Source organism: Solirubrobacter ginsenosidimutans (assembly GCF_027587205.1).
The window spans coordinates 1-52,250 of record NZ_JAPDOD010000061.1; the positions used below are offsets into that span (position 1 = coordinate 1).

A 52,250-nucleotide genomic window follows, 5' to 3' on the forward strand; every position below is an offset into this window, starting at 1 on the left:
CAACCCCCGATCTCACGACACGAACACGATCGTGTTGCATCGACCGGATGAATCCACCGTCCTGTGAGGACGCACATGTTCATCACCCCCACCAGCGCGCCAACTCGACCAGTGCGAACCTGATCGAAACCCGCGCACTGACCCTCAAACGCGCACTATCAACCACGGCGACCGGCTACGACAGAGCAAACCCAGCGGGAAACGGATCAGAGGGGTCCAAAAGGTATTGCCCCATCCCCGTCACCCACGCCCGCCCCGTGATCTCCGGCACGACCGCCGCCACACCGGCGACGGAAGTCTCCTCAACGAGCCGCCCCGTGAACCGGGTTCCGATGACCGATTGGTTGACGAACGGCGAACCGAGCGCGAGTTCGCCCCGTGCGTGCAGCTGCGCCATCCGCGCGCTCGTCCCCGTCCCGCATGGCGACCGGTCCAGCCACCCCGGATGGATCGACGTGGCGGCAACCGCGTCCGCTCCATCCCGCCCCGGCTCGTGGAACACCACGTGATGACACCCATTGATCCGCGCATCCCCAGGGTGCACCGGACGGTCGACGGAATTGATCGCCGCCATCACGGCGAGCCCCGCCTCGACCAGCTCGGTGTTGCGAGCCGGGTCAACGACCAGCCCCGCGTCCGCCGCCGGCGTGAGCGCGTAGAAGTTCCCGCCGAAGGCCATGTCGTACGTGATGTCGCCGTAGCCGGGGACCGAGACGACCCGGTCCCGCGCGGACAGGAACGACGGGACGTTGCGGATCGTGACCGACTGCGCGCGGCCGTTCTCCACCCGCACGCGCGCCTCGACCAGGCCCGCGGGGACATCGAGGCGGATGACCGTCTCGGGCTCGGTGACGGTCACCATGCCGGTCTCCACCAGCACGGTCGCGACGCCGATCGTCCCGTGGCCGCACATCGGCAGCAGGCCGGACACCTCGATGAAGAGCACGCCCCAGTCGGCGTCCGGGCGGGTCGGGGGCTGAAGGATCGCCCCCGACATCGCGCCGTGGCCGCGGGGTTCGCGCATCAGCAGCAGGCGCAGCTCGTCGAGCTCGGCCTCGAAGTGGAGCTTGCGCTCCAGCATCGTCTCGCCGGGAACGGGACCGACGCCGCCGGTGATGACGCGGGTCGGCATCCCCTCCGTGTGGGAGTCGACCGACGCGAAGTAGCGGGCTGCTCTCATACCGCCGCCGGCTCGCGCAGGATCGCGAGGGCCTCCTCGAGCGCGGCGACCTCGTCGGCCTTCAGCGGCAGGCGCGGCGCGCGGGTCGGGCCGCCGTTGAAGCCCACGGCGTCCTGGGCGGCCTTGAAGTACTGGACGAGCTTGGAGGTCATGTCGAAGCGGGCGACGGGGAGCAGACGACGGTACACGTCGCGGGCGCGCGGCAGATCCTGCGTGAGCACCGCCTCGTAGAGCTCGACGGTCTCACGCGGGGCGAGCACGCCCACGCCGGTGATCCAGCCGATCGCGCCGGCGGCGAAGCCCTCGAGCGCCCAGTCGTCGCCGCCGACGATGACCTCGAGGTCGCCGTCGAGGTTCAGCAGCGCGGGGATGCGGCGCGCGTCGCCTGAGCACTCCTTGATGGCGATGACGCCGTCGACCTCGTCGTAGATGCGGGCGATCAGGTCCGCGGACATGTCGACGCCCGATGCCTCGGGGTTGTTGTAGGCCATGACCGGCAGGCCGCAGGTGGCGAGCTCGGTGTAGAAGGCGATGACCTCGTCGTCGTCGGCGCGGTAGGCCAGCGGCGGCAGCGACATGACGTACTGGGCGCCGGCGGCCTTCGCGTCGGCGGCGTAGATCAGCGACTGCTTGGCCGTGCCGGAGGAGATGCCGACCGTGACCGGGACGCGGCCCGCGGCGGCCTCGACGACCGAGCGGACGACCAGCGCGCGCTCCTCGGTGGTCAGCGAGCCGGCCTCGCCCATCGTGCCGGTGGCGACGAACCCGTGCACGCCGGCCTCGATGAGGTTCGCGATGTTCTCCTTCAGCGCCGCGACATCGACCTGGTCGTCGGCGGTGAACGGGGTGGTGACGGCGGGGATGATGCCTTCGAAGGCCATGGCTTAGGAGAGCTCCATGTAGGCGCGGACGCGGTTGATGTGCTGGATGGAGTAGAAGGCGGCGGCTTCGGCGTCGCCGGCGACGATCGCCTCGTAGATCATGCGGTGCTCGGCCACGTGGATCCGGGTGCGGCCGGGCTCGGCGATCGAGTCGTCGCGCAGGCGCTGCCACAGCGGCTCGTCCATCAGCGCGGCGACGTGATCGGCGAACGCCAGCAGGACCGGGTTGCCGGTCATGGCGGCGAGCTGACGGTGGAAGAGGCGATCGGAGGCGTTCCAGGTGGCGATGTCGACCGGCTCGGCCTCCATCGCGGCCAGCAGCTTCTCGGCGACCTCGTCGGCCTGGCCGCGGGCGGCGGCGAGCCGCGCTATCGCGGGCTCGAGCGCGAGCCGTGCCTCCAGGACCGCTGACGGTGACGCGTCGTGCGGCGGCTCCGACGGTGGCAGCCCGACGACGAACGTTCCGGCCCCGTGGCGCGTCTCGACCACGCCCTGCAGCGCGAGTGACGCCAGCGCCTCGCGCACCGAGGCGCGGCTGACCTCGAGCGTGCGCGCGAGGTCGCGCTCGGACGGCAGCCGCTCGCCGGGCGCCAGGACCCCGGAACGGATGTCGTCCGCCAGCCGCTCGGCGATCTGCTCGTAGCGCTGGAGAGGACGGAAAGTGGTTCGTTCGTCAGACATACTCGCGACCAAGTGGTACGAAGACAGTACCACATTGACGTCTGCCATAACACCCGTGTGCGGGTTGCGCGCCGGGCGGGGGTGCTGATCGCGACGGTGCTGGCCGCCGCCGCGTTCGGCCATGTGTTCTTCACCGTCACCGCCACCGAACGCGAAGGCACGCCCCTGACCACCACCATCACGGGTACGCCCGCGTGGATGGTCGACGTGTTCATCCACCAGAACTTCGGGGAGACGACGGGGCGGCGCTACAACCAGCACCGCGATCCGTGCGTGCCGCTGTGCCCCCAGTACGGCCCGGGTCCGGTCGCCCAGATGGTCCGCGAGCGCGTCCCGGTCGACCTCAGCCTGCTGCTCGGCGCCCTGCTGATCGGCACCGCGGTGGGCGTCGCGGGCGGGCGCTTCTGCGCCACCCACGACGGTCGCCGCCGGACCCGCGTCCTCCACACCGCCACGGCCCTGCAGCTCTCGTCGCCCGTCCTCTTGCAGAGCCTGCTGGTGCTCTTCTACTTCTCATCGAACGCGAGCGAGTTCATCCGCCTCCCGTTCCTTTCCGGACAGGGCCAGTACGTCCCGTTCAGCGAGGACCCGCTGCTGTTCCTGCGCGCGATGTGGCTGCCGTGGCTGCTGGCCGCGGCGCCGCTGGCCGCCTTCACCCTGCGCCTCACCGAGGTGCACATGCGCGAGGACCTGCAGGAGGACTTCATCCGAACCGCCCGGGCAAAGGGCCTCTCCGAACGGCAAGTGGTCAACCGCCACGCGCTCCCGATCGCCGGCCCCGCGATCGCGGCGATGACCGGCGTCAACGTCTCGACGCTGCTGATCAACATCGCGATCATCGAGTACGCCTACAACATCCCCGGCCTGTTCCGGGTCATCAACAGCGCCGTCCGCTCGCCCGCCGACATCCCGGTGCTGGAGGCGCTGGTCATCGAGGGAGTGGTGCTGGTCGTGCTGGCGAACGCCCTGGCAGACGCAGTTCAATACCGGCTCGACCCAAGAGTCCGGATGTCGCGATGAGTCTCAGGCCGACTGCAGGATGTCCGCGACGAACTGCCGTTCGGTTTCAGAGAGGTCGTCGCGGTGCCTCCAGGCCCGCAGAAGCTCCGCTTGCGCCGGCGTGACAGCGCCGGCGATGCCCAGCGTGCTGAGCGTCGGAACGAACCAGAACAGCGCCCAGAGGGCCGCCATGCGCGCCTGGCCGACGGCGGCCGCAAGGTCGAATAGGCGTTCGACGATCGCGGCGGCGGTCCGCTGATCGAGATCCGGATCTCGGTCCTGACGATCGAATTCGTAGGCGAAGTGCATCAGCTCGAGCGCCGCCTTCGTCGCCCGCCGCACGTCGCTCTCGGCGAGGCCGGCCAAACGCTCGCTAAGCCACGGCGCCAGGTCCGGCCACGACTCCGGTCGCCGCATTGCCGAGATGTCCGCACACAGTCCGCCGCAGCGCACGTTCTCTTCCTGGGTGTCCGCCAGGAACCGCTCGATCAGCCCACTGGAAAGGCGGTCCGCCCAACGGGAGCGCCCGAGCTCAGCGCCCGCCTGATCGATGATCGAGATGACCGGACCGTTGCCGTCACGGCCGTTGACCACATCGATCAGCGCTTGCATCACCTCGTCGGCCACCTCGTCGCTGACGTTCGGCTCGTCGGCGATGCAGAGTCCCGCCAGGGCCGCCCGGCTCCGGGCCGCCTCGAGGCTCTGTTCGCCCCGGTCCGGGCGGACGATCGCCCGCAGGACGGGGTCGACGTCGTCGTCGCGGCAAGAGGTGACGCAGAGCCGCACCGCCTCGCGCCAGTTCTCCGCGAACCCGAACTCCCCGTCCTGTTCTCCCACCAGATCGCCCACCCGTTCGGCGAGCGATCTCGAGCGGTCGCGATTCGGATGCCTGCCGTCGACCAGCGCCAGGCCGGCGAGGTACTCCTGGAACGTGAGGTGCCGGAACTCGAACACCGGCACCTCACGACCGAGATGCCGCACCCGCCCCGCCTCCAACAGGATCCCCGTGCGGCGTTCGAGCAGCTGGAGAAACGCCTCGGGTGACCGCTCGTGCACAGGGGCCACCTGCGGATAGTCCGCGCGCATCTGGCGCAGCAGCTCGAGGATCTCGTCTTCGCGCAGACGCTGCTCGCCACGCTCGCACATCGCGTAGGCGATGTACTCGAGTTGCGGGATCGCCTCGTGCTGGTCCAGCGGCGCGTCCACCTCGCGGCGCCAGTTGAGGAGGACCTCGACCGCGCTCCAGTACAGATCGGCGCGCCGGCTGGGGAGCTTGCCCACCTTTCGCTTGATCAGTGCCATCGTCGTCAGCAGCATCGGGTTGCCGGTCAGACGCTCGATCCGGTCGGCGCTATGGATGTCGGCGATCAGCTCCTCCGCCGCGATCTCCCGCCGCTCCTTGACCTCGGACACAGCGCACCAACGGCGCGCGAACAGGTCCTTGTCCTCCGGTGACAAGTCGGCGACGGTCACGTGCTCGAACCGGTGACCCAGGCGATAGCCCATCTCGCGATAGCCGACGATCCGTGAGGTGGCGACGATCGCGGCCTCGGGATAAGCGCCGAGGATGCTTTCGAGGTGTTGGGTGAAGCGGGCCCGCGCACCCGCGTCGGCGATCTCGTCCAGCCCGTCGATGAGGACGAGCGCCGAGCCTTCGACGAGCCGGCGTCGAAGCGCCTCGCGCATCGCCTCGACCTCGCCCGGCGCAAGTTCCGCCCGCCGCAACATCCACGTCAGGACGTCGTCGAACGAGCCTTCGAGCGCGGCCTGCGGCAGATCGCGGCAACGGATCATGATCGGCAGCCAGTCCTCATCCGGAAGCGTGGCTACGTCCGGAAGCTGACTCCAGTGCGGATCGTCGCGCAGCCGCAGCAGATACGCCGTCGCCAGCCAGCGCAGCATCGTCGTCTTCCCGGCGCCCGGATCCCCGAGGACGACCAGTCGCCGTCGTTCGCTCAGGCGCTCGCCCACCGAGGCGACGAGAACCAGGTTCTCCTCCCCTTCTCCGTCGTCGAACTCCGAACGCTGCGCCGGTCGGCGCTCGAGCGCTTCGATCTGATCGTCCGGCGGGTCGATCAGGACGCGCAGCGCGACGTACAAGCGCCGGAGCTCGAGCTGGCGGGTCGCGATGTGCCGGTCCATCTCGGGCAGGTTCGCCAGACCGATGATGTCGCAGCTCTCCTGCAGCAGCCGGCGGTACTTCGCCTCCGCCGCGGTGACGTCCACCGACGCCCCGCTCGCGGACGGCAGGTGTACCGCGAGCGCCTTGATGAGCTCTGCCATCGCCCGCGCCGGATCGCGCCAGTACTCGGCTGGCCGCGCATCCAACGCGAGCGGTGCGAGGTAGGCGTCCCGATCGACCTGCAAGGGATAGATCCGCGTTGCCGGGTTCATCCGCGCCGCGTTCACGATCCGGGACGCCAACCCGGTCCCCACGCACCGCACCGTGCCGCACAGCACGACGTGCGCCCCTGCTCCGAGCAGCGCCGAAGCCTCCTCGATCACCGAGTCGCCGACGAGCACCGTTCCCTGGTGCGCGACGTCGTATCCGGCCGCGCGCAGCGGCACGGCGATCCGTTCGGCGATCTCCTCCTCGCCCGGAGCGTGCGCGATCAGCAGTTTCATGGCGCCAGCCGCTCCAAAGCTCGATCGAGCTCGGCGAGGCCCGTGGCGTAGTTAGTCCGGAGATCGGCATAGCGGAGGTCGGCCAGCAGCGGGGGCAGCTCGGAGCCGGTGAGGAGCACCGGGAGGACCTTGATGCCGTGGCCGTTGAGCTGACGGGCGAGCGCGGACATCCACTCGCGACCGATCCACGGTGCCTCCACCCCGGACGCCGAACAGCACAGGACGAGCGCGCGCGTCGTCGTGAGCCCAGCGTTCATCTTCTCGACGATCGAGTCGCCGAGGTCGATCTCCCATTCGTCGAACCAGACTTCATGCCCGAGCGATCGCAGGTCCTCCGCCAGTCTCTCCGCCAGCGCAGTGTCCGAACGCCGATGACTTATGAACGTGCCGGTCACAACGGAGGATCTTTACCGGTGAGCGCCGCCCCGCGCAACGTCAGGCCGCGCGAGCGAGGCGAAGCGGCAACACGGGAACGACCAGGCGTTTGACGTACTCGGCGCCCCCGCGCAGCGCCACAGCACGCAGCGGGTCCCAGTAGAAGCCGTACTGGCGGCGGATGTCGCGGGGGAGCCAGCCGATCGTGATCTGGTTGACCAGTTCGACCAGCGGCTTCGCCCGCAGGGGGACCGGCGGGTGCATCACGACGTCGATCGCCAGCGCCCGCGCCGCCGGCGTGACGAACAGCTCGCCGCTCGCGTACATGCCGGCCATGTAGGCGCGGAAGCCGTCGATGTCGCGCGGCATGTCGCGCTCACGCAGGCCGAACCGGCGCCCCACGAGCCGGTAGTCGGCCCAGAGCGCGTTGAGCTCGTCGTCCGACAGGGAACGGACGTACTTGCCGTAGACGAGCATCGCCGACTCCGCCAGGGCGGCGAGGATCCACAGCAGGAGCTTCGGGTCGTCGGCTCGATACGGCGTGCCGGCCGGGAACGGGCCCGCGGCCTCGGGCAGCTCGCCGGAGACCGTGCGGTGCATGGCGCGCACGTGCGCCGTCAGTTTGTCCGCCCGCGCCTTGGTGCCGAAGGCGACCGCGTCCATCACCGTCGCGGTGCGCCGGAGGCGGGCGTAGGGGTCGTCGAGCGCGCCGGTGTGGGCGAAGAACCCGGCGAACGCGACCGGGTGGGCGGCCATCACCAGCAGCGCCCGCGGCCCGGAGAGTGCGGTCAGCCGGTGGCCGACGACGTGGCGCAGCAGGGAGCTGTCATCGAAGTAGTGCTGCATCTGCAGTTAGTACGGTGATAGATCGATGCCAGCTCAGGCCTATGCGGGGAAAGAGTGCGTCTGTCAGTACCGGCGCGGGATCTGTGACCAGACCTGCGTGCGCGACATGCTCGACACGCCGTTCTACATCGCGTGCCTAAAGCTGACGGGTCGCCGGTGCGTCGTGGTCGGCGGCGGCTCGATCGGCCTCGAGAAGGTCGAAGGACTGCTGGCGTGCGACGGCCGCGTCGTCCTGATCGCCCCGCAGGCCGAGCCTGAGCTCGAGGCGCTCGCCCAGGAAGGCTCGATCGAGTGGCTCCGCCGCCCGTACGAGACCGGCGACCTCGAAGCCACGTTCATCGCGATCGCGGCGACCAACGACACCGACGTCAACATCGGCGTCTACAACGACGCCGAGCGGCGCGCGATGCTCGTCAACGTCGTCGACGTCCCGCCGCTGTGCAACTTCATCCTGCCGGCGATCGTCCGTACCGGCCCGCTGGCCATCGCGATCTCGACCGCCGGCGCCTCACCCGCCCTGGCGAAGCGGATCAAGGCCGAGATCGCCGAGAGCTTCGGCGAGCCGTACGCCCGGCTGGCGGTGCTGCTCAACGAGGTGCGCGGCTGGGCCAAGGGCACGCTGCCGACCTACCAGGACCGCAAGGCGTTCTTCGAGGCCATCGTCAACGGCGAGCCCGACCCGGTCGAGCTGCTGCGCGCCGGCGACGAGACCGCGGTGCGGGCCCTGATCGCCGACGCCCAGCGGGCACACGAACCGGCCACCGCGTAGGCTCTTCCGCCATCCGCGCCGCCATTCTCACCGTCTCCACCTCCGTCTCACGCCGTGAGAACGAGGACCTCTCAGGTCCCAAGCTCGCCGCGGCCGCCGAGGAGTCGGGCTGCGAGGTGACCGCGATGGAGGTCGTCCCGGACGACTTCGCGCTGATCGAGGACCGCCTGCGCCACTTCGTCGAGGCGGGCGTCGACCTGGTCTTCACGACCGGCGGCACGGGGATGACCCCCAACGACATCACGCCGGAGGCGACGAAGGCCGTGATCGAGCGCGACGCGCCCGGGTTCGCCGAGACGATGCGCGCCGAAGGCCTCAAGCACACGCCGCTGGGCATCCTCACCCGCGGCGTCTCGGGCATCGCCGGAAAGACGCTGATCGTGAACTTCCCGGGCTCCCCGAAGTCGATCGACCAGCTCTTCCCGGTCATCGCGCCGACGCTCAAGCACGTGGTGCGCACCCTCAGCGGGGATTCGTCGCACCATGAGAGCGATCGAGCTGGCTGACGTCGGGCGGGCGTACGGCGAGCGGATCGCGCTCGCCGGGGTCACGCTTGATGTCGAAGAGGGCGAGACGCTGGCGGTCTTCGGCTCCAACGGAGCGGGGAAGACCACGCTGCTGCGGATCCTGGCGACGCTGCTGAAGCCGCACCACGGCGTCGCACGGGTGCTGGGCAAGCAGGTCCCTCGCGAGGGCTGGGCGGTGCGCGGCCGGCTCGGCTTCCTGGGCCACGAGCCGCTGCTCTACCGGGACCTGACCGCGCGCGAGAACCTGCGCTTCCACGCGCGGCTGCACGACGTCCCGTTCGCCCGTATCGACGAACTGCTCGATGCGGTCGGGATGCGGCTGCGGGCCGACGATCCGGTGCACACCTACTCGCGCGGGATGCTGCAGCGCACCGCGGTCTGCCGCGCGGTCCTGCACGAGCCGGATCTCTTGCTGCTCGACGAGCCGCTGGCGGGGCTGGACCCGGGTGCCGCGGCGCTGGTGGCGCCGCTGATCTCCTCCGGGACGCGCGTGGTGATCTCCCACGACGTCGAGCACGGACTGGCGGAGGCGGATCTGGTGCTGGGCCTGCGCGGTGGGCGGGTGGCGCTGCTCGAGCGGGCGGGCGCGGTCACCCCTGCCGACGTGCGAGCGCTGTACGTATGAGGCGGGCGGTCTCGGCGCTGATCCGCAAGGACGTGCGGCTGGAGCTGCGCAGCCCCGAGTCGGTGCCGGCGATGGTCCTGTTCTCGCTGAGCACCTTCGTCCTCTTTCATTTCGCGCTGGACCAGAAGGAGGTCTCCGGCGGGCTGGCCTCGGGGATCCTGTGGGTGACGTTGCTGTTCGCCGCGATCCTCGGCATCAACCGCCTGTTCGTCGCCGAGCGCGAGGAGGGCGGCTTCGACGGCTTCCTGCTGGCGCCGGTCGACCGCACCGCCTTGTTCGTGGCCAAGGCGACAGTCCTGTTCGTCTTCCTGGCGGCGGTCGAGGTGTTCGTCGTCGCCGCGTTCGCGATCCTGCTGCTCGGGCCGTCGCCGTGGCCGGGACTGCCGTCGCTGGCGCTGGTCTTCCTGCTCGCCGACGTCGGCCTGGCGGTGATCGGGACCCTGGTCGCGGCGCTCGCCGTGCAGACCCGCGCACGCGATCTTCTGGTCCCTTTGCTGGCACTTCCGCTGTCGGTCCCGCTGGTGATCGCGGGGGCGCGCGCCTGCGACCCATTGCTGGCCGCAGACGGCGCGGGTGCGCTCGAGGGGCGCTGGCTGCTCGTCCTCGGCCTCTATGATCTGGTCTTCGGGCTGCTCGCCTACGCGATCTTCGACTTCCTGCTGGAGGAATGACGCAGTGTTCGGCCGGGGTCTGAAGACCCTCTCGCTCATCACCGTCGCGCTCATTGTGGGCGCGTTCGCCCTGGTGTTCTTCTACGCGCCCAACGAGGCCGACCAGGGCTTCATCCAAAAGATCTTCTACCTGCACGTGCCCCTGGCGATCGTCGCGCTGTGCGGGTTCGTGGCAGGCGGGATCTACGGGATCCTGTACCTGCGCTCGGGCGACCGGATGCACGACCTGCGCTCCTACGTCGCGATCCACCTGTCGCTGATCCTCGGGGTCGGCGCGCTCGTGACCGGCTCGATCTGGGCCAAAGCGTCGTGGGGCGTGTGGTGGACGTGGGACGAGCCGACGCTCGTGAGCTTCCTGATCGTCTTCCTCTTGTATGCGTGCTACCAGCCGCTGCGCTTCTCGATCGACGACCCGGAACGCCAGTCGCGCTACGCCGCGGTCTTCTCGATCGTCGCGGGCGCCTTCGTGCCGCTGAACTTCATGGCCGTGCGGCTGGCGCAGCCGCTGGTGCACCCGCGCGTGCTCTCGACCACCGGCGGCTCGATGCCCGGCGAGATGCGGATCACCTTCTACCTCTCGCTGATCGCGATGGCGCTGCTGTTCGTGACGCTGTGGAAGTACGAGCTGGCGTCCAAGAGCGCCACGTTCCGGCTGCGGGCGCTCAAGCGCAAGCTCGCCGGTGACGAAGAGGTCTGGGCCGGCAACCCGCGACGCTCCGCCGCACCCACGCTCTGATGCCCGCCCTCCCCCTCGACGAAGCCGGCAAGTACGTTGCCGCCGCCTACCTGGTCTTCCTCGCCCTGGTCCTCATCTATGTCGCGATCATGGCGGGCAGGCTGTCGCGGATCGAGAAGGATCTGGGAGAAGTGACCGAGTTGCTGGAGCGCCGCCTGGCGGCCTCCGAGTCCGACGACGATCGGGAGACCGTCGCACGGTGAGTGAGCTGTTGGCGCTGGGCGCGTCGCATAAGACGGCGCCTTTGGCCGTACGCGAGCGGCTGGCGTTGCTCGACGGCCAGGTCGAGCCGTTCCTGTCGGAGCTCGTGGCCCATCCCGGGATCACCGAGGCGGTCGCCGTCTCGACGTGCAACCGGACCGAGCTCTACGTCGTGGGTGAGGACCCGGAGCCGGCGGTCGCGTCGATGCTGGCTGCGCGGGCGGGCGGGGAGCTCGCCGATGCGCTCTACACGGCACGCAACTGCGACGCCGCGCGGCATCTGTACCGCGTGGTCTCCGGGCTCGATTCGATGGTCGTGGGCGAGGCGGAGATCCAGGGCCAGGTCAAGCGGGCCTACGAGCGCGCGCTGGCCGCGCACACGACCGGGCCGATGACCAACAAGCTCTTCCGCGCCGCGCTGGCCACCGGCAAGCGGGTGCGGACGGAGACGACGATCTCGGTCGGCCAGGCCTCGGTGGCGTCGGTGGCGGTCGAGTCCGCGCGGGCGCTCGTGGGTGACCTCGCGTCGCGCCACGTGCTGATCGTCGGCGCGGGCGAGAACGCCGAGCAGGTCGCGCGCGCGTTCCACTTCCACGGCGTCACGACGATGTTCGTGGCCAACCGGCGGCGTGACCGGGCGATCGCCTTGGCGCAGCGCTTCGGTGGCGCGTCGGGGTCGTTCGACGCGCTGCCCGAGGAGCTCGTGCGGGCCGACGTCGTCGTCTCGTCAACCGCTTCGCCGCACGCGATCATCGGGCCGGAGGAGCTGGCCGCGGTGATGGCGGAGCGCGACGGGCGGCCGCTGCTGCTGGTCGATCTGGCCGTGCCGCGCGACATCGATCCCGGCTGCTCCGCGGTCTCCGGCGTGACGCTGCTCGACATGGACGCGCTGCAGGCCCAGGTGCGCGGGAATCTCTCGGTGCGCCGTGAGGAGGCCCGGCGCGCGGAGGCGATCGTCGAGGACGAGATCCAGTCGTTCGCGGGCTGGCTCGGGCGCCTGGAGGTCCTACCGACGCTGAGCGCCCTGCGCTCGCTCGGGGACTCGATCGTGGACGGCCTGCTGGCCGAGAACTCCGGGCGCTGGGAGTCGCTGTCCGAGCGCGACGCCGAGCGGGTCGAGGCGATGACGCGCGCGGCCGTCAACCGGCTGCTGCACGAGCCCACCGCGCGGGTGCGCTCGCTCGACGCGGCGGATCGCCACGCGCGGCTCTCGCTCCTGCGCGAGCTCTTCGGCCTCGAAGAGGCGGCTGCGGCCGACGCGGACGAGGCCGCCGAGGTCCGCCGGCTCCACGGGTGACGGCACTTCGGCTTGGCACCCGCGGCAGCGCTCTGGCGCTGGCGCAGGCGAACGAGGTCGCGCGGCTGATCGGCGGCGACGTCGAGCTGGTCAAGATCACGACCGCCGGGGACGTCGACCGCGCACGCGGCGACAAGTCGCGCTGGGTGGGCGCCTTGGAGTCCGCCTTGCTGGACGGGTCGATCGATCTCGCGGTGCACTCCGCCAAGGACGTCCCGGGCGAGCTGGCGCCGGGCACGGTGATCGCGGCGACGCCGCGGCGGGCCGAGCCGTTCGACGTGCTCGTGGGTGAGAACGCGCTGGCGTCGGTGCGCGAAGGCGCGCGGGTGGGGACGAGCGCGTTGCGCCGCCGCGCCCAGCTGCTGGCCGCGCGGCCCGATCTCGAGGTGTGCGAGATCCGCGGCAACGTGGACACGCGGCTGGCCAAGCGGGCGGGCGGCGAGGTCGACGTGCTGGTGCTGGCCGCGGCCGGGCTCGATCGGCTCGGGCGCCGGGGCGAGGCGGGTGCGCTGCTGCACGACGGCGTCTTCATCCCCGCCGCGGGCCAGGGCGTGATCGCGATCCAGGCGCGGGCGGGCTCACCCGCCGCGTCGGAGGCGGCGCGCGCGGACCACGCGTCCACCCACGCGGCTTTGGACGCCGAGCGCCACGTCGTTCGCGCCTTGGAGGCCAACTGCCACACGCCGGTAGGTGTGCTGGCGTCGGGCGGGGTCGTACGCGGCTTCGTCGGGCTGCCTGACGGGTCGTGGTGGCTCGCCGAGGAGGCGACCTCGGCCGAGGAGCTGGCGGACGCGTTGCTGCGCGCCGGAGCGATCGAGCTGCTGCGGGCGCTGGCGCCATGACGGTGTTCCTCGTGGGTGCGGGACCGGGAGATCCGGGCCTGTTGACCGTGCGGGCGCGCGAGCTGATCGATAGCGCTGACGTGATCTTGTACGACCGGCTGATCCCGCCGGGCATCCTCGACGGCGTCCAGGCCGAGCTGGTCTACGTCGGCAAGCAGGGCGGCGGGCCGCAGATGCCGCAGGAGGAGATCGACCGGCTGCTCGTTCAGTACGGGTCCGGCGGGCGAAGCGTGGTTCGGCTGAAGGGCGGCGATCCGTTCGTCTTCGGGCGCGGCGGCGAGGAGGCGCTCGTGCTCCGCCAGGCGGGCATCCCGTTCGAGGTCGTGCCAGGGATCACCGCGGGGATCGCGGCTCCCGCCTACGCGGGCGTGCCGGTCACGCATCGCGAGCTGGCCTCGGGCGTGGCGTTCGTGACGGGTCACGAGAACCCGTCCAAGCCCGAGACGGCATTGGATTGGCCCGCGCTGGCGGCGTTCCCGGGCACGCTCGTCTTCTACATGGGCGTCAAGGCGCTGCCACGGATCGCGTCACAGCTGATCGCGGGCGGGCGGGCGGCCGACGAGCCGGTCGCGGTCGTCGAGCAGGGCACGCTCCCGGGACAGAAGACGGTGCTGTCCACGCTGGCGGAGATCGGCTCCGTCGAGGGGATTCGCGCGCCGGCCATCACACTGGTCGGCCCGGTCGCCGCGCTGCGTGAGCAGTTGGCATGGCTCGAGACGCGCCCGCTGTACGGGCGGACCGTCGCCGTGACGCGGGCGCGGGCGCAGGCGTCCGCCTTGGCCGCGCGGCTGCGCGCGCTGGGCGCGTCGGTCGTGGAGGCGCCGGCGATCCGCACCCAGGCGCTCGACGTCACGGTCCCGGACGTCCGCGGCTACGACCTGCTGTGCGTCACGTCCCCGACCGGCGCCGATCAGCTCTTCACCCACCTCCGCGACGCCCGCGACCTGGCGGGAGTGACCGTGGCGGCGATCGGCCCGGGCACGGCGAGAGCCCTGCACGCGCACGGCATCGACGCCGACATCGTGCCCCAGCGAGCCGTGGCCGAGGGGCTCGTGGAGGCGCTCGACGCGCACGCGGCCGCCGCTGCCACGCTGCGCGCCACCCCCGCTTCCTCGGGCGCGCCGGCGTTCCAGCGCGTTCTCGTCGCCCGCGCCGCCGAAGGCCGCGACGTCCTGATCGACGCGCTGCGCGAGCGTGGCTCGGAGGTCGACGTCGTCGCGCTCTACGAGACGGTGCCGGAGCCGCTGGATGACGACGCGCGCGCGGCCGCGGCCGCCGCCGACTACGTGCTCTTCACCTCGGCCTCGTCCGCGCGCTTCTTCGCCGCCGCCGGCGGGTCGCTGGACGGACCGCGGCTGGTGTCGATCGGGCCCGCGACGAGCGCGGAGTTGCGCGGGCTGGGCTGGGAGCCCGATCTCGAGGCCGATCCGCACACGCCCGACGGGCTGATCGCCGCCTTGCTCGCGGACGCCGTAACGTCTGCGGCATGAGCCTCGGAGAACCCCGCGAGCACCACGCGTCGATCGGCTCGACCAACGAGCGCGCGCGCGAATTGGCCGAAGAGGGCGCCGCGCACGGCACGCTCGTGACCGCGAGCGAGCAGACCGCGGGGCGCGGCCGGCAGGGCCGTAGCTGGGTCACGCCGCCGGACGTCGCCATCGCCGCCTCGCTGATCCTGCGCGAGTTCGACGACCTGCTGCCGCTGCGGGCCGGACTCGCGGTCGCCGACGTCGCCGGGCCGTCGGCGCTGGTGAAGTGGCCCAACGACGTCTGGATCGACGGCCGCAAGGTGGCCGGCATCCTCGTCGAGGCGCGCGGGTGGGCGGTGCTGGGAATCGGGGTCAATGTCGCCGTCGACGTCGCCGCGCTCCCGCCCGAGGCCGCCGCGGTCGCGGGGACGCTCGGCCGCGACCCGTCCGAGCTCGACGCGACGCTGTCGGCGCTGCTGAGCGCCCTCGAGACCCGCCTGGACGAGCCCAAGTCCGCCACGCTGGAGGCCCTGCGCGAGCGCGACGCTCTCCTCGGCAAGACCGTGCGCTGGGACGGCGGCGAGGGCATCGGCGCAGGGATCGACGACACCGGCGCGCTGCTCGTCCAGCTCCCGGACGGCACGACCACGACGCTCAATGCCGGCGAAGTGACCTTGAGCGTCTGAACCTCACACCGCGCCGCGGCGGCGCGTTGGGAGGGCATGGATCTTCAACTCAACGGCCGCGTGGCCGTGGTCACGGGCGCCTCCAAGGGCATCGGGCTCGCGATCGTGCGCACCCTGCTCGACGAGGGAGCCCGCGTCGTGGCCGCCTCGCGGACGCCGCTCCCGCCCCTGGACGGCGAGCTGCTGCACGTCCCCGTCGACCTGATGGACCCCGCCGCGCCCGCCGAGGTCATCGCCCGCGCCGCCGAGGTCTACGGCGGCCTCGACGTCCTCGTCAACAACCTGGGCGGCCCGCCGCCCGGCGACCGGCTTCCGCACGCGGGCTTCCTCTCCCGCGACGACGCCGACTGGCAGGCGATCCTGGAGTTCAACCTGCTGTCCACCGTACGCGCCTGCCGTGCCGCTCTGCCGCTGCTGCTCGAGCGTGGCGGCGGGTCGATCATCAACGTCGCCTCGGTGGTCGGCCGGCAGCCGGCGCCGATGAACCTCGACTACGGCGCGGCGAAGGCGGCGATGCTGAACCTCACGAAGGGGCTGTCGGAGGAGTTCGGCGCGGCGGGCGTCCGCGTCAACAGTGTCTCGCCCGGACCCACGCTCACCCCGTGGTGGACCGACGCGGGCGGCGCGGCGGACATCGTCGCCGGGTGGGCGGGAACCGACGCGGGCAGCGTCGTCTCCACGCTCGCGCCCGCGCAGATGCAGCTCACGACGGGACGGTTCGTCACGCCGCAGGAGATCGCCGACGCGGTCGCCCTTCTCGCCTCGCCGCGGTCGGCGAGCACGACGGGCGCCGAATGGGTCGTCGACGGCGGGATGCTGAAAGCGTTGTGACCGACTGGCGGCCGGCCCCGTGCAGGGCCGGCCGCCGAAGGTCTTTACGGAGTCGTAGTCGACAGCGTGAAGGTGAGCGTCTTCGCGTAGGTGCCGGTGCGAAGCGCGTCGTTGACCCCGATCGACTGCTTGAAGTTCAGCGCGACCGAGTCATTGCTGATCGGGCCGCTGTACGTGAGCAGCGTCGTGGGAGCGGCGGAACCGCCGACCGGCGCGAAGGCGGCGGTCCGGGCCGCGGCCTGCAGCGTCTGCGGCAGCGAGAAGGTGCCGTTGACGAGGTGGCCCGTGGCGGTGGCGCTCGGGTCGGCGACGGAGAGCGTCGCGTCACCCGCGGTCGAGATGACCGTGGCGGTCGTCGCCGCGGAGTAGTCCTTGGCGATGCCCGGCGTGAACGCGCCGAACGTGGCCGGGGCGCCCAGCGTCAGCGACAGGGTCGCCGGGACGGAGCCGCCGACGCCGCCGGTGGTGCAGGGCGTGATGTTGGCCACGTCGCCCTTGTCGACGAGGACCTTGGTGGTGCCCAGCAGGGTGCCGTCGGCCGCCGTGCAGGTCAGCGTGTAGCTCTCCTGGTAGAAGCCGCGCGGGCCGGCGTGCACGCCGTCGGCCTCATACGCGGGGACCGGGCGCACGGACGGGTTGACATCCCACTTGAACGTGCCCGAGGCCGGGACCGTCAGCGAGGACTCGATGTGGGTCGGGATCGCCTGCGGCGGCGTTGACGGCCCGCCGACCTTGTCGCCGCCGCCGACCGTGTTGCCGATCTGCACCGGCGCGGTGTAGAGGTTGAAGTCCTTCGTGATCTTCAGCGTCGCGCCGGGGACGGCCTTGCCGGTGATCTGCGAGTGCGCGCCGGCCAGCGACGCGTAGACGAGGTTCAGCCAGATCGCGTTGCGGACCGGGTGGCCCTGGAAGCGGGCGGTCTGCGCGGCGGTCGAGCCCGGGCCGGCGGTGCCGGTGTAGTCGGGCGCCGTGCACTGCTGGTACGGCGGAAGCGCCTGCGGGCAGCCCGCGCCGGAGCCGACGAGCTCGAGCGTGTTGGCGATGCCGCGGGTCGCGTAGTAGGACCAGTCGACCGTCTCGCCGCTGGTCTCGTAGTCGTGCGCCGAGTCGCGGACGTTGGTGTAGCCGTCAGCCGTCGCGTGACCCATGGCCAGCGCGAGGTCGCGGTAGCCGTTGTTGAGGTCGGGCGTCTGGCCGGCGAAGACCTCCAGGCCCGGGTAGAAGACCGCGCGCGAGTTGGTGTGCTGGGTGACGAGGGTCACGACCTGGTTCTTGAGCACGATGTCCATCGTGTTCTTGACCTCGGGCTCGGAGCCCGGGCCGCTACCGCGCTGCGTCAGGCTGACGCCGATGTTGGAGCCCCAGCCGAACGGATAGTTGCGGTTGAGATCGACGCCTGAGGGGCTGCACGTGGCGGGCGGGACGATCGCCCCGAACGGACCGCAGCTCGCGCGGCGCGGCGCGGCGGCACCCGTGGTGGCGTTCTTGAAGGCGTGGCCGTCGGGGTTGGTGAGCGGCAGGTCGATCAACCGCACCTTGTCCAGCAGCGCGGCGACCTTCGGGTTGGTCTTGGCCTGCAGCAGCACGTCGTACGCGAACTCCAGGCTGTCCTCGGCGCCCGCCGTCTCGTTGCCGTGGATCCCGCCCATGTTGAAGAACACGGGCTTGCCGTCGCCGACCGCGGCGGCGTTGTTCGTGATCTCGACGTACTTGATCGTGCGGCCCTGGATGCTCTTGAAGGGCGCGTCCTTGACGACCACCTGGGTCGGGTAGGTCGTGGCGAGCGCTGTGAGCTCGGCGTTGAACTCGTCGGTCGTGCGGTACGTCGTGCGCCCGCTCGGCATCCCTGTGAGCGTGCCGAGGTTGAGGTCGGCGAGCTGCGCTACGGCAGCGTCGACGACCGGATCGGCCTTCGCGATCGATGGCGTGACGCACACGCCGATTGCCGCAACCGCGGCCAGCATTCCTGCTGCCCGCTTGACGGGTGACATCCTTGGGACCCCCTCATACGTGAAAACTGACCCTCCTCCGGATGAGGACCCTATGGGGTCCCCATGAACGGGTCAATCGCGCGGGCGTGGAGGTTCTTCGACGCGCGCCTGCAGGCGGCGCATGCCGGCGAGCCAGCGGTCGTAGTCGGAGGCCTTGCGCTGCAAGAACTCGAGGACCTCGGGGTGCGGCAGGATGAGGAAGGTCTCGTCGGCGAGGCCGTCGATGACGGCGTCGGCGACGTCGTCGGGCTCTAGCACCGGCGCCGCGGCCGTGACGACCCGGAACCCGAGTCCGTCCTCGCCGCCCAGCCCGTCGTTGAGCAGCGGCGTGTTGACGCCCATCGGGCACAGGCAGCTGACGCCGACGCCCTTGGCGCCGTAGGTGATGCTCAGCCACTCCGCGAACGCCACTGCGGCGTGCTTGGTCACCGCGTAGGGCGCGGAGCCGATCTGCGACGCGATGCCCGCCGCGGAGGCCGTGGCGAGGAAGTAGCCGTTCTTGCGCTCAAGCCAGCCGGGGATGAGCCGCTGCGCGGCGGCGATGTGGGCGCGGACGTTGACGTTCAGCGCCAGATCCCAGTCCGCGGGCGAGGCGAGGTCGACGCCGACCGCGACCCCCGCGTTCGCGCAGAAGAGATCGACGGGGCCGAACGACTGCTCGGCGGCGGAGATCAGGACGTCGGCGTGTGCGGGATCGCCGACATCGCAGCCGACGGCGATCGCGTTGTCCAGATCGGTCGCGACGTCGGTCGCGCCCTCCTGGTCGAGGTCGGCGACGACGATCCCCTTCGCGCCCTCGTCGGCGAACCGGTAGACGAGCGCGCGCCCGATCCCTGACGCTCCGCCGGTGACCACTACGACCTTGCCGGCGACGTCCATCGGGCGCTAGGCCGCTTCGTCGGTGACCGCCGCGGCGGCGGGGCGCTTCGCGCGCGGCTTGGCCTTGGGCTTCGCCGCGGCCTTGGGCTTGGCAGCCGCCTTGGGCTTCGCTGCGGCTTTGGGCTTGGCTGCGGCCTTCGGCTTGGCTTTCGCCGCGGCCTTGGGCTTTGCGACGGCCTTCGGCTTCGGCTTGGCGGCGACGGCCGCCGCGGGCTTGGGCTTGGCAGCCGCCTTCGGCTTGGCCTTGGCCTTCGGCCGAGGCGTGATGACGCCGGGCGCCGGCTCGTCAGCCGCCACGGGCTTCGGCTTGGCCTTCGCGCGCGGCTTGGGCGTCGTCGCGACGCTGCCAGGCGTGGCGGCCTCGGTCGCAGCAGGCTTGCGGGCGCGCGACGTGGACTCCTCCACGGCGGTGCCGGGCGCGACGAGCGCGTGCGCCTTGGCCGCGGGCTTGCGGCGCCGCGAGGACGGTTCGACGACCGCGATGCCAGGCGCGTCGAGCGGCGGCAGCGCGGCGGGCTTGCGGGCGCGGGTCTTGGGCGCCGCGACCTCCGCGGCGAGCGCGTCCCCAGAACTGCGACGCGGCGCAGGCTTCGGCACGGCGACGTCGAGCGAGAGCTGCGACGCCTCGGCCGGCGCCTTCGCGGCGGGCTTCCGGCGAGCGCGCGGCTTGGGCTTGGCGACGACTTCGACGACCTCGACCGGAACGTCAGCCGCGGGCTTCGCGGCCGGCGTGCGCCGCGACCGCACCGGCGCCGCCTCCACGACCTCGACCGCCGCGGGCGAGCGTCGCGACCGCGCGGGCTTCGGCTTGGCCGCCACCTCGACGACCTCGACGGGCACGTCAGCCGCGGGCTTGGCCGCCGGCTTGCGCCGCGAACGCACCGGCGCCGCCTCGACGACCTCGACGGCCGCCTCGGGAGCCGGCTTGCTGCGGCCACGAGACGACGGCGCGGGAGCGCCCTCGGCCGGCGAAGCAGCGGTCGCGTCGCCGACGGCCTCGGCGGCGACCGCGGGCGCCGGCTTGCGGGTACGCGACCGCGACCGGCGCGGCTCGACGGGCTGCGACGGCTCCGCGACGGCCTCAGGCGTCTCGGACTGAGCGGCCACGGCCGGCGCGGGCTTGCGGCGGCGCGAGCGCGACGGACGCGGCTCGCCGGACTCGGGCTGCGACGGCGCGGCCAAGGCATTCGCCTCGGGCGATCCGGCGATCGCGACAGCGTCGGGGGTCGTGTCGCCGGCGGCGACGGCCGGCGCGGGCTTGCGACGGCGCGAGCGCGACGGACGCGGCTCGCTGGTCTGCGCCTGCGACGGCGCGGCCACGGCATCCGTCTCTGACGACCCGACCGCGGCGACATCGCCGCTCGCCTCGGCGGCCACCGCCGGTGCCGGCTTGCGGCGGCGTGAGCGGGACGGCTTCGGGGTCGGTTCGACGGTCTCGTCCGTCTCGGACACCGTCTCCGTCGCTTCGACGGGCGGCTGGGCGGCCGGCTTGCGGCGACGGGAGCGGGACGAGCGTGAGCTGCGGGCGGGCTGCGGCGTCGCTTCCTCGCTCGTCTCCGCCCCACCTTCCGTGGCCTCGGTCTCGGTCGGGGCCGCCGGGCGGCGGCGCGAGCGGCCGCGACGCGACGACTGGGTCGCTTCGGGATCGGCGTCGACGGGCCGGCGGCGGCGGGAGCGGCGCGAGCGCGTCGGAGCCGCCGCCTCGGGGGCGTCGTCATCGTCGTCGTCGATGTCCACATCGACGTCGACGTCATCCAGTTCGAGATCGTCGTCGTCCAGCACCGCGTCCAGCGCGCCGTTCGTCACGCCCGCCAGCACGGCGTCCGGAGCCGTCGCGTCTCCGGCGCCCTTGCGGCGACGGCGGCGCTTGGCCTTGCCACGGCCCTTCGGGAAGTTGCGCAGCAGCTCCCGCGCCAGCGCGGCCGGCTTGCGGGACATGCGGGTACGGGCGCCGTTGATGACCTCGCCCGCCTCGGCCGTATGCGGGATCGCGGCGGCGAGCAACGCCGCCGAGAGGCGCCGGTCCTGCAGCCGCGCCTGATGAACCAGGCGACGGGCGTTGCGCGCGTGGGCGCCGCCGGACGAGTTCACCAGAAGACCCAGCAGGCGCTTGGTCTCGGGCCAGCGCTGGACGGCGTATTCCTCGTGGACCTCGCGCGTCATGTTCGCGCAACGCCAGATCCAGTTGTTGGCCTGGTCGCGGCGACCGATCTTCTTCTCGGCCAGCGCCTGCAGGACGACCTTCACGCCTTCGCGCTTGTCGTCGCGCGGCCAGGACTCGACGAAGTCCAGCGCGCGATCGAACGCCTCGGCGTCACGCCCAGAGGCGATCTCCTGCAGCGCGCGCAGCCGCAGCGCGGGGTTCTTGTTGCGGTCGACCGCGGTGATCAGGAAGGTGCGCTTGAGCTCGCCGCCCTGGTCGAAGTGCAGCATCGCCCGCGCCCGGCGCCAGCCCGTCGGCGCGACCCGCGCCCCGGCCAGAGCCGCCCACTGGACCTGCTCGCCGTAGTCGAGGTGCTCGACCGCGATCCGCCAGAGCTCGCGCTCGAAGACCTCGATCCGCCGGTTCTCCTCCGAAGTCACCGGCAGGACCCGGCGCTCCACGCGCAACCGGCGCCCGCGGCCGCGGCGCACCGGGCCGACGACGATCGCGCCGCCGCGGTAGACGTCGCGGTCCAGCAGCGAGTGCAGCGTCACGACCGGGTCGTCGTGCTTGGTCGCCGGGTGCACGAAGTCGACGACGATGCCGGCCTCCTTGCCCAGGTGGCGACGCGTGACGCGACCCACGCGCTGCTGGTAGATGCGCTTGGAGGCGGTCGGCGCGAGGTGCATGCAGACCGTCGCGCGCGGCGAGTTCCAGCCCTCGGCCAGCAGCTGCGCGTTGACCAGCACGTCGATGTCGCCCGCCTCGTAGCGGGCGAGGATCTGCGCCAGCTCACGCTTGGGCGTCTCGCCCGAGACGGCTTGCGCCTTCATGCCGATCTCGCGGAACGCCGCGGCCACGTTGTAGGCGTGACGCACGCCGGCGGCGTAAACCACGCCGGGCACGCCGTTGAAGCGCGTCTTGTAGAGGTCGGCGATCGCGAGGTTGAAGGGCAGCTGATCGAGCAGTTCGGCCAGCATCTCCTGGTCGAACTCGGTGTCCACCTCGCCGCGGCGCAACGGCACCTTGGCGATCGTGCGGACGCCCGGACCCGGCGGGATGCGCACGCAGCGCAGCGGCGAGATGACGCCGCGGCGGGCGGCCTGCGCGAGGTCGAAGCGCGAGGTCTGCGTCGGGAAGAGGTCCGTGACGTGGCGCGCGATCAGCGCGCCGGTCGCGGTCATGCCGACGAAGACGGGGCCGGTCCAGCGACGGATCGCGGCGGAGGTCTTCTCGCCCAGCGCGGTGTGCGCCTCGTCGCAGATGACGATCGAGTAGGCGTCGGAGATGTTGCCGGCGTTGCGGACGAACCACTGGTAGGTCTCGACCGTCACCGGGCCGTTCGCGGTGTCCTCGTGGCCCAGCAGCGCGGGGGCGATGCGCTTCCCGTAGCCGCGGTCGCGCAGCTCGCCGTGGAACTGGTCGACGAGGTTGCGGCGGTGGGTGAGGATCAACACGCCGCCGGTGCGCGAGGCCTCGACGAACCCGACGGCCGCGACGGTCTTGCCGGCGCCGGTCGCGTGCTCGAACCAGAAGCGCTTGCCGGCGTTGGGGTCCTCAGGCGCCTCGGCGACGTCCTCGGCCTCGGCCTCGTCCGGCGTCCACTGCGGCTCTTCTTCTTCCTCGTCGTCGTCATCGTCGTCGTCCTCGTCGACGACGACCGGCATTTCGTCATCGGCGTCGAGGACGGGCTCGGCGACGGGAGCGGCGGGACCGTCGCCGTTCTTGAGCCGGTCCGCCAGCAGCGCGGTCAGCGTGCCCGAGAGCGCGTCGACCTGATGGGCGGAGAGGACGGTGCCGTCGATGAGCTTGGGCTCGTCCTGCGAGAGCAGGCGATCCAGCCCGAGCAGCAGCGACCACTGGCGGCGCCAGTGGGGGGTCGGGACCTTCGCACCGGCCTCCAGCTCCTCCAGAGCAGAGTCCAGCGCCCGGCGCCGTGGGGTGCCGGGTGCGAGTGCGGATGCGGCGTCCTCCCCTTCGGTCAGGAAGGGTTCACGGGTGAACGCCGACGCGCGGTCGATCTCTTCGATTGAAGGAAGCGTGGCCGGTTCGGCCACTGGCGTGGTCTCAGCCAAGAGGACGGCTCGAAAAGTGGCGGTAGCAGCGAAAGCCGGTTGACGCGACTGACGCTCCAAAGAGAACTCATTCGGCGGAAGCTCCAGGCGCCTGTCGGCGTTCCCCTCGGAAGTGCTCCCGGCGAGTCGAGACCTATTGAAGCAGGTTCGTAAGACAACCCGTGCGATCTGCCACCCTCTTGTCTCATGCGACGGGTCCTTTACATCCTCGCCCCCATCGCCTTGGTGGCGATCGTGGTCATCGGCCTGACGCAGACCGGTGGCAGCGGGAACCTCGGAGATGGCACGAAGTTCGACCTCAACGGAGCGAAGAAGACGCTCGAGACCGCTCCGGCACCGCTCAACGGTCTCTACTCCCAGGCCAACACCTTGATCGGCGGCGGCGAGTCCGCGTTCGACCAGCAGATCGCCCAGCTCAAGGGCACGCCGGTGATCGTGAACAAGTGGGCATCGTGGTGCGGACCGTGCCAGGCCGAGTTCCCGGTCTTCCAGGAGGCCGCGCTGACGCATGGCAAGAACATCGCGTTCCTGGGCCTCAACAGCGGTGACAAGGACAAGGCCGCGCTGAAGTTCCTCAAGACGCGCCCGCTGCCGTTCCCGTCCTACACGGACGGGGACTCGAAGATCGCCACCAAGCGGGCGATCGCCGCCGGCTTCCCGATGACCGAGTTCATCGACCGCAACGGCAAGTCGGCCTACACCCACACGGGCCCGTACACGAGCGAGGACCAGCTCAACAAGGACATCGAGCGCTACCTGCAGTGACGGCGATGCAGCCCCAGGTCCGCGTCGACCCGCTGACCGGGCTCAAGACGATCATCGCCGGCGAGCGCGCCGACCGCCCCGGCGCGGGCTTCGACATCCCGCCCGACGACACCGTAGACCCCGCGACGGATCCGTTCTCGCCGGGCAACGAGCACGAGACGCCACCGGAGATCTACCGCGACGGCGACCCCTGGAAGGTGCGCGTCTTCGCCAACAAGTTCCCCGCGCTGGAACCCGATGCGCGCACCCCGGAACGCGACGCGGTGCCCGACCTCTTCACCGCCCAGCCGGCGGCCGGCGCGCACGAGGTGATCGTCAACGCGCCCGATCCGGTCACAAACCTCGCGGACCTGTCCACTACCCAGGTGCAGCTCGCCGTCGAGACGTGGCGGGCGCGCATGCGCGCGCACGAGGACGCGGCCTGCCGCCACCTGATCGTCAATGAGCACCACGCGGCCGGCGCATCGCTCCCGCACACCCACGCGCAGCTCTTCGCGATGGACTTCGTCCCCGCGGCGGTGGCCCGCGAGCGCGAGCGCTTCGGCGCGTACGCGGTGCGGACGATGGGCGGCAACCTGCTCGCCGACCTCGTCCAGGAGGAGGTCCGGCGGCGCGAGCGGATCGTCGCGATCGACGACGAAGCCGTGCTGATGGCGCCCTTCGCCTCGCGCGTCCCGTTCCACCTCGTCCTGGCGCCCAGGCGGGCGCGGGCGCGCTTCGAGGAGGACGGGCCGACCGGCGCCGCGCTGCTGCACGACGCGCTGCGGCGCCTACGGGCGCGCCTCGGCGTCTCGCCGCCGCTGAACCTGTGGGTGCGGACGGCGCCCAGCGGCGCCGACCACTTCTGCTGGCGGATCGAGATCCAGCCCCGCCTCACCCACCAGGCCGGGCTCGAGCTCGGCACCGGCGTGAACCTCTGCATCGTCGCGCCCGAACAGGCGGCGGCCGAGCTGCGCGAGCTGTGAGAGCGCTCGTCCAGCGCGTCGCGCGGGCCTCGGTGACGGTCGACGGGACGGTGACCGGCGCGATCGGCCCGGGCCTGCTCGTGCTGCTCGGCGTGACGCACACCGACACCGAGGCCGACTGCGATCGCCTCGCGGAGAAGGTTCGCAACCTGCGCGTCTTCGCCGACGCCGACGGCAAGATGAACGAGCCGCTGGGCGCACGCGAGCTCCTCTGCATCTCGCAGTTCACGCTCTACGGCGACACCCGCAAGGGCAACCGCCCCGCCTACGTCGACGCGGCGCGGCCCGAGGTGGCCGAGCCCCTCTACGAGCGCTTCTGCGAGCGATTGGACGCGCAGCGCGGCGTGTTCGGCGCGCACATGGACGTCGAACTCGTCAACGACGGGCCGGTCACCGTGATGATCGAGGTACCGAGCCATTAAGTGGGCGCGCCCGGACGAGTACGCATTCCGGCGGGCCCGGCCCGCCAGCTGTCTCGCCCAGCGGGCTCACCACCGCTTCGCTCGCGGGCGGCGGCCACCGCATCCGGACCACCAGTACGCCCGCGGCGGCCGCCGCGGGGCAGCGACGACCCGTGATCTGGCCGGCGATGCGCGCTCATCGCGTCCGCGCCCACTAGGCTGGCGGCCATGCCGATCTGCCGCTTCGCCGCCGAGCCGCCTCAAGGCGGGCTCCCGCCGGAGGAGACTCTTCAGGCCGAGTTCCTCGCCGCCTGCCTGCGCGTCGAGACCGAGGAGGGCGACCCGGATCTGGGCGCCGCCGGGGAGATCCACTGGTTCCCGGACCGCAGCTGGTCCGGCCGCACGTACGTTCCCGCGACGACGCGCACCGACACCGGGCTGGAGCTCTTCGGCTATGTGTCGTTCTCGCTCACCGACGAAGGCCCCGTCGACCTCTACGCGTGGGCCGACTACACCGCCGACGTCGCCGAGGACCATCCCGAGTGGCGGATGGACATCTCCCAGGAGGTCATCGGCGGATGGCGCGGGGAGCGCGACATGGTCGCCGCGATGACGCTCGTCTGGGGCGTCCCGTTCGAGCGTCGCGGGCGGCTCGTCACGGCTGAGCTGGGCGCGACGATCGTCGACGAGTCCGAGATCGTGGGTGAGCGCTTCACGCTGCTCGCTCCCGACGACTACGACGGCGAGTACCTCGACGTCGTGCTGATGGACGGCGCCGGGAACGAGCTGGTGCGCGAATCGCTCTACGAGGACGACGACGAGTAGCCGTTCCCGTTGTTCCGATCGACCACGACCCGGTCGATCAAGCCGTACTCCTGCGCCTGCGCGGGCGTGAAGAACCGGTCGCGCTCCATGTCGTTGGAGATCTGCTCCTTCGGCTTGCCGGTGTGGTCGGCGTAGATCTCCTCCAGGCGCTCGCGCAGCTCGAGCGCCTCCTTGGCGTGGATCTGGATGTCCGTTGCCTGGCCTTGGAATCCGCCTGACGGCTGGTGGATCAGGATCCGGCTGTTCGGGAGCGACGAGCGCTTGCCGGGCGCGCCGCCGGCCAGGATCAGCGACCCGGCGGACATCGCGATCCCGCAGCAGATCGTCGCCACATCGGGCTTGACGAACTGCATCGTGTCGTAGATCGCCAAGCCCGCATACACCACCCCGCCGGGCGAGTTGATGTACATCTGGATGTCCTTGTCGGGGTCCTCGGCTTCGAGGTGCAGGAGCTGGGCGACGACGAGGTTGGCGACGTCGTCGTCGATCGCCGAGCCGACGAACACCACCCGCTCGCGCAGCAACCGCGAGTAGATGTCGAACGAGCGCTCGCCGCGGGAGTCCTGCTGCACCACCATCGGTACCAAGGGCATATGCAACCTCCAAGTTGCGTTTTTCTCCATGGTAGCCTGTAGTGCAACCCATCAGTTGCAGGAGCGTGCCGATGCCCGTCGTGAACCGCGAAGTCGTCCTCCCCGTCCCTCGCGAACGCGCCTGGGAGCTGATCACCGAGCCGTCCGAGCTCGAGGAATGGCTCGGTGAAGAGGTCGAGTTCGAACCCGAGGAGGACGCGCCGCTGCGCGTCACCGACGGCGGCGAGACGCGCGAGGGCTTCGTCGAAGAGGTCACGGAGTTCGAGCGGATCGTCTTCCGCTGGGGCGATTCCCGTGTCGAGTGGATCCTCGAGGACGCGATCAGCGGCGGCACCCGCTTCCTCGTCACCGAGCACCGCTATGCGGCCGACACGGTCGCATGGGGCCCGAAGTTGATGGCGCTCGCCGGAGCGTCGCTGCTGTGCCCGGCGTAGACGAGGTCTTCTTCGCACTGTCGGACCCGACCCGCCGCCAGGTCCTGCGCTCGGTCGCCCAGCGCCCCGAGCTGACGGCCTCGCGGCTGGCCGGCGAGCTGCCGATCACCCGCCAGGCGGTCGCCAAGCACCTCGCGGCGCTCCAGAAGGCGGGGCTGGTCGAACCCCGCCGGGCGGGAAGGGAGACCCGCTACACGCTCACGCCGGCGCCGCTGGTCGACGCCATGGGCTGGATGGTGGACGTCGGCGCCGAGTGGGATCAGCGCCTCGCACGTCTGGCCGAGCGCGCTCGCGGGTAGGTCGAAGGCCGCATGCCTGCCGCCCTCGTCACCGGCGCCGCCTCAGGGATCGGCCGAGCCGCCGCGGAACGCCTGATCGCTGATGGCTACGACGTTCTCAGCGTGGATCTGCGCGACGACGGGCCGGGGGTCGCGTACGCCGCGGACCTGACGACCCGCGAGGGCAACGCGGGTGCCGTGTCAGCGGCGATTGACGCGTTCGGCCGATTGGACGTGATCGTCGCCAACGCGGGGATCCAGCACGTCGCGCCGGTCGCGGAGTTCCCCGAGGATCGCTGGGACATGATCGTCTCCCTGCTGCTGACGAGCCCGTTCCTGCTCGCCAAGTACGCGTGGCCGGCGCTGGCCGCGTCGGGAAGCGGGCGCTTCATCGTCGTCGCCTCCGTGCACGCGCAGGTCGCCTCGCCCTACAAGGCGGCATACGTCTCGGCCAAGCACGGCGTCCTCGGCCTGGTCAAGACGCTCGCGCTCGAAGGCGGCGAGGCCGGGATCACCGCCACGGCGGTCTGCCCCGGCTACGTCCGCACACCGCTCGTCGAGGCGCAGCTTCCCGATCAGGCTCGGCGGCACGGCATCAGCGAGGACGAGGTGCTCGAGAACGTCATCCTCGCCCCGCACGCGGTCAAGCGCCTGATCGAGCCGGACGAGGTCGCGGCCACGATCGCCTTCCTGGCCGGACCGAACGGCGCCGCGTTCACGGGCGTCCCCGTGACGATGGACCTCGGATGGACCGCCCGGTAGACCTGTCCAACCGGCTGGTCGAGCTGCTCGAGCACGCCGTCCGCGCCTCCGAGCCCGAGGTCGCGCTGCACGCGCTCTCCGCGCTGCGACGCGAGCTGGACGCCTTCGAGCGCGTCCAGGCCTGGCGCGCGCTCGACGCGGGCAGCTCGTACGGCGCGGTCGCCCGCGCGCTCGGCATCTCCCGCCAGGCCGCGCACCGGCGCTACCGCGAGCTCGCGGCCGCGACCGAGCCGCCCAACGGCGCCTCGGAGCCTGCCCGCCTGCGCGTCGCGCCCGAAGCCCGGGCCGCCGTGCAGCTCGCAGGCGAGGAGGCGGCTGCGCTGGGCGCCCCGCGGATGGGCTCCGAGCACCTGCTCCTCGGCATCCTGCGCGCCGGTGACCCGATCGCCTCCGCCGCCCTGCGCGCCGGCGGCATCACGCTCGAGAACGCGCGGATGGCCGCGCAGCCGACGCTGGCGGGTGAGGAGCCGCCCGACGACCGCGCGTCGCAGGTCACGGTCTACGCGCGCAAGGTCTTCACGGACGCGCTGCGGGCGGCGGCGGCCGAACCGGGGCACGTGATCGGGGTCACGGACTTGCTGAAGTCGGCGTTGAGCGACCCGAGCGGGGGCGCGTGCCGGACTCTGGAGGCGCTGGGCGTGGATGTGGCGGCGTTGCGCGCGTCGCTCTGAGGGACTTGCTCCGGGTGGGGGGAGACAGAAAGCGCCTTCTCACGCTCGCCGATCCGCCGGCGGCGAGGGGGGTGTGTAACCAGAGCTGCCTCTCAGGCAGTTCTCGTTCCGCACCCCTCCCGCGCGCCAACTCGACCAGTGCGAACCTGATCGAAACCCGCGCACGGACCCTCAAACGCGCACGGTCGACCAGGCGACCTACTCGCGCACGTTCCGCGCCGAAGGCACCCGCTCCAGCACCTCGGCGTCGGTCAATGGGAAGTGGCACGCGGCCAAGTTCCCCCCCGCCTTGGCCTCCAAAGGCGGGTCGTCGGAACGGCAGATCTCCTCCGCCTTCCAGCAGCGCGTGTGGAAGCGGCAGCCGGGGGGCGGGTTGGTCGGTGAGGGGACGTCACCCATCAGGACCTGGCGCTTCTTGGCCTTCGCCAGCCGCGGGTCCGCGACCGGGACGGCTGACATCAGCGCGCCGGTGTAGGGCATCCGCGGGTGGGCGTAGAGCTGGTCGGACGATGCGAGCTCGACGATGCGCCCGAGGTACATGACCGCGACGCGATCGCACATGTGGCGCACGACCGAGAGGTCGTGGGCGATGAAGATCAGCGTCAGGCCGAGGTCGCGCTGGAGCTCGCGCAGCAGGTTGAGCACCTGCGCCTGGATCGAGACGTCCAGTGCCGAGACCGGCTCGTCGGCGACGATTACCTTCGGCTTCAGGGCCAGCGCACGCGCGACGCCGATGCGCTGGCGCTGACCGCCGGAGAACTCGTGCGGGTAGCGGTTGTAGTGCTCGGGGTTGAGGCCGACGGTGTCCATCAGGGCTTGGACCGCGACCTTGCGCTCGGCCTTGGTCTGCTTGATGCCGTGGATGACGAACGGGTCGGCGATGATCGTGCCGACCGTCTTGCGGGGGTTCAGCGACGAGTACGGGTCCTGGAAGATCATCTGCATCTCGCGGCGCAGCGCCTTCAGCTCCGCGCCCTTGATCGACGCGATCTCGCGGCCGTTGAAGTTGATCGAGCCCGCCGTCGGGTCGACCAGGCGCAGCAACAGCCGGGCGGTCGTGGACTTGCCGCAGCCCGACTCGCCGACGAGGCCCAGCGTCTCGCCGCGCATGACGTCGAACGAGACCCCGTCGACGGCCTTGACCGCGCCCACCTGCCGGCGGAAGAACCCGGCGTTGATCGGGAAGTGCTTGAAGAGTTCCCGGACCTCCATCAGCTTCTCGCCGGGGGCGGCGGGGTTGGAGGCGGTCTCGCCGGCGGGGGCGCTCATACGGCCTTCTCCTCCATCACGTCTTGCCGTGCGTCATCGGGCTTGATGCCCTGCTGGAGCTCGCCCCAGAGCTTGCGGCGGGTCTCCTGCGGCAGCAGGCAGGCGACCGAGTGGTTCGCGGCGCCGGGCACGGGATCAAGCGTCGGATCCGTGTGTTTGTGCGCCTCGCGCACGTACGGGCAGCGGGGGTGGAACGAGCACCCGCCGGGCAGGTTGATCAGCGACGGCGGGCGGCCGGAGATCGGCACGAGCTCCTCGCCGCGAGGCGAATCCAGCCGCGGGATCGACGACAGCAGGCCCCAGGTGTAGGGATGCTCGGGCGCCGCGAAGATCGTGTCCGTGTCGGCCTTCTCGATGATCCGGCCGGCGTACATGACCGCGATCTCGTCCGCCATCTCGGCGACCACGCCGAGGTCGTGGGTGATCACGACGACCGCGGTGTCGAACTCGGACTGCAGCGTCTCGATCAGCTCGAGGATCTGCGCCTGAACGGTCACGTCGAGCGCGGTGGTCGGCTCGTCGGCGATCAGGAGCTTGGGGTCGTTGGCCAGCGCCATCGCGATCATGGCGCGCTGACGCATGCCGCCCGAGAACTCGTGCGGGTAGGAGTCGGCGCGCTTGCGCGGCTCGGGAATGCCGACCAGCGAGAGCATCTCGACCGCGCGGTCCCACGCCTGGGCCTTCGAGACGTCGCGATGCGCGCGCACGCCCTCGGCGATCTGCGTGCCGACCTTGTAGAAGGGATGCAGCGAGGACAGCGGGTCCTGGAAGATCATCGCGATGTCGTTGCCACGCACTGCGCGCAGGTCGTCCTCGGACGCGCCCAGCAGATCCCTGCCGTCGAAGCGCACCGCTCCGCTGATGCGGGCGTTGCGGGCGCGGGTGAGACCCAGCATCGTGAGCGAGGAGACCGACTTGCCGGAGCCCGATTCGCCCACGATCCCGAACGTCTCGCCGCGATCGACCGTGTAGGAGATCCCGTCGACGGCCTTGACCAGGCCGTCCTCGGTCTCGAAGTGGACCTTGAGGTTCTCGACCTCGAGGAGGGGAGTCATCTAGTACCTCACCCGGGGGTCGATGAAGGCGTACAGGATGTCGACCAATAGGGACATCATCACGATGAAGAACGCGCCGACGAGCACCGTCCCCTGGATCACCGGCAGATCGCTGTTGTTGATCGCGTTGAACGCGTAGCGCCCGATGCCGGGGATGTTGAAGACGGTCTCGGTGAGGATCGCACCGCCGAGCAGGATGCCGATGTCCAGGCCGAGCAGGGTCACGATCGGCGTGATCGCCGCTCGTACGCCGTGGCGGAAGACCACGCGGCGCTCGCTGAGCCCCTTCGCGCGGGCCGTGCGGATGTAGTCCTCCTGCAGCGTGTCGATCAGGTTGCCCCGGAGGAATCTCGCGTACACCGCAGCGAACGCCGCCGCGAGGACGCACCACGGCATGATCAATGCCTCTGCCTTCTCGGGGAAGGTGGTCGCGGAGTTGTAGGCGGAGTTGCCCGGCAGGATCGGGAACTTGCCGATGTCGTCAGCGAAGAGGTAGAGGGCGACGAGCCCGAGGAAGTAGACCGGGGCGGAGATGAAGATCAGCGCGATGCCCATCGCGAGGCGATCCATCCAGGAGCCGGTCTTGACGGCGGAGAGCACGCCGATCGGGATGCCGATCGACAGCCACAGCAGCACCGCGCCGGCGGTCAGGAACAGGGTGGTCGGCAGCCGCTTGAGGATCTCGGGCAGCACGTCGGCGTTGTTCTGGTAGCTGAAGCCGAAGTAGACGCCGTTGTGGCCGACGAACGGCAGCAGATCGCCGATGTAGTTGATGAACTGCACGGGCTTTGACTTGTCGAGCCCGAGCTGCGCGCGGATCGTCGCGACCAGCTCCGGGGTCGGCTGGCGGCCGGCGCGGGCGACGGCGGGGTCGCCGGACGGCAGGACGCTGAAGATGACGAACGTGATCAGCGTGATCACGAACAGCAGGAAGACCACCCAGATCAGGCGGCGGGCGATGTATGCGGCCATGGCCTGTGCCTACCTCGACCGCGAGCTCTTGGGGTTCAGCGCGTCCTGCATGCCGTCACCCACGAGGTTGAACGCGAGCACGGTGAGCAGCAGCGCCATGCCCGGGAAGAACATGTACCACCACGCGGAGGCGAAGATCGTCGACGCGTCGGAGAGCATCTCGCCCCACGACGCCTGCGGCGGCTGGACCCCCACCCCGAGGAACGACAGCGACGCCTCGAGCAGGATGTTGGCCGGGATGAACAGCGTCGTGTAGACGATGATCGGCGCGACGAGGTTCGGCAGGATCTCGCGGAAGATGATCCGCTTGTTGGACGCGCCGAGCGACTTGGACGCCTCAACGAACTCCTTCTCGCGCAGCGAGAGGACCTGGCCGCGGATGATGCGCGCCACGTACGGCCAGTTGGAGATCACGATGATCGTGACGACGACCGTCAGGCCGGGCTCCAGCGCGCCGCCCAGGCACCCGTCCTTGGTCGAGCACGCCGACGCCAGGCCGAGGCCCAGGAGCAGCACCGGAAACGCCAGCAGCACGTCGATGAGGCGGGCGATGCCGGTGTCGATCCACCCGCGGTAGAAGCCGGAGATCATCCCCATCGTCACGCCGATCATGACCGACAGGCCGGTGCCGACGAACGCCACCAGCAACGACACGCGGGCGCCGTCGAGGACGCGGGAGAAGATGTCGCGCCCGAGCCCGTCGACCCCGAAGAGGTGCTCGCTGCTGGGCCCGGACGGCAACCCGAAGTCGTCCAGCGCGTCCGTGTTGCCCACGTTCGGGGCGGGCGTGTCGAGGATCTTGCGGATCAGCGGCGCGAAGATCGCGACCAGGATCAGCAGCACGATGAACGTAAGGGCGGCCAGCGCGACCTTGTCCTTGCGGAAGCGTCGCCAGAAGAGCTGCAGCGGCGAGCGCGCAGCCACCTCAGATTTACCGGCGACGATCTGATCGACGCCGCTGTCCTCGGCCTGCAGCAGATCGCTGGCGCCGGTTCCCGTACTCAACTCAATTGCTCCCCTCGGGTGGGCTTGCTCCCCTAGTTCCCCGAACCGGTCAACAAACTACACCTTGCGCACCGGTCGATCCGGTTCCACATACCCTTCTTCGCGGCCCTCGTAGCTCAATGGATAGAGCACGCGCCTCCTAAGCGCGGGATGCAGGTTCGATTCCTGCCGGGGGCATCCGTACGCTGCGCGCGTGCAAGATGCCATCCAAGTGTGGGCGCAGGCCGCCGCGCGGGCCGTCGAGAAGACCATCGGGGAGCGACCCGCCGCGCTCATCAGTGTGCGGTTGCGGCGGGACGACCCCGCCCCTGAGGTCATGTTCGCGGGCCCGGGGGACCTTGCGGATCGCGCCGCGGTGCGCGATGACTTCTTGCCTGGGCGGTTTCCGGGTGGGTCGGTGCGCGACCACCTGAGCCCGGCCGGCGAGCGCGCCTTCACAGCGCTCGAGCACCTCGACACCGAGGTGCTGGCGGACGCCCTGCAGGAGCAGTTCGACGCCGCGCCCTGGACCGCGATTGTCAGCGGCCGCGGCGACGCCACCGAGCGCGCTCGTTCGCTCCTCGGGCCCGAGCGGATGGAGGCGTTGTTCGGCCCCGAGCCGCGCACGTACCCCAAGGTCAGCGCCGCACCCACCTCACGGGCTGAACTCGCCGAGCTGGTGCGGGCCTTCGAGCTGCCGGACCGGTTGGTCGAGCAGGCGCGCTGGGGGCTCGCGCTGGTCGCGGGCGGCACCGGAAGCAGCCGGCTCGGAGGGCGGCCCGACCTGCCGGGTGGCGCGTGGCCGCTCAACGAGGGCCGCGGGCTCACGCACCTGGCCTCGATCGCCCTCGATGAGCTGCCCGAAGTCGAGGGCCGTGAGGATCTCCCGGCAAGTGGCACACTCGTCTTCTTCGCCGACTTCAGCGAGGAGTCCGAAGGCTGGGGCCCGGCCCAAGGCGACGATCCCGTGGTCCGCGTCGTGTACGTCGCCGCCGGAGCCGCGACGACCGTCGCCGAGCCGCCGGACGAGCCGCGCGACGAGCGCGACGTCCCGGTGCTGCTCGCGGAGCGGCGAGTGCGCTTCGAGCCGGTCCTGACGCTGCCTTACCCCGACGACCTGTCAGAGGACGAGTGGGAGGCCCACGAGGCGCTCACGGGCCAGATCGAGGCGCCCGACCACATACTGCTCGGCCATCCGGTGTTCATCCAGGAGGACCCGTGCGAGCCGGGCGAGGTCAGCCTGCTCGCACTCAACTGGGACGAGGACCTCGGCTTCATGTACGGCGACGGCGGCCAAGTGACGTTCTACGGCGCGCCCGGCGACTTCCGCGCCGGGCGCTGGGACCGCCTGAAGGTGATCCCGGACTCGTCCTAGGCGCGGTCCGGGCGGTCCGGGTAGACGTCGTCGATCGTCGCCAGCGCCTCATAGGGGGCGTCGGAGGACGCCAGGGCGATCTTCGCGGCGCCGCCCGCGAGGCGATCGAGGACCGAGACGACGCCGACGACGTCGTAGCCCTCGGCGCGGACCGCCTCGATCGCCTGGACGGTCGAGCCGCCGCTGGTCACCACGTCCTCCACGATCAGGCAGCGCTCGCCCGGGTCGAGCGTCGGGCCTTCGATCTTGCGCTGGAGCCCGTGGGCCTTGGCCTCCTTGCGCACGAAGAAGGCCTTCACGTCCGCTCCGCCCGCCAGCGCGGCGCAGGCCGGGGCGTCGGCGCCCATCGTCAGGCCGCCCACCGCCGTCGCCTCCCATTGCCGGGCGAAGCCGGCGACGAGCTCGCTCAAGGCGGCGAAGCCGGCCGGGCGCAGGATCGCCCGCTTGGCGTCCACGTAGTACTGCGCAGTCGCCCCCGAGGTGAGCGTGACCTCGCCCACGATCAACGCGTGGGCGCGGAGTTCGGCGATCAAAGTGTCTTTTGCTGACATCGACCTGGACACTAATCGGCCTCGCGGCCGTAGACTGGCTACGTGGAGCACCACTTCGGTGAAGCGCCGGACTTTGCGTTGGGCATCGAAGAGGAGCTTCTTCTCGTCGATGAGACGGATCTCCGTCCGGCCAACATCGCATCTGACCTCGTCGCCCGCGTGAGCACGGACGACGGCTCGATCATGAACGACCTCTACGAGGCGCTGATCGAGACCTCGACCCCGGTCGTCAGCAGCGCGCCCGAGGGCATCGAGTATCTGGCCCGGCATCGCGAGCAGCTGCGCGAGGCGGGCGCGGCGTTCATCGGCGGCGGCCTGCATCCGGATGCGGCGTTCGGGGACGTCGTGCACGTCCCGCTCGAGCGCTACGAGCGCATCCACGACGAGATGCGCGGCCTCGTCCTGCGCACGCCCACCGCGGCAGTGCACGTCCACGTCGGGATGCCGGACCCGGAGACCGCGATCGCGGTCTTCAACCGCCTGCGCGCCCACCTCCCGCTGCTTCAGGCGCTCGCCGCTCATTCGCCCTTCTGGCACGGCCGGGATTCCGGCATGGCGAGCGCCCGCGCGTTGACGTTCCGCGCGTTCCCGCGCTCGACGATCCCCCCGCCGTTCGACGACTGGACCGACTACGAGACGCTGGTCGCCTGGTGCGTCGAGGCCGCTGAGGTCGAGGACTACACGTACCTGTGGTGGGACATCCGCCCGAGCCCGAACCTGGGCACCGTCGAGGTGCGCGCGATGGACGGGCAGGCGCGGCTGGCGACCGTCGGCGGGCTCGCCGCGCTGATCCACGGGCTCGCCGTGGCCTGCGCCGACGGCAACGAGGAGCGGATGCCGCCGACCGAGGCGCTCAAGGAGTCCTCCTTCCGCGCCGCGCGCGACGGCCTCGACGCGACGATCTGGTGGCGCGGCGAGATGCGCCCGATCCGCGAGGTCGCGACCGACGCGTTGGAGCTCGCGCGCCCGTACGCGCGCGATCTCGACGGCGAGGATGCGCTCGAGGAGATCGAGCGCATCGTGCGCGAGGGCGGCGGCGCGGACCGCATGCGCGAGGCCCACGCCGCCGGCGGCATGCCGGGCCTACTGGCCCGGCTCGCCGACGAGACCTACGGCTCGACCCAGACGACGTCGCCGATCCGCAGCCAGTCGTAGATCGACCGGGCGTTCGGCACCGGCACCCGCAGGCAGCCGTGGCTCGCGTTGTACGCGGGCACGTCGGCGTAGCCGTGGATGGCGTAACCGCGGATGAAGTAGTTCGAGTCGACCATGCCCTTGGCGTTGGTGCCCGGCGTCTTCATATAGACGCGGAACTTGCCCTGGACGGTCGGCGTCGAGGGCTTCCCCGAGGACGTGTGGTAGATCCGCTCGACCTTGGATCCGTTGATCAGCGCCAGCACCTGCTGGTTCAGGCGCGCCTCGACGTGGCGGCCGTCACCGGGGTGGCGGACCTTGAAGACGCCGCGGCCCTTGAGCATCCCCGAGAAGACGTCGGGGGTGGCGATGTAGGTGCGCGAGTACCCCGCGACCTTGCGCCACGCCATGATCGCCCGGCCGGTCGCCCCGTCGTAGACGCCGGAGCGCGACGTGACGTAGTGCAGGGCGGCGAGCCTTTCCTGCAGGTACTTGACCGCCGGGCCCTTGGAGCCCGGACCCGCGTATGCGCGGACGACGTTGATCCGCAGCGGCTTGGCCACCGTGGTCACGAGGCCGGGCGTGGCGCGGTGCGAGACCTTCAGCGTCAGCCTGGCCGAGACCTTGGAGCTGACCTTGAACTGGGCGACGCCGGCGGTTCCGCCGTTGACGGCCTTGAACTTGAGTGACTTGACCTGCAACTTCTTCGAGCCGCGATAGACGCGCAGGACCGCGCCCTCGTTGGCGACGAACGGCTTCATGACGACGCGCGCGGTGAACGTCTGCCCCGTGAGGGCGGCAGGGGTCTTCCCGCTCAGCCCCCCGAGCACGGAGACGGAGAGCTTCGCCGTCGCCGCGGGCGGCGGGGTGGGGGCGGGCGTGGGAACGGCCGGCGGCGGCGTGGGAACCGGATCGGGCGGCGTCTGTGCGGCGGCCTGGGCGGGCAGCGCGAGCGCCATCAGCAGCGCGAGCGCGGGTCGTTTCATACGGCCCCCGCGGACCGGGCGGAGACCGCGGTGGCGCAGCCGGCGACGACGCCGACGCTGCCGACGACCACAACGGCGAAGAGCAGCGGATCGAGATCCACCGTTACACCGAACGTGATCGAATTGTTCAGGGCGTGGAGAGCCATACCGGGAATGATGGACTGTGTGCGCCAATAAAGGAGGCACAACCCGACCCCGAACGCGCCGAGCGCGATGAGCTGAATCGCTTCAGCACCGCCCGCGTGGCCCAATCCGAAGACGATGCCGTCGAGGACCGCGGCCCACGCGACCCCCATCCGGCGCGAGAAGGCGGTGAACATGAAGCCCCGGAAGAAGAACTCCTCGGCCACCGGCGCGAGGACGCAGATCAGGATCGCCCAGGGAATCAGGACGGAGAGACCCGACTCCGCCTTGAGGTCGGTGACGAGCGTCTGATCCTCGGGCTGGCCGAAGATCGCGGCCAGCAGCAGGCTCACCAGGTAGAACCCGGCCATCACCGCCGCCGCCCAGCCGAGGGCGCTCTTGAGCTCCTGCGGCCGGCGCAGGCCGAAGTCCGCCGGCCGCGCGCTCCCGAGCGAGAGCTTGACGCCGATGTAGGCCGCGAAGATGAACACGAGGTCCTGGAAGAACGTCAGCGCCTGCGTCCAGCCCACGGGGAGGTCGTTCGCGTCCTTGATGGTCGGGTCCGACGCCGAGACCACGCCGTAGATCGCCAGGCCGAACAGGCTGACGATGACGAGCACGGCGAGCAGCGCCACGAACGGGACCCACACCGGCACCGAGAGCGGACGGGGCTCCGGCGGGGGCGCGGGCGGCATTTCGGGATACGGAATCAAGTCGCGAGCAAGGGTATGAGCTCCGCAAGCGTTCTGACCGTCGTGAGCCCGTCGAGCTCGACCGGGTTCTCATCGCGCACGATCAGGATCGGGCGGATCCCGGCGGCGAGCGCGCCGGCGACGTCGGCCTCCGGCGTGTCCCCCACGTGCCACGCATCCCCGGCGGCCACCCCCGCGATCCGCAGGGCGGCAGCGAAGATCGCGCCGTCGGGCTTGGCCGAGCCGACCTCCGCGGAGGCGACCGCGCCGTCGAGGAGTTCCGCCAGCCCGGTCTTCAGCAGGCGCTCGTGCAGCGACCAGTCCCAGTTGGACACGACCACCGTCCGGATCCCCCGCTCCCGCAGGCCGCGCAGCGCCGGGGCGCTGTCCGCGTAGGCGTAAAAGCGCAGCGACGCCATCAGCGCGTCGAAGGCGATGTCGAGCGCGAAGGGCAGGTCCATCGCCGCGGCGCAGCGCCGGCGCAGGTCGTGCAGCGCCGCCGGGTCGGTTCCCTCGTGCAGGTGCGCCCGGTAGTACGCGATCTCGGCCCGGGTCGCGGCCTGCGCGCCCGCCTCGCCGATGTCGGTGCCCGTGCGCGCCAGCAGCGCGGCGCGCAGGTGCGGCGCGGGCGGCTCGAACGTCAGCAGCGTCCCGAGCGCGTCGAGCAGGATCGCGCGCGGTGTACTTTCCTGCGCCATGGCTGACGCGGATGCTGGCACCTGGATCAACGCCGCGCTCTCGATCCTGATCGCGTTCACGGTCGCGACGCTGATCGATCGCGCCTTCCGCGGCCGCGCGGCGCGCCTGGCGGCCGAGAAGACCGGGCTCTCGCGCGAGGGCGCCACCCGCCTGCGCTTCGTACGCCGCCTGCTCTACGCGACGATCGTGGTGATCGGGATCACGATCGCGCTGTCCGGGTTCACCGGCATCTCCCAACTGGCGACCAGCCTGCTGGCCTCCGGCGCGATCGCCGCCGCGATCGTCGGCTTCGCCGCCCGCCAGACGCTCGCCAACTTCATCGCCGGGATCATGCTCGCGATCACGCAGCCGCTGCGGGTCGGCGACTGGGTCTCGTTCGAGGGCAACTACGGGGTCGTCGAGGACGTGAGCCTCAACCACACGGTCCTGCGCACGGCCACGGAGCAGCGGATCGTGATCCCGAACGAGAAGCTCGCGGGCGGGATCCTCAAGAACGACACGCTGGTGGTCGACCTCGTGGCGCTCGACGTCGTCGTCTGGCTCCCGCCCGAGGCCGATGTCGAGCTCGCGATCGCGGCGCTGCACGACGAAACCGGCCAGGACGTGAGCGTCGCCGAGATCGTCCCCTGGGGTACGCGGCTCGCCGTCGGCAGCGATCCGGTCAGCCCGCCGGACAAGGCTTCAGCCGAGGCGGCTCTGCGCCGACAATGCTTGCAACGGCTCCGCCACGAGGGGCTGCTCAGGGGAGGTTTAACCGACCCCGCCTAGAATCCTTCGTTCGCCCTTGAGTCATTCTGCGCGCATACGGCGGCGCCGTCAGGGCGCCCATTACGGTCGGTGGATCGCTCTCGGCGTCTTCGTCGTGCTCCTCCTGGCGGCCTCCGTGGCCGGTGCCGCGGTCACATGGGTGCTGCGCACGGCCAACTCCGCACCCGCCCTCTCGAGCCTCAAACAGAAGGACCCGGGCGGCTTGACGGAGGTCTTCGCCTCCGACGGCAAGACCCGGCTCGGCTTCATCCAGTCCGACGACCTGGTCCGCGAAGTCGCGTCCAATCAGTTCCCGAAGGTCCTCAACGAAGCGACCGTCGCGATCGAGGACGAGCGCTTCTACAAGCACAAGGGCGTCGACTACGAGGGCATCATCCGCGCCGCGGTCAAGAACGCCACCGAGCACAAGACCGTGCAGGGCGGCTCGACGCTGACGATGCAACTCGTCCGCAACCTCTACACCCAGGACGACACGCGGTCGGGCCTGGACGGCTACAAGCGCAAGATCAAGGAAGCCAAGCTCGCGCGCGACCTGGAGGCCAAGTACTCCAAGGCGTGGGTGCTCGGCAAGTACCTCAACACCGTGCCCTACGGGACGGTCGGCGGCCAGTCCGCGATCGGCGCCGGCGCGGCCGCGCGGCTCTACTTCGACAAGCGCGTCCAGGACCTGACCCTGCGCGAGGCCGCGATGCTCGCGGGCATGCCGCAGGCGCCCTCGACCTACTCGCCGGTGCTCAACCAGAGCGGGACCAAGCAGCGCCGCAACGAGGTCCTCGGCAAGATGGCCCAACTCGGCTACATCTCGCAGGCGACGGCGCAGAAGACCATGAAGCAGGGCCTCGGCCTGCACATGGACGGCTACTTCCGCAAGGCGCGCGAGCGCTACGTGCTCGACTACGTCCAGTCCGAGCTGATCAAGGAATACGGCCGCAACGCCGTCAAGCGCGGCGGCTTCAAGGTCTATACGACGATCGACCTCAAGAAGCAGAAGGAGGCCCGCGCGGCGATCGCCAACAAGCTCGCCGGGATCGGGCCGTCCTCGGCGATCGTCTCGATCGATCCCGCCAACGGCAACATCGTCGCGATGGCGTCGTCGGAGCAGTACGGCAAGTCGAAGTTCAACCTCGCCGCCCAGGGCCATCGCCAGCCCGGCTCCTCGTTCAAGGTGATGGTGCTGCTGACCGCGCTGCGCGAGGGCGTGAACCCGAACTCGACCACGTACACGTCGACCTCGCCGATCGAGCTCAACGATCCGCCCTGCGGCTCCGCGGCCAGTCCTTGGCAGGTCAAGACCTACGGCGGCAAGGGCGCCGGCAGCATGAACCTCGTTCGCGCCACGCTCGCCTCCGACAACTCCGTCTACGCGCAGCTGACCTCGGACCTCGGTCCGGACAAGGTCAAAGAGACGGCGCGGATGATGGGCATCAAGTCAAAGCTCAACGGGTTCTGCGCCGAGTCGCTCGGCGGCCTCGAGGACGGCGTGTCGCCGCTCGAGATGGCCAGCGCCTACGCCACGATCGCCAACGGCGGGTACCGCAATCGCCCGCGGATGATCGAGAAGGTCGTCGACCGCGACGGCAAGAAGGTCAAGCTTCCGCCGCGCTGGCGCGTGCACCGCGTGAAGGCCTTCTCGGACGGCGTCACCTACGAGGCGACCAAGATCCTGCAGCAGAACATCCAGGGCGGCACGGGCACCCACGCCAACATCGGCTGCCCGGCGGGCGGCAAGACCGGCACGACCGACAAGAACATCGACGCGTGGTTCGTGGGCTTCACGCCGCGGCTGTCGACGGCGGTCTGGGTCGGCTTCCCCGGCTCCACCGCGACGTCGATGAACGGCATGTACGCCCCGACGGGCGGCAACATCGACGGCGGCACCTACCCCGCGGACATCTGGGGCGAGTACATGAAGCAGGCCGTCGGCAAGTTCTGCGGCGACTTCAAGAAGCCGACCGAGCCGTTCCAGAGCCAGCCGTTCTCCGGCCACTACGCCAGCAGGGGCGGCAAGGACGACAAGGACAAGGACAAGGTCGATCCCGACGCGCCCGGCATCGCGCCCGGAACGCAGTCCGCCCCCGGTGACGACTCCCAGGGCGGCACCGAGAAGAAGCCCGCCGACAACGCCAATGGCAACGGCAACGGGAACTTCGATCCCAACGCCTACGAAACACCTCCGCAACAACCGCCGAGCGGGACCGACGGCGGCGGGACGCAAGCGCCCACCGACGGCTAGCCCCAACCGCTCAGGACTGGTACAACTTGCGCCGTCAGGGCCGCCGGGCGCGGTCATGGTGGTATGCGGGAAGGCAGTGCCGGCAGCACCCCTCGCGCATGCTGGATCCAAGAGGAGTGCTGTCAGATGGCTACTGGTGTCGTGAAGTGGTTCAGCGACGAGAAGGGTTTCGGCTTCATCACGCCCGATGACGGAGGCAAGGACGCGTTCGTCCACTTCTCCGGGATCTCAGGCGATGGCTTCCGGACGCTGGCCGAGGGCGCGAAGGTCGAGTTCGAGCTGGGCGAGGGCACGAAGGGCCCGCAGGCCACGAACGTCAGGGTCATATAGCTTTGGCGAAGGAAGACAAGGTCGAGTTCGAAGGTGAGGTCGTAGAGGCGCTCCCGAACGCCATGTTCCGGGTGCAGCTCGACAACGGCCACGAGGTGCTCGGCCACGTGGCCGGCAAGATGCGGCGCTTCCGCATCCGCATCCTCCCGGGCGACCGCGTCCGGGTCGAGGTCTCCCCGTACGACCTCAACCGCGCGCGGATCGTCTACCGCCATCGGTGAGCTCGCGCTGATCGGAGCGATCCGGGACGTCCTCGCGGTCCGTCCCGGGTCCCGCGTCGTGCGCTGGATCGGCGACGACGCCGCGGTGGTCCGCGCCGGCGGGTATGCCGCCGTCTCGACGGACGTGATGGTGGACGGCACGCACTTCCGGCTTGGCCAGGCGACGCCGGAGGATGCCGGCTGGCGCGCACTCGCGGGTGCGCTCTCAGATGTGGCCGCGATGGGAGCCGCGCCGGGCGAGGCGTACCTGTCGGTCGTCCTCCCACCGTCGCTGGGCGACGAGGACGTGATCGCGGTGCACCGCGGCGCCGAAGCGCTGGCGCGCGAGTGCGGGGTGACGATCGCGGGCGGGGACCTCGCACGCGGGCCGGCGCTGACACTCGCGGTGACCGTCGTCGGGTGGGCGGAGACGGCGGACGCCCTCGTGGGCCGCGATGGCGCGCGGGTGGGCGACCGGGTCGGGGTGACCGGGACGCTGGGCGCGGCGGCGGCGGGGCTGGCGATTCTCGATGGAGCGGCCGGACCGCAGGAGCTGGTCCAGCGCTACCTGCGCCCGCGCCCGCGGCTGGCTGCGGGGCGGGCGCTGGCAGACGCGGGGGCGAGCGCGATGCTCGACCTGTCTGACGGACTGGCTTCGGACGCACGGCGGCTCGCCGAGACGAGCGGCGTGCGGATCGAACTGGATGCGTCGGCGCTGCCTCTCGCCAAGGGGGTAGCGGAGGTCGCGCGAGCGCTGGGTCTGTCGCCGGCGAAGCTGGGCGCGACCGGCGGAGAGGATTTCGAGTTGTGCGCCTGCATCGCACGGTCCTGCGACACGGCGGAGCTCACCTGGATCGGCGAGGTGGTGGATGGGCCTCCGGATGTGATCTGGAAGAACGCCCCGCCAGGCTCGGAAGCCTGGCGGGGATACGAGCACTAGCTGGCTAGTTCCGCCAACCGCTCACTTTTGCGCCCTGTCCTCGAGAAGGAGACGCTTGAGGATCGCCGCGGCGACAGCTTTGCTGTCCACCGTGTAGGTCCCGCGCTCGATGCTCGCTTGGAGCTGTTGCACTTTGGTCACCGCACCATCCTTGGGAGGGGGCGATGGGGACGAGCGTTCAAAACGCCGTCCACCGTCGCGAGCCGGGCCCGTCACCCGGGCTCGCGGTACATATCGGACTTCCGACACCGTCATATGAGCCTCATCGTCCTGCGTCGGACAATGGTCGATGGGGTCGTCGCCCGATGTCACGCCGCGGCGCCGCGCGGGACCGCTCGGATGAGCCTCGCAAACACCACGATTCGCTTTGCCGCCGAATAGAGCGGATGGCACGCCGAGAGGATCAGCCGGTCGTATGAGACGCGCTGGGTGACCCACACGGCGGTCGGCGCGACGATGCGGGTGCGCTCGACCTTGTAGGTGAACCGCCCGTACGGCATCACCACGTTGATCTCGTCCCCGGGGCGGACCTTGTCGATCTTGCGAAACGGCGCGCCGTAGGTCGTGCGATGCCCGGCGATGGCGACGGTGCCGCGCTGGCCGGGCAGCGGCGTGCCGGGGTAGTGGCCCGGGCCCTTGCGCAGATCCCCCGCGTCGGTGCCCTCCACGACCACCGACGACAGCCCGATCCGGTCGATCAGGATCTTGCCCACGGCATCGCCCTCGTGGGTCTTGCGGTCCAGCGAGCGGGCGGCGAACGCCAGCCGGCGCTCCGGGTCGGGGAGCTTCTTGAGCGCCTTCTCCTCGACCGGGGTCGGCTTGACGCGCTCCAACCGGTCGAGCTGGTCCTGCAGGTCGCCCTGCTGGAACTGGGCGTAGAGCGAGGAGACGGGCTCCTCCCAGACGAGCGTCGCACCGGCGTCGGCCAGCAGCAGGCTGCCGGAGACGATCAACAGCGTGGAGAGCAGGCGCAGCGTCGAGCGGACGCGGCTGCGGGTGGCGACGGTCATCGGCGCAACGCCGATTCGGTGCCGCCGAGCGAACCCGGACCGGCGTAGCTCAAGGGCCCGCGCGTGCTGATCGACTTGCCCGCGGGCCCGTCAGCACCCAGCCGGCGGCGGGCGAAGAGCACTCGCATCACCCCGGCGAATGCGGCCAGGACGCCCGCCAGCAGCAACGTCGACCACAACCCGGAACCCGAGGCCGCCGCGAGCGCGGCACCCCACGCCAGGCCGAGCGGGCCGAGGTCGAGCGCGAGCTTGTAGTAGACGGCGATCAGCACGATCGGCGCCAGGCCGGCGAGCACGGCGACGAACGCGGGCCAGCGGCGCCAGCCGCCGGCGGCGAACAGCCAGAGATGGGTGGCGAGGAGGAGCACGCCGGCCGCGTAAGGGTTCATCGCCCAGGTAATCGCCGCGAGCGCGCAGATCCACACCCCGGACGCGACAGCGAGCCCGTCGACCCCGGGAACCGGCCGCGCGCGGCGCGAGGGAACGCCATCGGCGTCCGGCTCGCCGGCCGTCATCCGGCCCGCGCCCAGCGCGGCGGCGGCGAACCGGGCGAGCGCGCACGCGAGCGCACCGGCCAGCAGCGCAGAGCCCATCGCGACGTAGCCGCTCGTGTCGAGCGTGTAGAGGTGCGGTAGCACCGGCCCGTCGGGGACCTCGATCACGTCCGCGGCGCCGAGCACGCGCAGCCACAGCCACGCCACGGGCAGCGGAACCGCGGCGACGGCGAGCCACGCGAGCCAGGGGCCGATCGGCACCCGCCGGCGGCGCGCGCGGAAGAAGGCGTCCAGCGCTGCGAGCAGCGCGGGCAGCAGCAGCGAGCCGACCACCAGCCGGACGCCCCAGTCCGGCAGGACGTTGCGCAGCGTCACGATCCCCTTCGGCGCGTCTCCGAACGCGGGTCCGTCGCGCGGGCCGGCGGCGTCGATGGCGCCGACGGCGTCCAGCGCCGCCTTGCCGAAGGCGTCCATGCGCGTCTCGAGGACCCGCTCGTCCGCGGCCGGGCCGCGCTCGCCCGATTCTGAGAGGAGCGCGGCCGGCAGACCCTCGCCGCCGATCGCGCCCTGCTCGGAGACGGTGATCGGCAGCGCGCGCCGGATCCACTGGCCGAGCGCCCTCGGGCCACCCGCCTCACTGCGGACCTCGCGCCGGACCGAGGCCTGCAGCGTGCGCTCGAGACCCAGCGGCGTCGGTCCGGCGCTCTGCGGCCAGCCGACGACCCACGGCTTGGCGAGCTTGGTCCCCGCCATGTCGCCGAGCACGATCACGCCGTCCACCTGGTCGCCCCCTTCGCGTTTCGCCCAGTCGCGGGCGCCCGCGAAGCCGGTCGTGGACCCGGAGGTCGAGACGAGCACCAGCGTCTTGCGCAGCTCGCGCGACTTGAGCACCCGCGCCAGCTCGAGCAGCGTCGCGGTGCCGGACAGATCGGCGAGACCCTTGCCGTCGCGGTGTGCGAGGACGACGATCCGGCGCTCCGATTGCCCGGGCCGGGTGGCGATCACGGTGGTCAGATCGCCGGCGCGGCTCGGCGTGATCAGGCGTTTGACCGTGAACGGCGCGCGCTGGCCCGCGTCGTCGGGCGCCTTGAAGACCTGCTCGACGAGGTCGGCCATCCGGTTGTCTCCGGACGACCCGGCGGTGCGATCCGGGAAGGCCTGCGCGAGGCCGTTCAGCGACTGCGGTTCGGGGTTCGCCCCGCTTCCGAAGGCACGCGACGCGGTGAAGGCATCCGAGGGCAAAGAGGTGCGTGCGGGGTCCGGTCGATCCGCGAGCGCGAACGCGGCAATGAACAGCGCAAAGAGCGCTGGCAGGAAAGCGGTCCGGTACACGCGGGCATCCAGCACCTCCGTCGAGGTTAATCGGTTAGCCCCCATCTATCCTCTCATTGCACAGGTCATGGCAGACCGAGCCCCGAGAATCCTCCTCGTCGATGACGAGCAGCCGATCCAGACGCTCCTGTCCTTCCCGCTCCAGCGCGATGGATACGAAGTCGTGCAGGCGGCAGACGGCGCAGAAGCGCTGGCGCGCTTCGACGAGCAGATCTTCGACCTCGTCGTTCTCGACGTGATGCTGCCGCGGATGGACGGGCTGGAGGTGTGCCGGCGGCTGCGCGCCAAGGGCGAGACCGTCCCGATCATCATGCTCACCGCCAAGTCCGAGGAGATCGACAAGGTCCTCGGTCTCGAGCTCGGCGCGGACGACTACATCACCAAGCCCTTCTCGATGCGCGAGTTCCGCTCGCGGGTGAAGGCGGCGCTGCGACGCTCGGGCATGGCGCGCACCGACAGCGACGACGAGCGCCCGATCGACGTCCGCGGCCTGCGGATCGACCCCGGCAAGCGCACCGTCGCGCGCGAGGGTGAGATCGTGGCCACAACATACGTCGAGTTCGAGATCCTCCTCGCGCTGGCCCGCTCACCTGGGCGGGTGTTCACGCGGGACATGCTGCTGGCGCGGGTCTGGGGGGACTCCGCGTATCGCGACCCACGCACGATCGACGTGCACATCCGCCACCTGCGGGAGAAGATCGAGGTGGATCCGAAGGAGCCGGAGTACCTGTTCACGGTGCGCGGCGTCGGATACCGCTTCCGCGACGAGGAGGGGTAGGGGGCGTTGCCGGGGCTGCGGTCGCTGCGCAACCGGCTGGCCGTCATCTTCGCGCTGATCATCATCGGCGCGATCGGCACGATCTATCTCTCGGTGACTCCGCGGCTGGAGGCGTCGCTGACATCGCAGCGGCTCGACCAGGTGCGGGCGAGCAGCACGCAGTACACGCCGGACGTCGGCAAGTTCTTCTACACGCCGCGCGAGTTCTACGGCGACAAGCCGGTGCCCACGAAGGACGGCGCGCGCGACATGCAGCGCATCCACGCCGACCGGGATGCCGCCGTCCGCCGCTTCGCGGAACGCATCGGCACCGAGATCATCGTCATGGCGTCGCGCGAGGCGGGGGCGTTCCTGGTCTCGGACTCGACGCCCGACGGTGGCGCGACGAGCCGGGACGTCCAGGACGTGACCCGCGAGGCCGTCAGGACCGGCCGCCAGGCGTCGGCCGTCGTCACGACGCAGAACGGGCGGATGACGCTCGCCGCCAAGCCGATCGTCGACGAGCGCATCAAGGACGGCAAGTACGTCGCGGTCTTCGCCGACTCGCTCTCCGACGTGCAGGACAACGTCGCACTGATCCGGCGGCAGGTGCTGATCTCCGGCGGCATCGCGCTCGTGATCGCCATCCTCGCGGGGTACCTGGTCGCGCGTGCCCTGGCGGCGCGCGTCAAGCGGCTCGAGCGGGCGGCGCGCAAGGTCGCCTCAGGCGACTTCTCGCAGCCGATCCGCGCGGATTCCGAGGACGAGCTGGGCCAGTTGGCGGCCGCGTTCGACGACATGCAGTCGCAGTTGGCGCGGCTGGACCGCGCGCGCAAGCAGTTCATCGCCAACGCGTCGCATGAGCTGCGGACGCCGATCTTCTCGCTCGGCGGGTTCCTCGAGCTACTCGCCGACGAGGACCTCGACGAGGAGACCCGGCGGGCGTTCCTGGCGCAGATCCGCGGGCAGGTCGATCGGATGCGCAACCTCGCGGTCGAGCTGCTCGACCTGTCGCGGCTGGAGGCGGGCGCGCTCGAGCTGCGACCCGAGCCGACTGACGTGGGCCAGCTGGCGCGCGAGGTCGCGGCGGAGTTCACCCCCGCCGCGGCACAGCACTCGTCCAGCGTGACCTTGAACCTGCGGCCCGAGCCGATCGAGCTCGACTGCGATCCCGAGCGCGTGGCCCAGGTCCTGCGGATCCTGCTGGACAACGCGCTGCGCCACACTCCGCCCGGAACCGGGGTTCAAGTTTCGGCCGCCCGCTCCAACGGGCACGTTCGGCTGGAGGTCTCCGACGCCGGACTAGGGATCAAGCGCCAGAACATGCCCCACATCTTCGAGCCGTTCTTCACGTCCAACGAGCAGGCCGCCGGCGGCGCCGGGCTCGGCCTGGCGATCGCCCGCGAGCTGGCGGAGCGGATGCACGGTCGCCTCACCGTCCGCTCGGGCCCGGGCCGGACGACGTTCTCCCTGGTCCTGCCGTCATGACCCGGCGGCTCGCCGTGGCGGGCGCGTTCGTGGCGCTGCTTGTGGCCGGGTGCGGGGACAAGGGGTCGAGCACCGCTTCTAAGGAGCCGTCGCCGACCGCTTCGTCGCGCGACGAGGTCGTCGCCTCGATCGGCTCCGAGGGCGGCTTCGACGCCCAGAAGATCTACCGCGACGAGGCGCCGGGCGTCGTGACCGTGCTCTCGCAGTTCGGGTCCGAGGGCGGCGAGGGGTCGGGGTTCGTCTTGAACGGCGACGGCGAGATCGTCACCAACGCGCACGTGGTCACCACGGGCGAGGGCAACGCGATCAAGCGCGCTTCGGCGGTCTACGTGGAGTTCGCCGATGGCAACCGCGTGGGCGCGAAGGTGCTCGGGCATGACCCCAACGCCGACGTCGCGCTGCTGCGGGTGGACACCAAGGGCCTGACGCTGAAGCCGCTGCCGCTGGGCGACAGCGAGAAGGTCGTGGTGGGTGAGCCGGTGGCGGCGATCGGATCGCCGTTCGGGCAACAGCAGTCGCTGTCGGTGGGGATCGTGAGCGCGATCGACCGCTCCGTCGCATCGCTGACCCAGTTCGCGATCTCGGGCGCGATCCAGACCGACGCGGCGATCAACCCGGGCAACTCGGGTGGTCCTCTGGTCGGCTCCGACGGGCGGGTGATCGGGATCAACCAGCAGATCCAGTCGAAGTCCGGTGGCGGCGAGGGCGTCGGGTTCGCGGTGCCGATCGACGTCGTCAAGCGCTCGGTGGGGCAGCTGCGCGACGAGGGCCGGGCTCGCTACGCCTACCTCGGCGTCTCCTCCGTCCCGTTGTATCCGCAGCTCGTCGACCACTTCGGGCTGAAGGTGGAGAAGGGCGTGTGGGTCCAGGAGGTCACGCCCGGCGGGCCTGCCGCTCGCGCCGGACTGCGCGGCGGAAGCGGCCGCGAGGTCTTCCAGGGTGTGCCGTTCGCCCGCGGCGGCGACGTCATCACCAAGGTGGGCGATGACGCGATCACGAACTCCGACGACCTCTCGAGCGCGATCTCGCGCTTCAAGCCTGGTCAGACCGCGGACGTCGAGATCCACCGCGGTGGCGACACTCAGACGATCAAGGTGAAGCTCGACGAGCGTCCGCTTGGCGGCTGAGGTGCTGTTGGTTACCTCGCGGTGGCGCCCGCGCGTAGAACGCGTCCCGTCCGGATATCGTCAAGGTTCATGACCGAGCAACCGGCCCTGGTCCTGGTCTCCAACCGAGGCCCCGTGACCTATCAGGACGACGGCTCGGTCAAGCGCGGCACGGGCGGGCTCGTGACGGCGCTGACCGGGCTGGCCTCGCACCGGGACGCGATCTGGATCGCCTCCGCGATGACCGACCACGACGTCGACGTCGCCCGCGAGCACGGCGGCAAGCCCTTCGAGGTCGAAGCGCCCGAGGGCGGCTCCTTCCGCGTGCGCTTCGTCGAGTCCGACGACGAGGCCTACGACCGCTTCTACAACATCATCGCCAACCCGATGCTGTGGTTCATCCAGCACTACCTCTGGGACCTCAGCAACGCCCCGGACATCCGCCGGCACGAGGTCGTCGCCTTCGAAGAGGGCTACCAGCAGGTCAACCGCGACCTGGCCGAGGCCGTCATCGACGAGATCGAGGGCCGCGACGAGCCCGTCGTCATGGTCCACGACTACCACCTCTACACGCTGCCGGCGATGGTCCGCGAGGCGCGGCCGGACGTCTTCCTGCACCACTTCGTCCACATCCCGTGGACCCAGCCGGACGCCTGGCGCGTGCTGCCCACGCCGATGCGGGATGCGATCTACCACGGCCTGCTGGCCAACGACATCATCGGCTTCCACACCCGCTCCTACCAGCGCAACTTCCTGCAGTGCTGCCGGGATCTCTTGGATCTCGAGGTGGACTTCGAGCGGGGCGTCGTGGTCTGCGACGGGCGTGAGGTTTGGGTGCGCGCGTACCCGCTGCCGATCGACTACGAGGCCACGCGGGCCGTCGCCCGGCGCCCGCGGGTGCGGGAGTACGAGGAGCGGGTGCTGTCGCGCCGGCGCGAGTACTCGATCCTGCGCGTGGACCGCGCGGATCTCTCGAAGAACGTCCTGCGCGGGTTCACCGCCTTCGACATCTTCCTCGAGCAGCATCCGGAGTTCTCCGAGCGGATCACGTTCACCGCGCAGCTGATGCCCTCGCGGACCGACGTGCCCGAGTACGCCGAGTACCTGGAGAAGATCGAGGCGCTGGTCGCGGTCGTGAACCATCGCCACGGCACACCCGACTGGATGCCGATCGACTTGAAGCTGCGCGACGACCTCGACGAGGCCGTCGCCTCCTACAAGCACTACGACGTGATGATGGTCAACGCGATGTTCGACGGCATGAACCTCGTGGCCAAGGAAGGGCCGCTGGTCAACGAGCGCCACGGCGTCTCGATCCTGTCGGAGAACACCGGCGCCCACGAGGAACTGGGCGAGTTCGCGCTGAGTGTGAACCCCTTCGACGTCCAGGAGCTCGCGGACGCGATCTACTCCGCGCTGATGATGTCCCCCGAGGCGCGCGAGCGGCGGGCGCGCGGCCTGAAGGAGATCGTCACCTCCCGCGACCCGGGCGACTGGATCGACGAGCAGATCGCGGACATCCGCGCCAAGGCGGGCTCACCGTCCGCCACGCCCGGCTGACCCGCCACTTCACCCACCCTCGAACCCGAACTCGCCGCTCGCGCCGCGCTGCGGCGCCGCGATGGCCGGCGGGGGCGGGGGCGGGGGCGGCGCGGCCGGCGGGCCGGCGGGCGACGTCGCCTCGTCGCGCGAGCCGGCCCGCTCCGGTTTCGCGCCGTCGCGCGTCTTCGCCCCGCGTGACCTCGTCGGCCGACCACGCGATCTGGCCCGGCGATGACCTTTGGCCCGGCGCTGCGCCTTGGCTCCGCGGCGTCCCTTCGCCCCGCCGCCCGACTTCGTGCCGGTCCGAGACTTCGGCCCACCTCGCGTCTTGGCGGCTCCCCCCTTCTCGGCGGCGGGCGGGCCCTGGTCACTCACCAACGGACGGGCCGTGTCCGGGGGTAGCGACGGGGCGGTGGCGGTGACGAGCGGCCAGACGACGACGGCGGCCAGGGCGGTCAGTACAGCCACGGCGAGGGACACATTGCCCCATCGAATTCGCCGCAGGACGTCGCGCCGCATGCTCTTGATAGGCACGCAGGCGGGCGGGTTCGCCCCACGTTGCTACCGTGAGGACCGCAATGGCGAGCGGACAGCACATCTACGACCTCACGCTGCTTCTCGACCCGGCTGTTGAAGCCGAGCGTCGTGAACAGATCGTGGCGGACATCGCGGACCTTATCGATCGCACCGGCGAATTCATCGGACGGCACGACTGGGGTTCCCGTCAGACCGCCTATGAGGTGCGTAAGAAGGCCGAAGCGGACTACCACCTCATCCAGTTCCGGGGTGAGAACGAGCTCCTCGAGCAGCTCGACCACAATCTCAAGATCACGGACGGCGTCCTGCGTCACCGGATCATCAAGCTGCGGCCGGGCACGCCCGATCCGCCGGACCTGCGCCCCTCGGCGACGCCCACCACGGCGCCTCCTGCCGAGCCGGTTCCTGCCGAGCTCTAGTTAGTCCCGCTGGTTTCACTTTCGCGCGCGTCCTTTGGGCGCGCGCTTTGTGTTTAAGGGACGAACGTCAACTGCGCCGGGTGGGGGAGGGGGAGTGGCGCACCCTCCGGGACTGACTCGCCGCCGTCCGCCGCTCGGCGCGGCTCTGTTTGCCCGAAATCTCGCGCTGGGATACCGACAGTTACGGGCGTGGGCTGGTCAGTGTGTCCCGCACTCGCGGTTGTCCCGGTC

52 protein-coding genes, 1 tRNA gene and 1 pseudogene are annotated in these 52,250 nt (G+C 70.8%); 33 read left to right on the plus strand and 21 right to left on the minus strand.

Features of this window, described 5'->3' with window-relative positions:
- Positions 1-175: 175 nt before the first annotated feature.
- Genes OM076_RS38320 through OM076_RS38330 form a run of 3 tightly spaced genes read right to left on the minus strand, consistent with a single transcriptional unit; the run spans position 176 to position 2,742 of the window.
- The gene (locus tag OM076_RS38320; RefSeq protein WP_270045468.1) at positions 176-1,180 is read right to left on the minus strand and encodes a proline racemase family protein; all 1,005 of its coding nucleotides are present in this window, start codon (positions 1,178-1,180) and stop codon (positions 176-178) included.
- Positions 1,177-2,061, minus strand: a complete 885-nt coding sequence (locus tag OM076_RS38325) for a dihydrodipicolinate synthase family protein (protein ID WP_270045469.1) — start codon at positions 2,059-2,061, stop codon at positions 1,177-1,179. Before OM076_RS38325 ends, OM076_RS38320 begins: the two co-directional genes overlap by 4 nt.
- Before the next feature lie 3 nt (positions 2,062-2,064).
- Positions 2,065-2,742, minus strand: a complete 678-nt coding sequence (locus OM076_RS38330; RefSeq protein ID WP_270045470.1) for a FadR/GntR family transcriptional regulator — start codon at positions 2,740-2,742, stop codon at positions 2,065-2,067.
- A 57-nt stretch (positions 2,743-2,799) separates the two neighbouring features.
- Here OM076_RS38330 and OM076_RS38335 point away from each other — a divergent pair, with 57 nt between their 5' ends.
- Positions 2,800-3,762 (plus strand): ABC transporter permease subunit, encoded by a 963-nt coding sequence (locus OM076_RS38335; protein WP_270045471.1) that lies wholly within the window; start codon positions 2,800-2,802, stop codon positions 3,760-3,762.
- A 3-nt stretch (positions 3,763-3,765) separates the two neighbouring features.
- Here the strand turns inward: OM076_RS38335 and OM076_RS38340 are convergent, their stop codons facing one another.
- From OM076_RS38340 to OM076_RS38350, 3 genes are read right to left on the minus strand one after another with little or no spacing between them, the layout of a single operon-like run.
- Complete coding sequence (locus OM076_RS38340) at positions 3,766-6,366, minus strand: NACHT domain-containing protein (RefSeq protein ID WP_270045472.1); 2,601 nt, start codon at positions 6,364-6,366, stop codon at positions 3,766-3,768.
- Positions 6,363-6,761, minus strand: a complete 399-nt coding sequence (locus OM076_RS38345; protein ID WP_270045473.1) for a toll/interleukin-1 receptor domain-containing protein — start codon at positions 6,759-6,761, stop codon at positions 6,363-6,365. Before OM076_RS38345 ends, OM076_RS38340 begins: the two co-directional genes overlap by 4 nt.
- A 40-nt stretch (positions 6,762-6,801) precedes the next feature.
- The gene (locus tag OM076_RS38350) at positions 6,802-7,587 is read right to left on the minus strand and encodes an oxygenase MpaB family protein (RefSeq protein ID WP_270045474.1); all 786 of its coding nucleotides are present in this window, start codon (positions 7,585-7,587) and stop codon (positions 6,802-6,804) included.
- A 106-nt stretch (positions 7,588-7,693) separates the two neighbouring features.
- Here OM076_RS38350 and OM076_RS38355 point away from each other — a divergent pair, with 106 nt between their 5' ends.
- Genes OM076_RS38355 through OM076_RS38405 form a run of 11 tightly spaced genes read left to right on the plus strand, consistent with a single transcriptional unit; the run spans position 7,694 to position 16,241 of the window.
- Entirely contained in the window at positions 7,694-8,356 is a 663-nt protein-coding gene (locus tag OM076_RS38355) for a precorrin-2 dehydrogenase/sirohydrochlorin ferrochelatase family protein (RefSeq protein WP_270045517.1), read from the plus strand.
- 23 nt (positions 8,357-8,379) lie between these two features.
- Complete coding sequence (locus OM076_RS38360) at positions 8,380-8,862, plus strand: MogA/MoaB family molybdenum cofactor biosynthesis protein (RefSeq protein WP_270045518.1); 483 nt, start codon at positions 8,380-8,382, stop codon at positions 8,860-8,862.
- Positions 8,840-9,508: an ATP-binding cassette domain-containing protein gene (locus tag OM076_RS38365; RefSeq protein WP_270045475.1), complete on the plus strand. Its 669-nt coding sequence runs from the start codon at positions 8,840-8,842 to the stop codon at positions 9,506-9,508. Before OM076_RS38360 ends, OM076_RS38365 begins: the two co-directional genes overlap by 23 nt.
- The gene (locus OM076_RS38370; RefSeq protein WP_270045476.1) at positions 9,505-10,179 is read left to right on the plus strand and encodes a heme exporter protein CcmB; all 675 of its coding nucleotides are present in this window, start codon (positions 9,505-9,507) and stop codon (positions 10,177-10,179) included. The genes OM076_RS38365 and OM076_RS38370 overlap by 4 nt, the downstream gene beginning before the upstream one ends.
- A gap of 4 nt (positions 10,180-10,183) precedes the next feature.
- Positions 10,184-10,915 carry a cytochrome c biogenesis protein gene (locus tag OM076_RS38375; protein ID WP_270045477.1) on the plus strand — a complete coding sequence of 244 codons (732 nt, stop codon included), beginning with the start codon at positions 10,184-10,186 and terminating at the stop codon, positions 10,913-10,915.
- Positions 10,915-11,118, plus strand: a complete 204-nt coding sequence (locus tag OM076_RS38380; RefSeq protein ID WP_270045478.1) for a hypothetical protein — start codon at positions 10,915-10,917, stop codon at positions 11,116-11,118. Before OM076_RS38375 ends, OM076_RS38380 begins: the two co-directional genes overlap by 1 nt.
- Positions 11,115-12,413, plus strand: coding sequence for a glutamyl-tRNA reductase (hemA, locus tag OM076_RS38385; RefSeq protein WP_270045479.1), 1,299 nt, complete (start codon positions 11,115-11,117; stop codon positions 12,411-12,413). The genes OM076_RS38380 and hemA overlap by 4 nt, the downstream gene beginning before the upstream one ends.
- Positions 12,410-13,255: a hydroxymethylbilane synthase gene (gene hemC, locus OM076_RS38390; RefSeq protein ID WP_270045480.1), complete on the plus strand. Its 846-nt coding sequence runs from the start codon at positions 12,410-12,412 to the stop codon at positions 13,253-13,255. Before hemA ends, hemC begins: the two co-directional genes overlap by 4 nt.
- Positions 13,252-14,745 (plus strand): uroporphyrinogen-III C-methyltransferase, encoded by a 1,494-nt coding sequence (cobA, locus tag OM076_RS38395; RefSeq protein WP_270045481.1) that lies wholly within the window; start codon positions 13,252-13,254, stop codon positions 14,743-14,745. Before hemC ends, cobA begins: the two co-directional genes overlap by 4 nt.
- On the plus strand, positions 14,742-15,410 hold the full coding sequence (locus OM076_RS38400; protein ID WP_270045482.1) for a biotin--[acetyl-CoA-carboxylase] ligase: 669 nt from the start codon (positions 14,742-14,744) through the stop codon (positions 15,408-15,410). Before cobA ends, OM076_RS38400 begins: the two co-directional genes overlap by 4 nt.
- Positions 15,411-15,446: 36 nt before the next feature.
- A complete protein-coding gene (locus tag OM076_RS38405) occupies positions 15,447-16,241 on the plus strand; it encodes an SDR family NAD(P)-dependent oxidoreductase (protein WP_270045483.1) in 795 nt (264 codons plus the stop codon).
- A 44-nt stretch (positions 16,242-16,285) separates the two neighbouring features.
- Here OM076_RS38405 and OM076_RS38410 read toward each other — a convergent pair whose 3' ends face one another.
- The 3 genes from OM076_RS38410 to OM076_RS38420 form a co-directional block, all read right to left on the minus strand.
- On the minus strand, positions 16,286-18,232 hold the full coding sequence (locus OM076_RS38410; protein ID WP_270045484.1) for a M14 family zinc carboxypeptidase: 1,947 nt from the start codon (positions 18,230-18,232) through the stop codon (positions 16,286-16,288).
- Between the two features lie 72 nt (positions 18,233-18,304).
- Positions 18,305-19,111 carry an SDR family oxidoreductase gene (locus OM076_RS38415; protein ID WP_270045485.1) on the minus strand — a complete coding sequence of 269 codons (807 nt, stop codon included), beginning with the start codon at positions 19,109-19,111 and terminating at the stop codon, positions 18,305-18,307.
- A gap of 6 nt (positions 19,112-19,117) precedes the next feature.
- Positions 19,118-23,311, minus strand: coding sequence for a DEAD/DEAH box helicase family protein (locus OM076_RS38420; protein WP_270045486.1), 4,194 nt, complete (start codon positions 23,309-23,311; stop codon positions 19,118-19,120).
- A gap of 204 nt (positions 23,312-23,515) precedes the next feature.
- Here OM076_RS38420 and OM076_RS38425 point away from each other — a divergent pair, with 204 nt between their 5' ends.
- The 4 genes from OM076_RS38425 (at position 23,516) to OM076_RS38440 (ending at position 26,285) form a co-directional block, all read left to right on the plus strand.
- Entirely contained in the window at positions 23,516-24,094 is a 579-nt protein-coding gene (locus OM076_RS38425; protein ID WP_270045487.1) for a TlpA family protein disulfide reductase, read from the plus strand.
- A 5-nt stretch (positions 24,095-24,099) separates the two neighbouring features.
- Complete coding sequence (locus OM076_RS38430) at positions 24,100-25,059, plus strand: galactose-1-phosphate uridylyltransferase (RefSeq protein WP_270045488.1); 960 nt, start codon at positions 24,100-24,102, stop codon at positions 25,057-25,059.
- Entirely contained in the window at positions 25,056-25,481 is a 426-nt protein-coding gene (gene dtd / locus OM076_RS38435) for a D-aminoacyl-tRNA deacylase (RefSeq protein ID WP_270045489.1), read from the plus strand. Before OM076_RS38430 ends, dtd begins: the two co-directional genes overlap by 4 nt.
- A gap of 207 nt (positions 25,482-25,688) precedes the next feature.
- Positions 25,689-26,285, plus strand: coding sequence for a hypothetical protein (locus tag OM076_RS38440; protein WP_270045490.1), 597 nt, complete (start codon positions 25,689-25,691; stop codon positions 26,283-26,285).
- On the opposite strand, the pseudogene OM076_RS38445 reads toward OM076_RS38440, so the two are convergent.
- Positions 26,264-26,930: pseudogene (locus tag OM076_RS38445) on the minus strand (ATP-dependent Clp protease proteolytic subunit). The gene OM076_RS38440 and the pseudogene OM076_RS38445 overlap by 22 nt on opposite strands.
- A gap of 19 nt (positions 26,931-26,949) precedes the next feature.
- Here OM076_RS38445 and OM076_RS38450 point away from each other — a divergent pair.
- Genes OM076_RS38450 through OM076_RS38465 form a run of 4 tightly spaced genes read left to right on the plus strand, consistent with a single transcriptional unit; the run spans position 26,950 to position 29,023 of the window.
- Positions 26,950-27,312, plus strand: coding sequence for an SRPBCC family protein (locus OM076_RS38450; protein ID WP_270045492.1), 363 nt, complete (start codon positions 26,950-26,952; stop codon positions 27,310-27,312).
- The gene (locus OM076_RS38455) at positions 27,300-27,611 is read left to right on the plus strand and encodes an ArsR/SmtB family transcription factor (RefSeq protein ID WP_270045493.1); all 312 of its coding nucleotides are present in this window, start codon (positions 27,300-27,302) and stop codon (positions 27,609-27,611) included. Before OM076_RS38450 ends, OM076_RS38455 begins: the two co-directional genes overlap by 13 nt.
- Before the next feature lie 12 nt (positions 27,612-27,623).
- A complete protein-coding gene (locus tag OM076_RS38460; protein ID WP_270045494.1) occupies positions 27,624-28,352 on the plus strand; it encodes an SDR family oxidoreductase in 729 nt (242 codons plus the stop codon).
- Complete coding sequence (locus OM076_RS38465) at positions 28,337-29,023, plus strand: Clp protease N-terminal domain-containing protein (RefSeq protein WP_270045495.1); 687 nt, start codon at positions 28,337-28,339, stop codon at positions 29,021-29,023. The genes OM076_RS38460 and OM076_RS38465 overlap by 16 nt, the downstream gene beginning before the upstream one ends.
- Positions 29,024-29,221: 198 nt before the next feature.
- On the opposite strand, the gene OM076_RS38470 is transcribed toward OM076_RS38465, so the two are convergent.
- The 4 genes from OM076_RS38470 to OM076_RS38485 are packed head-to-tail and all read right to left on the minus strand — an operon-like array spanning position 29,222 to position 33,324.
- On the minus strand, positions 29,222-30,292 hold the full coding sequence (locus OM076_RS38470) for an ABC transporter ATP-binding protein (RefSeq protein WP_270045496.1): 1,071 nt from the start codon (positions 30,290-30,292) through the stop codon (positions 29,222-29,224).
- The gene (locus OM076_RS38475; protein WP_270045497.1) at positions 30,289-31,347 is read right to left on the minus strand and encodes an ABC transporter ATP-binding protein; all 1,059 of its coding nucleotides are present in this window, start codon (positions 31,345-31,347) and stop codon (positions 30,289-30,291) included. The genes OM076_RS38470 and OM076_RS38475 overlap by 4 nt, the downstream gene beginning before the upstream one ends.
- Positions 31,348-32,319 carry an ABC transporter permease gene (locus OM076_RS38480; RefSeq protein WP_270045498.1) on the minus strand — a complete coding sequence of 324 codons (972 nt, stop codon included), beginning with the start codon at positions 32,317-32,319 and terminating at the stop codon, positions 31,348-31,350.
- A gap of 9 nt (positions 32,320-32,328) precedes the next feature.
- Positions 32,329-33,324, minus strand: a complete 996-nt coding sequence (locus tag OM076_RS38485; RefSeq protein ID WP_270045499.1) for an ABC transporter permease — start codon at positions 33,322-33,324, stop codon at positions 32,329-32,331.
- 105 nt (positions 33,325-33,429) lie between these two features.
- Between OM076_RS38485 and OM076_RS38490 the strand changes: the two genes are divergently transcribed.
- Both OM076_RS38490 and OM076_RS38495 read left to right on the plus strand, forming a co-directional pair.
- Positions 33,430-33,501: transfer RNA gene (locus OM076_RS38490), tRNA-Arg, on the plus strand.
- A 16-nt stretch (positions 33,502-33,517) separates the two neighbouring features.
- Positions 33,518-34,678, plus strand: coding sequence for a DUF1963 domain-containing protein (locus OM076_RS38495; protein ID WP_270045500.1), 1,161 nt, complete (start codon positions 33,518-33,520; stop codon positions 34,676-34,678).
- Here OM076_RS38495 and OM076_RS38500 read toward each other — a convergent pair.
- Positions 34,675-35,229 (minus strand): orotate phosphoribosyltransferase, encoded by a 555-nt coding sequence (locus OM076_RS38500; RefSeq protein ID WP_270045501.1) that lies wholly within the window; start codon positions 35,227-35,229, stop codon positions 34,675-34,677. The two genes, OM076_RS38495 and OM076_RS38500, sit on opposite strands and share 4 nt — an antisense overlap.
- A 42-nt stretch (positions 35,230-35,271) precedes the next feature.
- On the opposite strand from OM076_RS38500, the gene OM076_RS38505 reads away from it, so the two are divergent.
- Positions 35,272-36,384 carry a carboxylate-amine ligase gene (locus OM076_RS38505; RefSeq protein WP_270045502.1) on the plus strand — a complete coding sequence of 371 codons (1,113 nt, stop codon included), beginning with the start codon at positions 35,272-35,274 and terminating at the stop codon, positions 36,382-36,384.
- Here the strand turns inward: OM076_RS38505 and OM076_RS38510 are convergent.
- Genes OM076_RS38510 through OM076_RS38520 form a run of 3 tightly spaced genes read right to left on the minus strand, consistent with a single transcriptional unit; the run spans position 36,339 to position 38,862 of the window.
- Positions 36,339-37,349 (minus strand): L,D-transpeptidase, encoded by a 1,011-nt coding sequence (locus OM076_RS38510; protein ID WP_270045503.1) that lies wholly within the window; start codon positions 37,347-37,349, stop codon positions 36,339-36,341. The genes OM076_RS38505 and OM076_RS38510 overlap by 46 nt on opposite strands.
- The gene (locus OM076_RS38515; RefSeq protein WP_270045504.1) at positions 37,346-38,167 is read right to left on the minus strand and encodes a CPBP family intramembrane glutamic endopeptidase; all 822 of its coding nucleotides are present in this window, start codon (positions 38,165-38,167) and stop codon (positions 37,346-37,348) included. Before OM076_RS38515 ends, OM076_RS38510 begins: the two co-directional genes overlap by 4 nt.
- Before the next feature lie 14 nt (positions 38,168-38,181).
- Positions 38,182-38,862, minus strand: a complete 681-nt coding sequence (locus tag OM076_RS38520) for an HAD family hydrolase (RefSeq protein WP_270045505.1) — start codon at positions 38,860-38,862, stop codon at positions 38,182-38,184.
- Between OM076_RS38520 and OM076_RS38525 the strand changes: the two genes are divergently transcribed.
- The 5 genes from OM076_RS38525 (at position 38,861) to thiL (ending at position 43,334) form a co-directional block, all read left to right on the plus strand.
- Positions 38,861-39,631, plus strand: coding sequence for a mechanosensitive ion channel family protein (locus tag OM076_RS38525; protein WP_270045506.1), 771 nt, complete (start codon positions 38,861-38,863; stop codon positions 39,629-39,631). The two genes, OM076_RS38520 and OM076_RS38525, sit on opposite strands and share 2 nt — an antisense overlap.
- Positions 39,632-39,725: 94 nt before the next feature.
- A complete protein-coding gene (locus OM076_RS38530; protein ID WP_270045507.1) occupies positions 39,726-41,864 on the plus strand; it encodes a transglycosylase domain-containing protein in 2,139 nt (712 codons plus the stop codon).
- Between the two features lie 126 nt (positions 41,865-41,990).
- Positions 41,991-42,194, plus strand: a complete 204-nt coding sequence (locus tag OM076_RS38535) for a cold-shock protein (protein WP_270045508.1) — start codon at positions 41,991-41,993, stop codon at positions 42,192-42,194.
- A 2-nt stretch (positions 42,195-42,196) separates the two neighbouring features.
- Positions 42,197-42,415, plus strand: coding sequence for a translation initiation factor IF-1 (gene infA / locus OM076_RS38540; RefSeq protein ID WP_028064451.1), 219 nt, complete (start codon positions 42,197-42,199; stop codon positions 42,413-42,415).
- 10 nt (positions 42,416-42,425) lie between these two features.
- Positions 42,426-43,334 carry a thiamine-phosphate kinase gene (gene thiL / locus OM076_RS38545; RefSeq protein WP_270045519.1) on the plus strand — a complete coding sequence of 303 codons (909 nt, stop codon included), beginning with the start codon at positions 42,426-42,428 and terminating at the stop codon, positions 43,332-43,334.
- Between the two features lie 21 nt (positions 43,335-43,355).
- Here thiL and OM076_RS46555 read toward each other — a convergent pair whose 3' ends face one another.
- The 3 genes from OM076_RS46555 to OM076_RS38560 form a co-directional block, all read right to left on the minus strand.
- Positions 43,356-43,475 (minus strand): flagellar biosynthesis anti-sigma factor FlgM, encoded by a 120-nt coding sequence (locus OM076_RS46555; protein WP_270045509.1) that lies wholly within the window; start codon positions 43,473-43,475, stop codon positions 43,356-43,358.
- A gap of 167 nt (positions 43,476-43,642) precedes the next feature.
- Positions 43,643-44,344: a class E sortase gene (locus OM076_RS38555; RefSeq protein ID WP_270045510.1), complete on the minus strand. Its 702-nt coding sequence runs from the start codon at positions 44,342-44,344 to the stop codon at positions 43,643-43,645.
- On the minus strand, positions 44,341-46,185 hold the full coding sequence (locus OM076_RS38560; RefSeq protein WP_270045511.1) for a M28 family peptidase: 1,845 nt from the start codon (positions 46,183-46,185) through the stop codon (positions 44,341-44,343). The genes OM076_RS38555 and OM076_RS38560 overlap by 4 nt, the downstream gene beginning before the upstream one ends.
- A 52-nt stretch (positions 46,186-46,237) precedes the next feature.
- Here OM076_RS38560 and OM076_RS38565 point away from each other — a divergent pair, with 52 nt between their 5' ends.
- The 5 genes from OM076_RS38565 to rpsF all read left to right on the plus strand — a co-directional run bounded on the left by OM076_RS38565 (position 46,238) and on the right by rpsF (position 52,019).
- Positions 46,238-46,948, plus strand: a complete 711-nt coding sequence (locus OM076_RS38565; protein WP_270045512.1) for a response regulator transcription factor — start codon at positions 46,238-46,240, stop codon at positions 46,946-46,948.
- Between the two features lie 6 nt (positions 46,949-46,954).
- Positions 46,955-48,415, plus strand: a complete 1,461-nt coding sequence (locus OM076_RS38570) for a sensor histidine kinase (protein WP_270045513.1) — start codon at positions 46,955-46,957, stop codon at positions 48,413-48,415.
- Positions 48,412-49,542 (plus strand): S1C family serine protease, encoded by a 1,131-nt coding sequence (locus OM076_RS38575; RefSeq protein WP_270045514.1) that lies wholly within the window; start codon positions 48,412-48,414, stop codon positions 49,540-49,542. Before OM076_RS38570 ends, OM076_RS38575 begins: the two co-directional genes overlap by 4 nt.
- 69 nt (positions 49,543-49,611) lie before the next feature.
- Complete coding sequence (locus OM076_RS38580) at positions 49,612-51,081, plus strand: alpha,alpha-trehalose-phosphate synthase (UDP-forming) (protein ID WP_270045515.1); 1,470 nt, start codon at positions 49,612-49,614, stop codon at positions 51,079-51,081.
- Between the two features lie 560 nt (positions 51,082-51,641).
- Positions 51,642-52,019: a 30S ribosomal protein S6 gene (gene rpsF / locus OM076_RS38585; RefSeq protein ID WP_270045516.1), complete on the plus strand. Its 378-nt coding sequence runs from the start codon at positions 51,642-51,644 to the stop codon at positions 52,017-52,019.
- Positions 52,020-52,250: the final 231 nt, after the last annotated feature.

Coding starts and splice junctions, on each gene's coding strand:
- OM076_RS38515 (WP_270045504.1), bottom strand. CDS start 38,167: ATGCCGCCCGCGCCCCCGCCGGAGCCCCGTCCGCTCTCGGTGCCGGTG.
- OM076_RS38460 (WP_270045494.1), top strand. CDS start 27,624: ATGCCTGCCGCCCTCGTCACCGGCGCCGCCTCAGGGATCGGCCGAGCC.
- OM076_RS38520 (WP_270045505.1), bottom strand. CDS start 38,862: ATGGCGCAGGAAAGTACACCGCGCGCGATCCTGCTCGACGCGCTCGGG.
- OM076_RS38330 (WP_270045470.1), bottom strand. CDS start 2,742: ATGTCTGACGAACGAACCACTTTCCGTCCTCTCCAGCGCTACGAGCAG.
- OM076_RS38510 (WP_270045503.1), bottom strand. CDS start 37,349: ATGAAACGACCCGCGCTCGCGCTGCTGATGGCGCTCGCGCTGCCCGCC.
- OM076_RS38350 (WP_270045474.1), bottom strand. CDS start 7,587: ATGCAGCACTACTTCGATGACAGCTCCCTGCTGCGCCACGTCGTCGGC.
- OM076_RS38470 (WP_270045496.1), bottom strand. CDS start 30,292: ATGAGCGCCCCCGCCGGCGAGACCGCCTCCAACCCCGCCGCCCCCGGC.
- OM076_RS38465 (WP_270045495.1), top strand. CDS start 28,337: ATGGACCGCCCGGTAGACCTGTCCAACCGGCTGGTCGAGCTGCTCGAG.
- OM076_RS38430 (WP_270045488.1), top strand. CDS start 24,100: ATGCAGCCCCAGGTCCGCGTCGACCCGCTGACCGGGCTCAAGACGATC.
- OM076_RS38410 (WP_270045484.1), bottom strand. CDS start 18,232: ATGTCACCCGTCAAGCGGGCAGCAGGAATGCTGGCCGCGGTTGCGGCA.
- OM076_RS38365 (WP_270045475.1), top strand. CDS start 8,840: ATGAGAGCGATCGAGCTGGCTGACGTCGGGCGGGCGTACGGCGAGCGG.
- OM076_RS38340 (WP_270045472.1), bottom strand. CDS start 6,366: ATGAAACTGCTGATCGCGCACGCTCCGGGCGAGGAGGAGATCGCCGAA.
- OM076_RS38320 (WP_270045468.1), bottom strand. CDS start 1,180: ATGAGAGCAGCCCGCTACTTCGCGTCGGTCGACTCCCACACGGAGGGG.
- OM076_RS38370 (WP_270045476.1), top strand. CDS start 9,505: ATGAGGCGGGCGGTCTCGGCGCTGATCCGCAAGGACGTGCGGCTGGAG.
- OM076_RS38405 (WP_270045483.1), top strand. CDS start 15,447: ATGGATCTTCAACTCAACGGCCGCGTGGCCGTGGTCACGGGCGCCTCC.
- OM076_RS38355 (WP_270045517.1), top strand. CDS start 7,694: ATGCTCGACACGCCGTTCTACATCGCGTGCCTAAAGCTGACGGGTCGC.
- OM076_RS38415 (WP_270045485.1), bottom strand. CDS start 19,111: ATGGACGTCGCCGGCAAGGTCGTAGTGGTCACCGGCGGAGCGTCAGGG.
- OM076_RS38480 (WP_270045498.1), bottom strand. CDS start 32,319: ATGGCCGCATACATCGCCCGCCGCCTGATCTGGGTGGTCTTCCTGCTG.
- OM076_RS38400 (WP_270045482.1), top strand. CDS start 14,742: ATGAGCCTCGGAGAACCCCGCGAGCACCACGCGTCGATCGGCTCGACC.
- rpsF (WP_270045516.1), top strand. CDS start 51,642: ATGGCGAGCGGACAGCACATCTACGACCTCACGCTGCTTCTCGACCCG.
- OM076_RS38525 (WP_270045506.1), top strand. CDS start 38,861: ATGGCTGACGCGGATGCTGGCACCTGGATCAACGCCGCGCTCTCGATC.
- OM076_RS38475 (WP_270045497.1), bottom strand. CDS start 31,347: ATGACTCCCCTCCTCGAGGTCGAGAACCTCAAGGTCCACTTCGAGACC.
- OM076_RS38580 (WP_270045515.1), top strand. CDS start 49,612: ATGACCGAGCAACCGGCCCTGGTCCTGGTCTCCAACCGAGGCCCCGTG.
- OM076_RS38440 (WP_270045490.1), top strand. CDS start 25,689: ATGCCGATCTGCCGCTTCGCCGCCGAGCCGCCTCAAGGCGGGCTCCCG.
- OM076_RS38450 (WP_270045492.1), top strand. CDS start 26,950: ATGCCCGTCGTGAACCGCGAAGTCGTCCTCCCCGTCCCTCGCGAACGC.
- OM076_RS38425 (WP_270045487.1), top strand. CDS start 23,516: ATGCGACGGGTCCTTTACATCCTCGCCCCCATCGCCTTGGTGGCGATC.
- cobA (WP_270045481.1), top strand. CDS start 13,252: ATGACGGTGTTCCTCGTGGGTGCGGGACCGGGAGATCCGGGCCTGTTG.
- OM076_RS38575 (WP_270045514.1), top strand. CDS start 48,412: ATGACCCGGCGGCTCGCCGTGGCGGGCGCGTTCGTGGCGCTGCTTGTG.
- OM076_RS38325 (WP_270045469.1), bottom strand. CDS start 2,061: ATGGCCTTCGAAGGCATCATCCCCGCCGTCACCACCCCGTTCACCGCC.
- OM076_RS38555 (WP_270045510.1), bottom strand. CDS start 44,344: ATGACCGTCGCCACCCGCAGCCGCGTCCGCTCGACGCTGCGCCTGCTC.
- OM076_RS38535 (WP_270045508.1), top strand. CDS start 41,991: ATGGCTACTGGTGTCGTGAAGTGGTTCAGCGACGAGAAGGGTTTCGGC.
- OM076_RS38380 (WP_270045478.1), top strand. CDS start 10,915: ATGCCCGCCCTCCCCCTCGACGAAGCCGGCAAGTACGTTGCCGCCGCC.
- OM076_RS38500 (WP_270045501.1), bottom strand. CDS start 35,229: ATGTCAGCAAAAGACACTTTGATCGCCGAACTCCGCGCCCACGCGTTG.
- OM076_RS38565 (WP_270045512.1), top strand. CDS start 46,238: ATGGCAGACCGAGCCCCGAGAATCCTCCTCGTCGATGACGAGCAGCCG.